The sequence below is a fragment of the Shinella sp. JR1-6 genome (assembly GCF_004284735.1).
Taxonomy (GTDB): Bacteria; Pseudomonadota; Alphaproteobacteria; order Rhizobiales; family Rhizobiaceae; genus Shinella.
Genome location: NZ_SHMI01000010.1, coordinates 1 through 57139 on the forward strand (window position 1 = coordinate 1; position 57139 = coordinate 57139).

Here is a 57139-nt window from a genome sequence, read left to right on the forward strand (position 1 = left end):
ATGATGAGCAGCTTGTAGGCTGCCATCTGCTTCTGGAACCGAAGCAGACGCCGCTCATCACGCGCCTCCATCATCTCACTGACCAGGGCGGCGGCCGTCGTGAAGCCGACGGACAAGCCTTTCTGGCATGCGGCCAGGCCGAGGCCGAGAGCCACATGCGTCTTACCCGTGCCGCTGGGGCCCAGGGCGATGACGTTCTCGCGGCGCTCGATCCATTCGCATCGGGCCAGTTCCAGCACCTGCATCTTGTTCAGCTTAGGTATGGCGGTAAAGTCGAAGCTATCCAAGCTTTTGACGACCGGGAATTTGGCCGCCTTGATCCGGCGTTCGACCTTGCGGCGATCGCGTTCGATCATCTCCCGCTCGGCAAGCCGGAAGAGATATCCGACATGATCGACACCTTCAGTGGCACATAGCCGGGCCAGCTTCTGGTACTCCCGCTGGAAGGTCGGCAGCTTCAGGGTCTTGAGATAATGGGCGAGCAGGATCTCTGGTGCTTCGGTGCTCATGCCGCTTCTCCCGCATCAGACGACAGGAGGCGCATATACGCTTTTACCGAGGTCTTCTCGACCGTCGCCCTTGGCAGGTAGGGATAGATCGCCAGGTCCAATCGCGGCGGCCGGCGCTCGACCCGGCACAGGATCAGATGCTTGACCGCATCGAAGCCGATCGCACCGAGCTGTATCGCCTGCTTCACCGCTGCATGTAGATCGGGAAGGTCGAAGTTTTCCAGGAGACGGAGAACCTGCACATATTCCCGCCGCCCATGCTTGGCCATGCGGCCTTCCATCAGCCGGCGCAGCGTCGCGAACTCCTCCGGCAGGTCCCAGCCCTGGAGTGGCGCTGCCTGATCCAGCGCATTGATCTTCTGCTCGATCAGCGGCAGGTAATGGATGGGATCGAAGACGACGTCTTCGCGTTCCCAGCATCGCGGATGACGCGCGATAATCTCGCCGCGGCAGCCGATTACCACCTCATTGACATAGCCCCGAACCCAGACGTCCTGATGGCCGTAGGCGACCGGCACGGAATAGTCGTTCGTCTTGTAGCGCACCAGCGACTGGGCAGTCACAACAGCGCTGGCCTGATCGCAGGCATCAAACGACGACGCCGGCAAGGGACGCATGGCCGCAAGATCGCGCTGCAGCCGTTCTCCGATCGTCTCGCTCTCGCCCCGCAGCTTGTCGCGCTGGCGTTTGCGGCACTGCTCTTCCAGAAAAGCGTTGAACGCATCCCATGTCGGGAACTGTGGGATCGGTACCATGAAGTTGCGACGGGCATAGCCCACGAGACCCTCGACATTCCCCTTGTCGTTGCCTTTCCCCGGACGACCGTAGCGATCCCGGATCAGATAGTGGGACAGAAAGCCGCTGAACAGCGCTGCCCGCTTGCGTGTGCCGTTCGGCAGGATCTTCGCCACAAGGCAGCGGTCGTTGTCATAGACGATCGACCGCGGTACGGCCCCGAAGAACGCGAACGCATGGATGTGGCCATCGACCCAGGCTTCGGCCACCGCCGCCGGATAGGCCCGCACATAGCACCCGTCGCTATGCGGCAGATCGAGCACAAAGAAGCGCGCCTTCTGCTCCACGCCGCCAATCACGACCGTCGCCTCACCGAAGTCCGCCTGCGCATGGCCGGGCGGATGCGACAGCGGCACGAACACCTCCTGGCGGCGCTGATCACGCTCGCGCATATAATCCTTGATGATCGTGTAGCCGCCGGTGAACCCGCATTCGTCGCGCAGGCGGTCGAACACCCGCTTGGCCGTATGGCGCTGCTTGCGCGGCACCTTCAGGTCTTCATCGAGCCAATGGTCGATCGTCGAAACGAATGCATCCAGCTTCGGACGCCGGATCGGTGATCGCCGCTGATAGCCGGGCGGCGTCGAATAGGCCACCATCTTGGCCACGCTGTCGCGCGATATGTTGAAATGCTTAGCTGCCTGGCGCTTCGTCATTCCTTCTGAAACAGCCAGCCGAACCCTCAGATAAAGTTCCACGGTGTAGATCCCCTGTCCCCCCTGCACTCGTTGCAGAAAGGAAATAGGTGGCCGGATTTTACTCCGCCCGCAGCAGCATTATGCCGCCGCTACCGTGGCCGACTTTTGCACCGCCGCTCTCAGGCAGCAGCCGACTACGATCGTCTGACCTCGGCCGCTCCGGCCTCGTTGACCGTTCACCAGGGCAAGGATCTCTGGCTGACAGCAGAGCAGGGACGAACCACGGTGACGAGCGTCGACGGCGTGCCCCTCGACGCTCGGGCCTATTCTCCGTTCGACGTCCTGAGCCTGCGGGCCGCTACGAACGCCGGTTCGATCCGTTTCGACTTCGCCTACGGCCAGTCGGCCAGCCGCCGTCGCGGAGAGAGTTACTCGACCGAAATCATCATCGACATTGCCGGGCGCGCCAAGGACGGCACGGAAACATCCTCGCACATCGAGATCGTGCATCCACGCGGCCAGGCACCGCTGACCGCGCTGGGTGTCGTTCTGGGCCTCGAGGCCTTGCTCGGCCTGCGCGCGAATGCACCGGCTGCGGGGCTGTACCTGCCGGAACTGCTGATCGATCCGAGCTACTTCGTCGGTGAAATGATGGCAATCGGCGCCCGCTTCGACGTGGCCCGCTAAGGAGGATCGACATGACCGATACAATCAATTCCTCCGTCCTGATCCTCGGCGCGACGGGAAGCCTCGGCTCCCGCACCACCAGGATGCTGCGCAAGCTCCATCCGGATCTATCCATCACGATTGGCGCTCGCGACATGGAAAAGGCGGCAGCGCTCGCTTCCGAGGTCGGGAACGCCACGATCGCCAGACTGGACATCACCGCATCCGATCTCGGTCTTGATCCCAGCGCCCGCTACAGCATCGTCGTGACAGCGCTGAGGGACCACTCGCTCAACACATTGCGCTACGCTCAGGCCCGAGGCATTCCCTATATCGCCCTTTCGGACGGCGTGTTCGAGCTCGGCTCGATCGTCGCCCACCACGCCCACCATCCGCAGGCCTCCCCCATCCTCCTGCTCGGACACAGCAACGGCGGCTCTCCAACCCTGGCGGCGCTGCATTTCGCTCGTGATTTCGAAACCGTCGAGGCCGTGGAAATCGCGATCCTCTTCGACCCCGGCGATCCCTTCGGTGCGGTATCGGGCAAGGATCTGGAGCGGATCGAGAAGATCGGTCCGCTGCCGCTGGTCAAGGAAGACGGGCAGTGGCAATGGGCGCGTGCACCGCTGTCCGGGCGGTTCATCACAAGCGTCGATGGTTCTCCGCACGCTGCGCAGGCCGCGGGCCTGCAGGATGTTCTCAGCCTTGGCACTGCGACGCGCGCAGCCCGTGTCCGGATCGACCTTGCGATGGGACTGGTCGCGTCGAGCAAGGAGGGCCGCGGACCGTCCAACGAGGTGATCATCGAGATTACGGGCACGCAGAAGAACGGCACATCCGGCCGCTTCCGCTATGAACTGATCGATCCCGAAGGCTACGCGGCCATGAGTGCACGCGGCGCGGCCGTCGCAATCGAAACCCTGCTTGGTCTTGCAGGCCGGGATCGCCCTGAAAAGGGCCTGTTCCTGCCCGAGACGCTCGTGGATCCGGCTCATCTCGTCAAGCGTCTGGAAGGCTACGGCGTCACAGTCCGCGCCGCATGAACCATGGATCGGTCGCGGCATGCTTGTGTGCCGCGGCCCTCCTCCCCGCTCTGTCGTCCGGCACGGGGAAAAGCCATGGTTCACAGCTTGATCGCCCGCAGCCGCAGCGCGTTGCCGATGACCGATACCGAGGACAGGCTCATCGCAGCGGCTGCGAGCATCGGCGAGAGAAGTGTGCCCAGCACGGGGTAGAGGACGCCAGCGGCAACAGGAACGCCCAGCACATTGTAGACGAAGGCGAAGAACAGGTTTTCCTTGATGTTGCGAATGGTACCCTGGGCGAGCTTGCGGGCGCGCACGATCCCGCCAAGGTCCCCTTTGACCAGCGTGATGCCGGCGCTTTCCATGGCAACATCGGCGCCGGTGCCCATGGCGATACCGACATCGGCCGCGGCAAGGGCCGGCGCATCGTTGACACCGTCGCCGGCCATGGCGACACCCTGCCCCTTGGCGCAAAGCTCGTCGACCAGCGCCTTCTTGCTTTCGGGGAGCATGTCGGCCCGGACCTCATCGATGCCAAGCTTTTGAGCAACGGCCCTGGCGGTGCGGACATTGTCGCCCGTGGCCATGATGATGCGCAGGCCAAGGGCGTGCAGCTCGCGGATGGCGGCGGCAGCCGAGGCCTTGATGGGGTCGGCAACGGCGACCAGACCAGCCGGCCGGCCATCGAGAGCAACGAACATCGCTGTCTTTCCCTCCTCACGCAACGCATCGGCACGGGCAGTAAGATCGCCGAAATCGATGCCGAGGTCGGCCATGAGGGCCGCGTTGCCGAGCGCAACCCTGCGGTCGCTGACGGCACCTGTAACACCCTTGCCGGTAATCGATTGGAAATGATGGACGCCAGGGGCTGGAACGCCGCGCGCTGCCGCGCCCTCGACAATGGCCTCGGCCAGCGGGTGCTCGGAGCCTTTTTCAAGCCCGGCGGCGAGCGACAGCAGGTCGGCTTCCTCGACGCCTACAGCCGTGATCACGTCGGTGAGCGTCGGCCGCCCTTCCGTCAGCGTACCGGTCTTGTCGACGATGAGCGTATCGACGCGGGCGAAGCGCTCCAGCGCCTCGGCGTCCTTGATGAGCACCCCAGCCTGGGCACCGCGCCCGGTGGCGGTCATCACCGACATGGGTGTGGCGAGGCCGAGGGCGCAGGGGCAGGCGATAATGAGCACAGAGACCGCCGAGACGATGGCGAACACCATGCTCGGCTCGGGTCCGACAAGCGCCCAGACGATGAAGGCAGCGACGGCGATGAGCACCACGGCCGGGACGAAATAGAAAGAGACCCGGTCAGCCAGCCCCTGGATGGGCGCACGGCTGCGCTGGGCCTTTGCGACCATGTCGACGATCTGCGACAGAACGGTCTCGCTGCCGACGCGCTCCGCGCGCATGACAAGCGATCCGTTCTTGTTGAGTGTGCCGCCCGTGAGCCTGTCACCCTCGGTCTTCTCGACAGGAACGGGCTCGCCGGTGATCATCGATTCATCGACGGAGGAACGTCCCTCCAGCACCAGACCGTCAACCGGAATGCTGTCGCCCGGACGGATGCGCAGGCGGTCGCCACCGACAACGGCATCAAGTGGCACTTCGCTTTCGGAACCGTCATCGGCAATGCGACGGGCAGTCTTTGGCGCAAGGTCGAGCAGCGCGCGGATCGCCGAGCCGGTGCGCTCGCGTGCCCGAAGTTCGAGCACCTGGCCGAGGAAGACCAGAGCGACGATGACGCTGGCCGCCTCGAAATAGACCGGTACCGAACCGCCATGGCCGCGGAACTGGTGGGGGAACAGGTCGGGAAAGAGGGTTGCGACCACAGAATAGAGATAGGCCGCGCCGACGCCCAGCGCGATCAGCGTCCACATATTGGGGCTGCGGTTGCGGAACGAATCCAGCCCCCTGTGGAAGAACGGCAATGCCGCCCACAGTACGACCGGTGTCGCCAGGGCAAGCTCAAGCCAGGCGGCCAGCGGCTCGCCGATCCAGTCGCGAACCGGCAGGCCGACCATCGGCCCCATGGCGATAACAAGAAGCGGGATGGAGAGGATTGCACTGACGCGAAAGCGGCGGGTGAAGTCGATCAGCTCGGGATTAGGACCGTCATCGGCGCCCGGCATAACCGGTTCGAGTGCCATGCCGCAGATCGGGCAGGAACCAGGCGTGTCCCTGACGATCTCGGGATGCATCGGGCAGGTATATTGCGTGCCCTTTGGCATGGCCTGCGCCGCGGGCGTACCGGACAGATATCGTGCCGGCTCGGCAGTGAACTTGCCCTCACAGGCTGGCGAACAGAAGTAATAGCCACGCCCCTCATGTTTGAGGAAATGTCGGGCCGTGTCGCGGGCGACGTCCATGCCGCAAACGGGATCCTTGGCACTGACATAGATGTCGGGCGCCGCCTTGAACTTGTCGCGGCAGGCGCTGCTGCAGAAATGATAGCGGTGGCCGGCATGGTCGAGCATCGGCTTGCCCGCAGCGGGATCGACGATCATGCCGCAGACCGGGTCGCGCAGAGCCGTCCCGCTGTCCGCATGCGCCTCGGCTGCCGGCACGAGCGGTGTGTGGCGCTCGTGATCGTGGTGGATATGATCGTTGCTCATGTCGCAGGCTCCGCACTTCACGTCACCCGATTCTAAAGGTTCCCGCAAGGGGAAGGTCAACACCCCGGTCCCGCAGAGCGCATCGATGAAACCGTCTGACAGCGCTGGCAGACGGTTTCATCTGGACTGAGAGGTCTGTATTTCTACTTATACGCAGAAACCACGATTTCGATCATCGTATCGCCGCCAAGGTCAGCGACACCGACCGTTGCGCGGGTCGGCAAGGTTTCCGGCGACAGCCATTCCTTCCAGACTGCATCCATTTCCGGCTTCTTGCCGAGATCGGTGACGAAGATGCTGGCTGAGAGCAGCCTTGTCTTGTCGGTACCCGCCTCGGCCAGGTAGCGGTCCAGCTTCGCGAGGATCTCACGGGTCTGGCCGGCCATATCAAGGCTCTCGTCGTCGCAGGTCGTGCCGCCGACGTGGACGATACCGTTGTGCTCGACTACTCTGTGCATGATCGGCGTTCGCAGAAATCGTTGGACCATTTTCGATACCTTTCGTGGTTCAGTGTCCGGAATGACCACCCGTCACGGCGTAAACCGCTTCGGATGTATGGGGGAGTGCGGCGATCTCGCAGAGCGGCACGGGCTTGACCGGCGGGCGAAGGCGATAGGTGCCGACATCGGCAGGGGGGCGCTGCTGTGCATCGGCGAGCAGCTCCGTGACGGTCGCAGCACACATGCGGCCCTGACACGGCCCCATGCCACAGCGCAGCATCGTCTTCAGCTGGTTCGGCCCTGCGACGCCGCGCGCAGCGGCCTCTCTGACGGCCCCGACGGAAACCTCTTCACATCGGCAGGCGACGATGTCGTCGGCTTGCGGCGCCCGAAATGCCAGGGCCGGTTGATAGGCAAGGTCGATAAAGTCCCGTCCGCGCAGCGCCTTTTTTCGCGACCGAACAATGTGGCGCAACGCCTCGGACGATTGCCTGCCCAGAATCTCCTGTGCTGCTGCGATCCCAGCGATCCGGCCGTCAAGCGCCGCAACGACGGCGCCTCCGATGCCGCTGCCGTCGCCCGCGATGAAAATCGCAGATTTACTGCTGCGCCCTTCCTCGTCCACGACCGGCGCAAAACACATCTGCCGATCCTTCCAGACCAGCGCACAGCCCGCGGCATTCGCCAGATTGGTATGGGGAATGACGCCCTGATGGAGAAAAATGCTCCCTGCCCGCAGCGACACCGTCTTGCCGCCGGTCACGAAGGTCACGCCGTCTGCCCGGTCGGTACCGTTGATTTCCAGCGCCGTCACGGCACGGAACACCTGGAGCGCCCGTCTTACCCGAAGCATCAGACCAAGGCCCTTCCACGCATAGGGGGATGCAAAAAAGGAGAGAACATGCGGGGCGGCGCGAAGCCAGTTGCGGCGCGGCGTGGTTTCGAGGATCGCATCGATTGCGCCGCCGGCCGCAAGCACCTGGTCCGCATAGAGATAAAGCAGCGGGCCGCTGCCGGCGAGAACGACCGGCCCTTGCGGCAGAAGAGCGGAGGCTTTGAGGGCGATCTGCGCGGCGCCGACGGACATGACGCCCGGCAATGTCCAGCCCCGGACCGGCATAGGCCGTTCCGTTGCGCCCGTTGCAAGGATCACACGCCTTGCGAAAACGATCCGGCTGCGGCCGGCCACGGAAACCCGCAGCTCGGCCATCGCTTCACCACCCTCTTCCTGTTGCTCCAGGCTCCAGACCATGGCGGAAGGCACATAGGTGGCTGTCGCCGTGGAAAAGGCCTCCCAAAGGGCGGCCCCGTGCGCATAATCAATTCCGAGATACGGGCGCTTGGTACGCGTGTTTCTTTCGATGGCGCGATAGATCTGCCCACCCGCCTCGGCATTCTCGTCGAACACCACAACCGCAAGGCCCAGCCTTGCGCATTCGCTCGCCGCCGCCATACCAGCGGGGCCGGCGCCGACGATCGCGATGTCGTAGCGGACGGCAAGGGCGTCGGCATTGCGGAGTGTCGTCAGCGTCATCGATCGCTTCCTTCTGTCGTCCGCGCACCGCGTTGCAAGGCAACCGTCATTCCATCACGGACGGGAACCATGCAGGCTTGGCGGTTCTGCACGCCATCGATCGTCACCAGGCATTCGAAGCAGACGCCCATCAGGCAATAGGGCGCACGCGGCTGGTCGTTGACCACGCTACGCCGCAGCGTGGTCATGCCTGCGCCAAGAAGCGCGGCCGCGACGCTTGCCGTGGCATCGACCTCGATTTTGCTGCCATCGATGACGATGGTCACGTGGTCCTTCGGGGGTTCAATGCGCCGGAACATGAAACCTCCCGCCGGGAAAGAGGCCATCGGCCAGCACGGGGTTTCGGGAAGCGATCGCATCGGCGATAAGATGGGCGTGGTTCGGGGCCAGCGTCACGCCGGAATGGCACATGACCAGACAGGCCCCAGGATGGGTGGGCGAGCACTCGTAGATCGGCAATCCGTCAGGCGTCTTCACCCGGAAGCCGGACCAACTGCGCAGAACATTCACCGCCGCCAGCTGCGGAAAGGTGCGGATCGCCCTGTCGGCAAGCACGCTGCTGATATCCTGGTCGGTGGCGATCGAGCGGGTGTCGGCCTCCTGGCTGTCGCCGATCATCACCCCACCCTCATCGGCCTGTCGCAGGGTGGTTGACGTATAAGGAAAGAAGGGTGCGCATTTCTCGGTCACCAGGATCTGCCCCTTGCTCTGGAGGGTTGGGGCCGAAAGCCCTACCATCGGCGCAAGCCGCGTGTTGCCGTTTCCGGCCGCGAGCACAACCCGGCCGGCACGGACCTCGCCCCAGGTTCCCTTGAGGAGGAACCCGCCTGCATCAGGAGCGATCTCGGTCACATCGCAGTGCGCTCGGTAACCTGCGCCGAGATTGAGCATGCCGACATGCAGCGCTTGCAGGAGGCGAAGGGAGTTCACATCCCCGTCGAGCGGCGAGTAGATGGCACCGATGACATCCCTGCCGATCGCAGGCAGCATGCGCGCGGTCTCGACATGGTCGAGCACGGCGTGGTCGGGTGCATCCGTGCCTAGCGCTTCGGCCACGCAACGGACCTCCTCCGTCCACGTCGCCATCTCGCTTTCGGTAAGCGCGAAAGTGAAGCCGCCCCTTTGCCGAAGGCTGACATCGATCCCTGACGTCTCCATCAGATCGGCCGAGAACGCCGACCATCGGCGGGCGGCCGCAATCGTCCAGCGAGCATAGTGCGGAGCGCCCACACCCTTGCCCTGAACCCAGACCAGCGCGAAATTCGCTCGTGACGCACGGTGCGACAGATCCTCTCCGTCGAGAACAAGCGGCGCCAGCCCTCTGCGCGCCAGCCCCCATGCGATGGCCGCGCCGACAAGACCGCCTCCGACGACGACGATTTCCTGATCCGGTAAGGTCCGCATACCCGCAGTCTGTGCTGTTGAAAGGGAAAGGAGAGCGCCCGCCCGCAAGGCGGGATGGGCGCCAGAACATTTTCGCTCTTTTTCGATTTGCGAAAATGCGCCTGTTTTTTCACAGCAAAACCGCTTCGCGCTTTTGCTGGAATTGCGCTGCGACGTCAGTCCTGCGGGCTGACGTCGAGCTTGAACCACTTTTCGGACAGGGTCTTGATCGTACCGTCTGCGCGGGCGGCCATGATCGCAGCGTCGAAATCCGCCTTCAGCGCAGTATCTTCCTTGCGCAGGCCAATCCCGATCATGCCGAAGACCTTGCCGGAGAGCAGCGGGCCGGCGAGCTTCGTGCCTGCCATGTCTTCCTTCTCCATCGCCGCAGCGAGCACCGTCGCATTGGCGACCACGGCATCGAGGCGGCTGCTGACGAGGTCGAAATTGTGCTCTTCCGTCGTCTTGTATTCCCGGACATCGGCGCCCTTGAAGTATTGTTCCATGAAGGAGGAGGCGGTCGTCGAGCCTTGCACGCCGACCGTCTTGCCCTCGATCAGCTTGGCGATCTCCTCGAGAACGGGCTTGGCGGCGTCCGAATCCACCGAAAGCGGCTTGCCGGCCATCGGCAGGTTGGCGAGATCACTGTCACCGAGCACGGCGAAGGAGTTGATCGCTGCCGCATAGGGGGTCGAAAACGCAATAACCTCCTCGCGCTTCGGCGTGACGCTCATGCCGGCCATGATCGCATCGTACTTGCCGGCGGTCAGCGAAGGGATGATCCCGTCCCAGTTCTGGGCGACGATCTCGCATTCACGGTTCATCCGCTTGCACAGGTCATTGGCCAGGTCGATCTCGAAACCTTCCAGCGTGCCGTTCGGGCCGGAGAAGTTCCAGGGCGCGTAGGCCCCCTCGGTCGCAATGCGGATCTTGTCCGCCGCATGGACGGGCTGCAGCGACACGGCGAAGGCCACCGCCGAGAGAAGAAGGGTCAGTTTCATGGGTTCACCTCTTGTTGTTCTCCGGTCTCAATGGGCGTGCGTCGAAATGAACTGCCGGAAACGTTCACTCCGAGGATGGGTGAAGACGTCCGCAGGCGTGCCGTCCTCCTCGATGTAACCCTTGTGAAGAAAGACGACCCGGCTGGAGACGTCGCGGGCAAAGCCCATCTCATGGGTGACGACGAGCATCGTGCGGCCCTCTGCGGCCAGGTCCCGCATGACCTTGAGGACCTCTGCGACCAATTCGGGATCGAGCGCGGAGGTCGGCTCGTCGAACAGCATGATTTTCGGGTGCATCGCGAGTGCCCGGCCGATGGCCGCCCGCTGCTGCTGGCCACCGGAAAGATGGGCCGGATAGGCATGGCGCTTGTCCGCGATGCCGACGCGCTCCAGAAGCGCCTCTGCCTCGGCGATGCATGCCTTGCGATCTCGCCCCTGGACGTGGACGGGAGCTTCGATCAGGTTTTCAAGGATTGTCAGGTGGGACCAGAGATTGAAGGACTGGAACACCATCGTCGCCTGGGAGCGGAGCCTTTGAAGCTGGCGCCGGTCGACTACGCGTGCCGACTGGTTGGGGCGCTGATCCAGTCTGTAGGCCTCGCCAAAGATCGAGACCGTGCCGGCATTCGGCACTTCCAGCATGTTGACGCAGCGCAGCAGCGTCGATTTTCCGGAACCGGACGCACCGAGGATGGAAACGACCTCCCCGGGCTGCGCCGTGAGGGAAATGTCATGCAGGACCTTGAGCGGGCCGTAGCACTTCTCCAGGCGTGCGATTTCCACGGCCGGGATGCGGGTCTGATCTGTCATGCCTGTTCTCCGGTCGCGACGACAAAGGGACGCTGGTCACGGGAAAGCCGGTGCTCGACAAACCGGAGCAACCGCGTGATGGAAAAGTTCAGAAGAAGGTAGATCGCGCCGGCGCAGACGAAGATCTCGACCGGCCGGTAGCTGGCCGAGATCAGCTTGGCGGCGATGCCGGTGACTTCCATCATCGTGATGGTCGAGGCGAGCGCCGTCGACTTCACGACGAGGATCAGTTCGTTCGAATAGGCTGGCAGCATCAGGCGAAGAGCCTGCGGCGCGATGATCCGGCGCAAAAGCGTGAGCCGGCCCATGCCATAGGCCTTCGCGGCCTCGATCTGCCCGAGCGGCACGGCGATGACGCCCCCGCGAATGATCTCGGCGCTATAGGCGGCCGTATTCAGACAGAGTGCCAGCGCGGCACACCAGTAGGGTTCGCGCAGGAACGGCCAGGCGAAACTCTTGCGCAGCTCCGGAAATTGGCTGAGCCCGTAATAGATGATGTAGAGCTGTACGAGGAGTGGCGTGCCGCGGAAGACGAAGATGTAGCCCCGCGCGAGACCATCGAGCACCCGGTTGCCGGAGAGGCGGAAGCCCGCCAGAAGCATGGCAAGAAGCGCGCCCGAGGCGACCGAGAGCGCGGTCAGTTGCAGCGTGAGCGGAATGCCGTGGCACAGGGCAAGGAAACTCTCGACGAGGAAGGGAATATCAAAGAGGTTCATGATGCCCTCCGGATGCCGCGCATCGCACGGGCTTCGGCGCGCCGGAAGACAGCACCGGAAACAAGGCTGATCAGCAGGTAGAGCACGCCGGCCGTCAGGAAGAAGGTGAACGGCTTGCGGGTCGAGCCGGCGCCGATCTGCGCCTGACGCATGAGCTCGACCAGACCGACGACGGAAATAAGGGCCGATTCCTTCAAAACCAGCTGCCAGACATTGCCAAGTCCGGGGATCGCAAACCGAGCTGCCTGCGGCAGGATGATGCGCTGGAAGCGGAGGAATGCACCCATCCCATAGGCCTTGGCCGCCTCGATCTCGCCGCGCGACAGCGCGAGCACCGCACCGCGAAAGACTTCCGCCTGATAGGCGCCGGACACGACGCCGATCGCCACGGCCCCCGTCAGGAACACCGGCGCGCTTACGAAGCCTTCCGCACCGAACAGGTGGCCAAGCTGCGTTATGACGGCGCTGCCGCCGAAATAGAACAGGTAGATGACGAGAAGATCGGGCACGCCGCGCAGCACGGTCGTATACCCGTCGGCAAGATAACTTAGCGAGGAAACCGGCGAGAGCGACGCGGCCGCCGAGAGCATGCCGAAAAGCGCTCCCAGCCCAAAACCGCAAAGGGCCACGGCAAGCGTGATAGCGGTGGCGCGAAGCATATCGAAGCCCCAGCCACCATCGGCAAATCCCATCAAATCGAAGTAAGCGCCCACGCGTCCACCTGGTCCGTTCCCTTGCGCCGATAGCGTGTCGGCGCGTTATGGGCTTGACTTTGGCAGGTGACGCTCCATACCGTCAAATTCGAAATTACGGGTAGAGAATAACCAAATATTATGGAGAAGCTCATGAATCTGCGGCAGGTCGAGGCGTTTCGCCTGGTCATGCTCACCGGCAAAATGACCGCGGCGGCGGAGCTCATGGCGATTACCCAGCCCGCGGTGAGCCGGCTGATCCGCGACTTCGAGCTCGACCTGAAGCTGCGGCTGTTCGAGCGGCGCGGCAACCAACTCGTCCCGACGCCCGAGGCCACCACGCTTCTGAGGGAGGTGGAGCGTGCCTATGTCGGGCTCAACCGCATCAAGGCCTTCGCCGAGGAGATCGGCCGCCAGAATGCCGGCATGCTGCGCATCGCCGTGATGCCCGCGCTCGCCAATGGCATCATGCCGCGCTACCTCGCACGCTTCCTGCGCGAGCGCCCGAACATCCATGTCTCCCTGAGCGGCATCCCCTCGACCATGGTCATCGAAGCCGTCGCTTCCGGCCAGGCCGATATCGGCTTCGCCGACGGCCCGCTCGACCGCCCCGGTTTCCTGACGGAATCCCGCCCCGTCGCGGCCGTGGTCGCCATGCCGCAGGGCCACAGACTGACCGCCCGATCCCGGATCGGGCCGGCAGACCTCGAAGGCGAGCACATGATCACGCTGGAACCGGGGACGTTGTTTGCCATGCGCGTGGAGGTCGCGCTGGCGGGCATTCCGAGGGCTTCAACGATCGAGACACGCCTCTCCCACACCGCGCTGACGCTGGTGTCGGAAGGCGTCGGCATCACCATCATCGACCCCTCCTCCGCCACGGACTATCGAGGCAGAGGCGTCGTGGTTCGCCCCTTCACCGACTTCATCGATGCCGGCTTCCTGGCGATTCGCCGCAGCGACGCAACAGACAACCAGCTTGCGGAGCGCTTTATCGCAGGGTTCTGGGAATACCACGGAGCCCTGCTCGAGCAACTGAACGTCGAACCGGGGAGATAGCCTGAGAGGTCTGGGTGTCGGGGCCTTGAGCAGCTTGGCGGGAAAACCCTGCCGGATCCTCCTTTAGAAATCCCAGTCCTCATCTTCGGTGGCGACCGCCTTGCCGATGACGTAGGACGATCCGGAGCCGGAAAAGAAGTCGTGGTTCTCATCGGCATTCGGTGACAGCGCTGAGAGGATGGCCGGGTTCACCTTGCAGGCTTCCGGCGGAAAAAGTGCCTCGTATCCGAGGTTCATCAGGGCCTTGTTGGCGTTGTAGTGCAGGAACTTCTTCACATCCTCGGTGAGGCCGACGTCGTCATAGAGATCCTCGGTATATCGCGCCTCGTTGTCATAAAGTTCCAGGAGAAGATCAAAGGCGAAATCCTTGATCTCCTGCCGCTTTTCCATGCTCAGGCGCTCCAGTTCGCGCTGGAATTTGTAGCCGATGTAGTAACCGTGTACGGCCTCGTCACGGATGATGAGGCGGATCATGTCCGCCGTGTTGGTGAGCTTGGCGCGGCTCGACCAGTACATCGGAAGATAGAAGCCGGAATAGAACAGGAAACTTTCGAGCAAGACGCTGGCGACCTTCTTCTTCAAGGGGTCGCTCGTCGTATATTGTTCCATGATCAATGCGGATTTGCGTTGCAGGAACTCGTTTTCCTCCGACCAGCGATAGGCGTCATCGACGTCGGGCGTCAGGCAGAGCGTGGAGAAGATGGAGGAATAGGAGCGGGCATGCACAGCCTCCATGAAGGAAATGTTGGAAAGCACCGCCTCCTCATGCGGCGTGGCAGCATCCTCCATGAGCTTTACCGAACCGACACCGTTCTGGATTGTGTCGAGCAGCGTCAGACCGGTAAAAACGCGGATGGTGAGTTTCTGCTCTTGCGGCTTCAGCGTCGCCCAGGAGGGAATGTCGTTGGAGAGCGGCACCTTTTCCGGCAGCCAGAAATTACCGGTCAGGCGGTTCCAGACCTCGAGGTCCTTGTCGTCCTCGATGCGGTTCCAGTTGATGGCGCGGATGGCGGCGGCGGCCTTCGGCGCCTTGGTCTTCACTTGGATGTTCATTTGCTTCCCCGATCTCACAGCGCGCAGGAAACGCAGCCCTGCACTTCCGTGCCGGACAGCGCCATCTGGCGAAGGCGGATGTAGTAGATGGTCTTGATGCCCTTCTTCCAGGCGTAGATCTGCGCCCTGTTGATATCGCGGGTCGTCGCCGTGTCGCGGAAGAACAGCGTCAGCGATAGGCCCTGGTCGACATGCTGGGTGGCCGCCGCATAGGTGTCGATGATCTTCTCCGGGCCGATCTCGTAGGCGTCCTGGTAATAGTCGAGATTGTCGTTGTTCATGAAGGCGGCCGGGTAATAGACGCGGCCGATCTTGCCTTCCTTGCGGATCTCTATCTTCGAGATGATCGGGTGGATCGAGGACGTCGAGTGATTGATGTAGGAGATCGAGCCCGTCGGCGGCACGGCCTGGAGGTTCTGGTTGTAGAGGCCGCCGTCCATGACGGCCGCCTTCAGCTCAAGCCAGTCCTGCTGCGTGGGGATATGAATGCCCGCCTCTTCGAAAATGCCCCGCACCTTCTCCGTCACCGGCAACCATTCGGCTTCGGTATATTTGTCAAAGTATTCGCCCGAAGCGTATTTCGAGTTCTCGAATCCCTTGAAGCTAACGCCCTTTTCGACCGCCAGCCGGTTGGAGGCGCGGACGGCGTGATAGGTCACCGTGTAGAAATAGATGTTGGTGAAGTCGATGCCTTCCTCCGAGCCGTAGAAGATACGCTCGCGGGCGAGATAGCCGTGCAGGTTCATCTGGCCGAGGCCGATGGCGTGGCTATCGTCGTTGCCCTTCTCGACCGAGGGGACCGAGGAGATGTGGCTCATCTCGGAGACGGCGGTCAGCGCACGGATCGAGGTTTCGATCGTTCGTCCGAAATCCGGCGAGTCCATCGCAGCAGCAATGTTGAGCGAGCCGAGATTGCACGAAATGTCCTTGCCCATCCTGGCATAGGAAAGGTCGTCGTTAAATTCGCTCGCCTCACTTACCTGCAGGATCTCCGAGCAAAGATTGCTCATGGTGATGCGGCCGGCGATGGGGTTCGCGCGGTTCACCGTGTCCTCGAACATGATGTAGGGATAGCCGCTCTCGAACTGGATCTCGGCAAGGATCTGGAAAAAGTCGCGGGCCTTGATCTTCTTCTTGCGGATGCGGCCGTCCTCGACCATCTCGCGGTACTTCTCCGTCACCGAAATCTCGGTGAAGGCCACGCCGTAAACGCGTTCGATGTCATGCGGCGAGAACAGATACATGTCATCGTTGTTGCGAGCGAGCTCGAAGGTGATGTCGGGGATAACGACGCCGAGCGACAGGGTCTTGATGCGGATCTTCTCATCGGCATTCTCGCGCTTGGTGTCGAGGAAACGCAGGATGTCGGGATGATGGGCATGGAGATAGACCGCCCCCGCCCCCTGCCGCGCACCGAGCTGGTTGGCATAGGAGAAACTGTCCTCCAGCAGCTTCATGACAGGGATGACGCCCGACGACTGGTTCTCGATCTGCTTGATCGGCGCGCCCATCTCGCGAAGGTTGGTGAGGGAGAGCGCGACACCGCCGCCCCGCTTGGAAAGCTGGAGCGCCGAATTGATCGAGCGGCCAATGCTCTCCATGTTGTCCTCGATGCGCAACAGGAAGCACGAGACGAGCTCGCCGCGCTGTTTCTTGCCGGCATTGAGGAAGGTCGGCGTTGCCGGCTGGAAACGGCCGGAAATGATCTCATCGACGAGATCGCGGGCAAGCTGCTCGCTGCCGCGCGCCAGCGTCATCGCCACCATGCAGACGCGGTCCTCGTAGCGCTCAAGGTAGCGCTTTCCGTCGAAGGTCTTCAGCGTATAGGACGTGTAGTACTTGAACGCGCCGAGGAAGGTCGGGAATCGGAACTTCTTGTCATAGGCGTGGTCGAAGAGATCGCGTACGAAGTTGAAGGAATACTGGTCGAGCACTTCCTGCTCGTAGTACCCTTCGGTCACCAGATAATCGAGCTTTTCCCTGAGATTGTGGAAGAAGACCGTGTTCTGGTTGACGTGCTGGAGGAAGTATTGCTTTGCCGCCTGCCGGTCCTTGTCGAGCTGGATTTTTCCATCCTCATCGTAAAGGTTCAGCATCGCGTTCAGCGCATGATAGTCCAGCGCGGTGATTTCCGGCGTCTTCGTCGGTTTCTCGAGCGTCATCGTGTCCAAAATCGTTCCAGTCCCTGTCTGACGTTGTCGACGTCCTCATCCATGCCGAGAAGCTCGAAGCGGTAGAGATACGGCACACCGCACTTGGCGGAGATGACGTCGCCGGCGAGCCCGAAGGTCGCCCCGAAATTGCTGTTGCCCGCGGCAATCACGCCGCGAAGGTTCGCGCGGTTTTCCGCATCATTGAGGAAGCGGATCACCTGCTTGGGAACGGCGCCTTTGCCATCCTGGCCGCAATAGGTCGGCACGACGAGGACGAAGGGCGCGCGCGCCCTCAGCGCCTCGTCGGCGCGAAGGGGAATGCGGGAGGCCGGAAGGCCGAGCTTTTGCACGAAGCAATGGGTGTTTTCCGACCGGGAGGAGAAATAGACGAGCTCACCCATCGCCCCGCCCTCAGGCCAGTGCGCTGATCATATCAGGGCGGAAACCGGCCCAATGCTGCTCACCGGCAACGACGACGGGAACCTGACGGTAGCCGAGGCCCTGCACGAGCGCGAAGGCATCTGCATTCTCGGAGATATCGACGACACGGTAATCGATGCCGTGGCGGTCGAGCGCGCGGGTGGTCGCTGAGCATTGAACGCAAGCTGGCTTGGAGTAAACGGTGATCGGCATGGTTTCCTCATATTCTGGCGATTGGGCATGGAGGGGCGTTCGGTCATCCGCCGATGACCGTTCGTGAACTGAAAATAGATAGACGGCGGCCCTCAAGGACGGCCGGAGCGGGGCGCCGCTTACTCGCGCGGAGGCACTGGAAACAAATTCGACATGACTTCACCCCGAAGCTATTCATACGGAGCATCTGGGGAGACGGCGGGGCGGCATCATTCCACAACCCATCGCTCGCCTGCCGGACACCCCGCCCGTGGACGTTCATGAACGAGGCAGGTCTCCTGGCTTGCGGGTCGCGGCATCCGTCCGCCTTCCCAAGGCATTTGCGCCTCAGTGGCTTTGTCGAACGTATGCTCGCCGCTTACAGTTGCGGGGGCAGCTCCGGATTGACGCAGCCATCATGGCCACACCGGATTCCCGTCTTAGCCTCCGACTCTCTCGAATCGGAGGAACCTTGAACACTAGATATGGTATAGGACGCAATTCCGCCGTCAACAGTTAGCTCGATCGCTCGGTTGCGAAACGCAAGTTATCCCCATGACGGATGGCGAAAGCCCTTCGTCGCGAGCACTTTTCCAAGCCTAGATTTCCACAGACACCATTCCAGCGTGAATAAGCGGTTGCCGGACCAGCGTACGACGAATAAGCTCCTGCTGCGGCAAGGTGCCGCTCGATCACTGAGGATACCATGGCTACCGGAACGGTTAAGTTTTTCAATCAGGACAAGGGCTTCGGCTTCATCACCCCCGACAATGGCGGAGCAGACGTGTTTGTTCACATATCTGCGGTACAGTCCGGCGGCCCGCTGCGGGATGGCGCAAAGGTCAGCTACGACATCGGCCAGGATCGCAAGACCGGCAAATCGAAGGCTGAAAACGTTCAAACGCTCTAAGAGCGCGCGCTATTCGATGACGACCTCGGATGCGTATGGTTCATGGACGTCGCCACGGCGTTCGACCACCGCATCCGAACGGTCTCGAATGCAGATATGACCGTCGCCATCCGCACGCCCACGACGCAGCCGAGGACGCACCTCGCAGTTCTTGTGGTTTTGGGGCTAACCCATCTCCTCAACGATCTGATGCAGTCGCTGATTCCGGCTGCCTACCCAATCCTGAAGGATGCGTACGCGCTCGATTTCGTGCAAATCGGCCTGATCACCATGACCTTCCAGATTGCCGGATCGCTGCTGCAGCCGGTCATCGGCATGGTGACCGACAAGCACCCCGCACCCTATTCGCCTGTCGTGGGCATGATGTTCACCCTTTCCGGACTCGTGAGTCTCGCATTCGCCCACAGCTATGCGATAATTCTTGTCTCGGTGGCGCTGATCGGCATCGGATCATCCATATTCCACCCTGAGGCGACCCGTATGGCGCGCTATGCGGCCGGCGGCCGGCAGGGGTTGGCCCAGGGTCTCTTCCAGGTTGGCGGTCAGGCCGGAGGCGCGCTCGGCCCGGTCTTTGCAGCATTGATCATCGTGCCGTTGGGGCAGCCGAGCCTCGCCTGGTTCGCTGCCCTTGCCTTGCTCGCCATGACGCTTCTGGCCTGGATCGGCAGCAAACAGCGCCAGATCAGTGCCGAGTTCGCGGCAATGCGGATAGGTGTAAAGAAGGCGGGCGGAGCGGCACGCCATGCGCCCGCGACGATCGCCATCGGCCTCGTCGTCCTCACGGCACTCATGTTCACCAAGAACGCCTACGGCGAGAGCTTCAAGTCGTTCTACATCTTCTATCTCATGGAGAGGTTCGGCCTTTCCATCCCGGCGGCGCAGATGATGCTGTTCATCTTCCTGCTCGCCTCGGCCGTCGGCGCGCTTGTCGGCGGCATCGTCGGCGACCGCATCGGGCGCTACCGCATCATCTGGATTTCTGTCCTCGGGCCGCTTCCTCTGACACTGATGCTGCCTTATGCTGATCTGTTCTGGACGGGCGTGCTGACAGTGATGATCAACCTGATCATGGCCAGTGCCTTCGCATCGATCCTGATCTATGCAATCGAGCTGCTGCCACATCGCATCGGGTTGATCGGAGGACTGTTTTACGGCCTGAACTTCGGACTTGGCGGTATCGCCGCTGCCCTCCTCGGGATTTTGGCCGACCGCTATGGCGTCGAAACGGTCTATGCCATCTGCTCGTTCCTGCCGCTCGCAGGGCTCCTCGCCTGGTTCCTGCCGAAGATCGAGGAAGGCGGGGCCTAGCGACCTGAAGCGCTTGTCACAACCGCTCCGGAAACCGGAGGACGGCAATACCGCCGAAAGGGCGACGAGACACACATCTCCACCGAGGCTATAAAACGGGTCCGACGATGGCGAGGCCGTTGTTCCTCAGGCGCTTCCAGACAGACCAGCGTCCCACCTCCTCCGGCAGGATCTGCCGGCATCGCGCGAGATAGGCTTCCTGCCGGGCACGCAAGGTTGTTGTCAGGTCGACATCTTCGAGAAGGATGTTGTTCTCGTAGTTGAGATCGAAGCTGCGCCGGTCCATATTCGCCGAGCCGATCAGCGAGATGGCGCCATCCATGGTCAGGGTCTTGGCATGGAGCAGCCCGGCCTCGTACTCGAAAATCGTCACGCCTGCTTGGAGAAGGTCGAGATAATAGCTGCGGCTTGCCGCCGCGACGGCGAAGTCATCATTGCGCGCGGGAAAGATGATGGTCGTCTCGACACCCCGGTTGGCGCAGGCGCAAAGTGCGGCCTGCATGGCAGCATCCGGTACGTAGTAGGGTGTCGTTACGAAGAGCGAACGCTTTGCGGCATAGATCAAAGTCTCGAACATTTCCGGCATCGCGGAATTTCGGAATGTGGGGCCGGTGGCGACCACCTGGGCGGTAAAACCAGGTTTCGTATCCACCATCTGCTTGCGTAGGAGGTGCCCGATGTCGCCGCCGCCATTGCCCATCCAGTCGCTGGCGAAAAGATGCTGGTTCTGCCGTACCACCGGCCCTTCGAAACGCATCAGCACATCGACCCAGGGCGCGAATCTTGCTTTGGGCAGGAATTCGGGATCAGCGCAGTTCTGACTGCCGCAATAGGTGATGCGGTTGTCGATGACGGCGATCTTGCGGTGGTTGCGCAAGTCGATGCGGCCAGTGAGGGCGCGCAAAAGCGGATTGCCGATCACCAACGCCCGGCGGACCTCTACACCCGCTCCCGCCATATCGCGCCAGAGCGGGCCACGCACAAGCGCACGTGAGCCAAGATCATCGACGAGAACGCGACAGGCGACCCCGCGACGCGCCGCCCTTTGCACCGCCTCAGCGACCGCCGTGCCGTTACGGTCGGCGAGCCAGATGTAGAAGAGAAGGTGGACATGGTCGACCGCCGCATCGATATCCGCGACCAACGCTCTGATGGCGGCATCCGAGTCCTCCATCAGCCGGGCGCTGTTGCCTCCGGTTGGCGCATAGCCGCTGATCGAGCGCCCGACGGCAAAGAGCGCGGCGTGCTGGTTCTGCACCTGTGACGCCGACGGCCAGCCCGGCGCCGTCTCCGGAGGCGGCAGCTTACGGAAGGCGGCCTTCAGTCGCTCCACCCGCCTGCGACCGACATTCGTCTGCCCGACGAGAAGATAGACCAGCGCGCCGACATACGGGAGCAGCAGCACAAGGACGAGCCAGGCAGCACGCGATTCCGGTTGCCGATGCGGTCGCAAGAGGATGTGAACGGCCGCCGCCGCCACAACCACGATGTGCAAGACCATGAACATCATGCGGCGGAACCATAAAGGAGATCAAGCGCGGCGAGCACGATCAGAAGATAGGTCCCGTTGCCGTCGACATCCTCCTCCTCGGAAAGATCGAACCGCGCCCAGAGGTCGTCACGGTTCCCGGCTTTGTATTCGCTGATCACCATTTCAGCGATGGCACGAATTTTCGGAAACTGCGCCGGATCGAAATGCAGGCCCTCTCCATCGACGAACAGGCCCTGCTCCTGCAGAAAACCTGCCATCGGCATCGATGTTTCACTGAGATAGAAGAGAAGATCGTTCGCATTCAACGGCTGGTCTTGCGATTGGGGAACGAGCCCAACCTGTTCGACGAGCCTGCGCGCCCAGGATTGCATGTCGCGACTGAGGCGTTCGGATGTCACAACTGTCATTGAGATTCTCTCTCGCAAACGGCGCGGCAAGGGGTTGGTACCAGGGACTGGCCGCTCCGAATCGCACCGGGCTGCTTCAAAAATCGACGGCGCCGATCCGACGCAGTTCGGCAAGCAAGGGCAGCATCGGAACCCCGGCTGCGGTGAGGAAGTCGCCCTCGATCCTGTCGACGAGCTGGATCCCCTCTCCGTCGACCCGGCAGAGATTGGCGCTTTGCAGCCCATCCGCGCCGACTTGCGCCATGTAACGGCCGATAAAGCCGGGATCGAGCTTCAACAGTGTGATGCTCGCGACACCAGCATGGCGCCACAGCACCTGGCCATCCCGGGCCAACACGACGGCCACATGGATCTGGTGCGTCTTGCCGGAAAGCAGAAGAAGACGGCGTCGTGCTTCCTCCATGTTCGCAGGCACATGCAGGATCTCGTCATCCAGCGAGAAGACTTGTTCGCAACCGAGGAAGAGGAGGCCTGGTTGCCGTCCGCTTGCCTCCGTCGCCTTGGCCTCCGCCAGAACGAGGGCGACATCTTCGGCTGATGCGCCTGTTTCTTCCAGTGGTGCCTGCAGTGCACGATCATCGAGATCGGCTGCCATGACATCAACGGTGATCCCCGCATTGCCGAGCAACCGTCTGGCGAAAGTGTTTTCCGATGCCAGGAAAAGGGGCTTGTTCATTTCCAGGTCTCCCGTTTGTTGTCGTATTCCTGCCCGCCAGCGGGACGCTTATCGTTGCGTTACTCCGGCGAGAGCACCACGGCGGCCTCTGTTGTCAGCGTGCGGAAGGTAAAGCTCTCCTGGACGTAGAGATCGACGGTGATGGCGGAGTGGTTGAGATAGCCGATCGAGAAGTCCTGCCCGACGGTCAATTCGAAATCGCCGCCGCGCAGCGACAGGATAAGCCCACCTTCGATGGCCGGTGCCCAGATGATCCCTCCGTCGGCGATCCGCTCGATATGGTGGAAGACCGGGTAGCCGTCGTCGCTGCCACCGCTTGCGGCCATATAGGCATCACCACCGAGAACGAGCGCGTAAGGGCCTTCCACACCGGCAAGGCGAAGCTGGCCGACCGCCCGCGCCACCGCATCGGAATAGCGCTTCACGTTCGTGGGAAGTGGCTCGGCGGGATTGCTTGCGGCGGCGCGAATCCCCTCGATATCGGCGGCAGCGTAGCCGTCGAACACGGCCCGGTCCTCGGCATGGGCGATTTTGCGCATGGCTTCCTTGACGGGCGACCAGTCGCTGTCGAGCGCGCCGCGCTCCACATCGTCGATGGCGCTGCGCGAGAGCTGAAAGGGGACACGAAGCTCGACCAGCGCCTTGACCTCGCGCTTCACCGACTGCACGCCTTCGGCCGGTGGCGTGACCGGCTCGACATGACCCGTGCCGACCGCCGAGAGGCCAAGCCCGGAAGGTCCAACCATGTCGACAACCCGGCGGGCGGCGAGATGGCGCTTCAGCGTACGTGTCGCCTCTTCCTCGATTGCGGCCCAGGCGGCCTCGGAAACCGGCGCAAGTTCACGGTGCAGGTTATTCATGGGAAGCCCCTTTCCTGAGAGAGCCGATGCCGAGCGATCCATCGCCGCGGGACGGTGATTGATCCGCTTCCAGCTGTACCTCAGCAGCAGGCACGGGTGCGGCATCTGGTGTCACCGCATCGAGGAACGAAGTGGAGGGAATGAAGAACAGCGTGCCCGTGACGGCACGGCTGAAATCGAGCAGCCTGTCGTAGTTGCCGGGTGGACGGCCGATGAACATGTTCTCCAGCATCATCTCGACCCGGCGCGGCGAGCGCGCATACCCGATGAAGTAGGTGCCGAACTCGCCCTTGCCGACATCACCGAAGGGCATGTTGTCGCGCAGGATTTCCAAGGGCTCGCCGTTCTCCTCGATCGACGTGAGAACATTGTGGGCATAGCTCGGCTTGGCGTCATCATCGAGCTCGATATCGGAGAGCTTCTCGCGGCCGATGATCCTTTCCTGATCGGCCACCGGCACGCGGTTCCACGCGGCGAGATCATGCAGATACTTCTGCACGATCACGTAGCTTCCACCGGCAAAATCCGGGTCTTCCGCACCAATGATGGTGGCGGCGACGGCAGCCGCGTCAACAGGATTTTCCGTGCCGTCGACGAATCCTATAAGGTCGCGGTCGTCGAAATAGCGGAAGCCGTGAACCTCGTCCTCCGGGACGACGAAGCCCTTCAGCCGGTTCATCACTTGGGTTGCCAGTTCAAAACAGAGATCCATGCGTGCGGCGCGGATATGAAAGAGCAGGTCGCCGGGCGTGGCTACGGCATGATGCCGTCCACGGATTTCACGAAAGGGATGCAGATCTTTCGGACGAGGTGCACCGAACAGCCGGCCCCAGGCATCCGAGCCGATGCCGAGCACACAGGAAAGCCCGCCTTCAAGGTCACGAAAGCCAACGGTGCGCAGAAGGCCCGAGAGATCGGCGCAGAGCTGGCGCACGGCGCTTTCGGCCTCACGGCCCGGTTCGAGGGTCACGACAAGAAAGATTGCCGCCTTTGTCAGGCGTGTGGCGACCGGTTGCGGGACGACGGAGGAAAGGGCTGCATCCATGCGAAATCCATTCGGCAAGGGCTGAAGACGGGCGTGACCGGAGAAAAAGGCCGCCCTTGAACTGGTCAGAGGTCGACTGGGCGGCCGGATTTCTCCTCTTCCAATGTCACCGCGATATCGGCATTGGCCGCCAGCCGCACCTTGTCGCCCTCGACACCCGCCACGAAACCCATCTCGATAAAGTGGTGGTGGCCCTCGTGGCGACCAAAGCTATCGCTCTTCTTGAGCTTGATACGGTTGCCTTCCACACGGTCGACAGTCCCGACGTGCACGCCGTCCGCGCCGATCACTTCCATGTCTTCCTTGACCTTGTCGCTCATGTCCTTCTCCTTTGCTTTGACGCCAATCAGACCACGACGAACTCATCCTGAAGGTAAGGCCGCTCCCGATAGCAAAGATACGCACGGTAGAGCGTGCCACCGAGAAGCATCAATTCTGCCAGTGGATCTGGTACATAGCGCTGGATCGCCTGTTTCAAAGGGGCACCCCTGACGGAATCCCATCCCTCTCCACCAGCCCGTCGCAGCTGGCGCCCAGGCCCGATCGCGCGCTCCTCCAGCACTTCGGGGCAAGGCATGCAAACTGGATATCGGCGACACCATTCCGGCCGAAAAAGCACCCGCGCCATCCTTGCCGGCGATGAAGATTGCCGCCTGCGCCGACATGGCCAGACCTGCGCGCTTCACCGTCAGACGTCCGGCTTGCCCATTTCGCGCCGCAGCTCATCGAGGGCCCGGCGCATGCCGTGCAGCTGGTCCATGAGATGCAGGATCACGTCGATGCCCGCATCGTTCGCACCGATGCCCGACTGTAGTTCGCCGATCAGCCGTGCGCGAGCGACATCGATTTCCCGGAAGCACGGGCCTGATGGTGTCTTCTCCGGCACCAGCCACTCCTGCTCGATCCAAAGTTCCAGAACCGTCACCTGGAGGCCGGAGGTTTTCAGGAATTCCTCTCTGGTCATGACCATGGTCAGCCCTCCTCACGCGGATTGAACGACTTGCCCTTTTCCCAGTTGGCAATGAAGGCTTCGAGCTCGGGATCAGGCGGGTTCGGCAGGACAACCTTCAGCTTGACGAACTGGTCGCCGAAGCCGCCGCCGCGTTTCGGTGCACCCTTGCCCTTCAGCCGGAGCCGCGAGCCGGTATTGGATCCTTTCGGCACGGCCATGACGACGGCGCCGGTGGCGGTCGGAACGCGTACGCGCCCACCAAGCACCGCTTCGCTCAGCGAGATGGGCAGTTCGATCGTGATATCGTCGCCATCGCGGGTAAAGCGGGGATCGGACAGGACCTCGACCTCGATCAAGGCATCGCCCGGACCGCCCGTGCCGAAACCCGGCGCACCCTTGCCCTTGAGCCGGATCGTCTGGCCGCTGACGAGGCCTGGCGAGATCTTCACGTCAAGCGTACTGCCGTCCGGCAGGGTGATGCGCCGGGTGGCGCCGGCGATGGAATCGGCGAACCCGATCTCAAGATGGTAGTGCCTGTCCTCGCCGGGGCGGTTCGCCCGAGCCTTCTGGCCACGGCGAAGAAGATCGGCAAAGATGTCGTCGCCGTCCATAAAGTCGGCATAGCCGGAAGCATCCGCGTAGGGATGCTCAGCCTGGGCGCCGGCGTAATCACGGTAGTAGCTCTGGCGCGGAGGTCGCTCGGCGCCGGAGGCATCGATCTCGCCGGCATCGAAGCGCTTGCGCTTGTCGGTGTCGCCGAGGAGATCGTAGGCGCCGGCGACCTCCTTGAATTTTTCCTCCGCCGCCTTGTCACCCGGATTAAGGTCCGGGTGCAGCTTCTTGGCAAGCTTGCGGTAGGTACTCTGTATCTCGGCCGCCGTCGCAGTGGACGACACACCGAGAACCTCATACGGATTTTTCACGACTGGCTCCGGACATCATTGAACGACACTACCTATATTAGGCCTGTGTTGGATTCCGGCAACGCGGCAACGTAACCATGCTGCCGGATTTCTTAGAGCGCTCTGGCTTGCCGTCGTCATCGGGATTTTTACGAACGCGGCGCCTACCGTGCCACCCTTGGTTCCCGCAGAGGCAGCCGCACTTGGCAATTGCAGTGTATTGTCGTCCGCCGTGGTGCTTCGAACGGCGATTGGGATCTCGGCTGAGCCGTTCTTCGGGCATCCATGATTTCAATATTCGCTGGCGTAGGGTTCAAGCCGAAAAAGCCTGTGGGCCCACCGCTCCTTGCAGCCTTTTCTTCCAGGAGCTTCCGCTACAAACCGTTGCGGATCCCGTAGGCGACCCCGCCCGCCACCCACGGCAAAGGCAAATCACCTGGCAAGATCTCCAGCGAAGAACCCAACTCTCAGGTCGTGCAAACGCGCAGGATCCGCCTCTCGGAACTTGCTACCAAGCCACGATCTTGTTGTTGAAATCGACAAAATGTACCCCGCCCGTGCCTGCGCGAGCGACCAGGGTCTCGACGATACCAGCCGAACTGGTTTCGATGTCCAAAGGCGCAGCGTCGCCACCCATATCGGTGCGCACCCAGCCGGGCGAAACGGCAAGATAGGTCCGGCCATCGGCGTGGCGGGCGGCAAAGCTCTTCATCAACTGATTGAGGGCCGCCTTGCTGGCGCGGTAGATCTCCCAGGCGCCACCGGCATTGCCGCTGACGCTGCCCATGCTGGACGACATGGCGGCCACCACGCCTGCCGGTTTCACCTGATCGTGCAGTGCGGCGATGACGCGCAGCGGCGCGAGTGCATTGGTGAGCATCACGTCGACGAAGTCCTCGACGGGCGCATCCTCGACGGCTGCAGCCGGATCCCGGGCAATACCGGCATTCATGAAAAGCGCGTCCAGCACTCGCCCGTCGAGTTCGCGTCGCACCCGCGCGATATCGTCGGCGACCATGATATCGAGCATCAGGATCGACAACCGATCCCCGGCCGCCAACGCATCGAGCGCCAAGCGACCGCGAGCGTCGCGCACGGTCGCAACGACGTCCCAGCCCTTGGCAAGAAAGGCTTTCGCCAAGCCCAACCCAAGGCCGCGCGAGGCTCCGACGATCAATGCGACCTTGCGATCCGCTACTTCCGACATCTGGCTATGCCCTCTTCAGCCCGCCAAAGCAGGCATATTTCAGCTCCACATATTCCTCGATACCATATTTGGAGCCTTCGCGACCAAAACCGCTTTCCTTGATACCGCCGAAGGGAGCGAGTTCGGTGGAGATCAGGCCTTCGTTGATGCCGACCATGCCGAATTGCAGCTCTTCGAGCACATGCCAGATGCGGTTGACGTCGCGCGCGTAGAAATACGCCATCAGGCCGTAGCGCGTGTCGTTGGCGAGGCGGATGACTTCGGCTTCGTCCTTGAAGCGGAAGACCGGGGCGACCGGGCCGAAAGCTTCTTCCTGCGCGAGCCGCATCGAGGCCTGCATGCCGCTCAGCACCGTCGGCTCGAACCAGGTGCCGCCGAGTGCATGCGGCTTGCCGCCGGTTTCGACATGGGCGCCATGGCCAACGGCGTCACCGATCAGTTCCGCCACCTTCGTGACGGCCTTGGTATTGATCAGCGGGCCCTGCACCACCTCCGGCGCAGCACCGTCTCCGACCTTCAGCTTCGCGACTTCTTCCGTCAGCTTCGCCACGAAGGCATCATGGATACCGTCCTGCACATAGATGCGGTTGGTGCAGACGCAAGTCTGGCCGGAATTGCGGAACTTTGACGCGATGGCGCCGGCAACGGCGAGGTCAAGGTCGGCGTCGTCGAAGACGATGAAGGGCGCATTGCCGCCGAGCTCCAGCGACAGCTTTTTCAGCGTGTCAGAGCACTGCCGCATCAACAACTTGCCGACGGCGGTTGAACCGGTGAAGGAGAGTTTTCGGATGACCGGATGCTCGCAGAGCAGGCGGCCGATGCCGGCGGCGTCCTTCGACGGCACGATGTTGAGCACGCCGGCGGGAATGCCGGCCTGCCGGGCAAGCTCGACTATCGCGAGCGCTGTCAGCGGCGTTTCCTCGGAGGGTTTGACGACCATGGTGCAGCCGGCGGCAAGCGCTGCCGCCGCCTTGCGGGTGATCATCGCCAGCGGAAAATTCCAGGGCGTAATGGCGGCGCAGACACCGATCGGCTGTTTCAGCACGACAAAACGCCGGTCGCGCCCGGCCGACGGGATGACGTCGCCATAGACGCGTTTCGCCTCTTCGGAAAACCAGTCGACGAAGGAGGCGCCGAAAGCCACCTCGCCCCGCGCCTCATAGAGCGGCTTGCCCTGCTCGGCGGTGATCAGCCGGGCAAGGTCTTCCGTATGGACGGTGATCAGGTCGAACCAGGCGCGCAGCAGCTTGGCCCGTTCTTTGGCCGGGCGCTCACGCCAGTCCACCTGCGCGCGTTCGGCGGCAAGGATCGCGCGCTCGACGTCGGCAGCAGCGAGATCGGCGACGCGGGCGAGAACCTCCCCCGTCGCCGGATTGCGCACTTCGAAGGTCGCGCCCCCATCCGCACCCACCCACTCACCATCGATGAAGGCGCGGTCATGCAGCAGCGCGAGCGTCATTGCCCGGCCTCCACCTTTTCCAGCGCCGCCCGCAGGCTGTCCTTCAGGATGGCGATGCCTTCGTCGAGATGGTCGAAGGGGATCGTCAGCGGTGTCAGCACGCGCACGACATTGCCGTGTACCCCACAGGAAAGCAGCAGCAGGCCCTTTTCGGCGGCGGTATGCGTGATGGCCTTCACCAGCTCCGGCCAGGGCTGGCGCGTCTCGCGATCGCGCACGAACTCGATCGCCACCATGGCGCCAAGGGCGCGCACCTCGCCGATGCAGGCAAACTCGTTGCCCTCCTGCCAGTCTTCGAAGACCGCCTTCAGCCGGCTGCCGACCTCGTTGGCGCGGTCGATTAGTTTCTCCTCCTCGATGATCTCCATCACGGCGAGCGAGGCCGCGCAGGAGAGCGGATTGCCGGCGAAGGTGGAGCCGACACCGCCCATCGGGATCTTGTCCATGATGTCGGCGCGGCCGGTGACGGCGGCGATCGGAAACCCGCCGCCGAGCCCCTTCGCCATGGTGACGATATCGGCGGCAACGCCGGCATGTTCCATCGCGAACATTTTGCCGGTGCGGGCAAAACCCGTCTGGATTTCATCGGCGATCAGCAGGATGCCGTGTTTGTCGCAGATTTCGCGCAGCGTGCGCAGGAAGGTGACGGGCGCCGGATAGAAACCGCCCTCGCCCTGCACCGGCTCAACGAAAATGCCGGCAACGCGGGTCGGATCGACCTCGGAGCGGAAGAAGCGATCAAGGGCCGTCAGCGATTCCTGCTCGGAAATGCCGTGATAGGGAATCGGGAACGGCAGGTGGAAGACGTCAGGCACCAGCGGACCGAAGCCGGCCTTGTAGGGCGTGGTCTTGCCGGTCAGCGTCATCGCCATCAGCGTGCGGCCGTGGAAGGCGCCGGAAAAGGCCACGAAGGCCGAGCGGCCGGTCGCGGCGCGGGCGATCTTGGCAGCGTTCTCGATGGCTTCAGCGCCGGTGGAGACGAGAAACGTCTTCTTCGGGAAATCGCCCGGCACCAGGTCGTTCAGCTTCTCGCAGACCGCGACATAATCGATATAGGGCGTGGTCTGGAACGAGGTGTGCGTGACCTTGTCGAGCTGGTTGCGCACACGCTCGACCACCTTCGGATGGCGGTGGCCGGTGTTGTTGACGGCGATGCCGGCGGCAAAGTCTATGTAGCGCTTGCCCTCGACGTCCCACAGTTCGGCGTTCTCCGCCTTCTCGATATAGACGTCGAGATGTTTCGACAGGCCAGCCGGAATAGCGGCAGCGCGCCGCGCCGTGAAGGCAGCGTTCGTGGACATGGATGTCTCCTTGGACAGTTTGTTATGGCGCGGCGCTATCGCGGCGCTTCAAGTTGGCCGGCCCCATTCTCTCGGACGGGGCCGGCGCATCAATTCCTAGACGGCCGCCTTGGCGCGGCGGGCGTCCCGGGCAAGCTTCCAGTCGACGCATTCCTCGGAGCAATAAATGCTCCCGTCATGCACCTTCTTGCGGGCGGAATCCTCGGCCGAGGCCTCGTAGATCAGCACGCCGCAATTGGCGCATTTCGTGTAGCTTTCGATGTAAAGTCCGTTCAGCGAAAACTTCATGGTCTCAGGCCTCCTGGTAACCGTAGTGTTTCTGGGCGGCCGCCTTGGAGACGTAGCCCTCGCGGACATCCTCTGCGACCGCTGCTAGATCGCGCTTTGCCGGTTCGCCGTAGCCGCCGCCGCCGGGGGTGACGAGCCGCACGCGGTCGCCGCGGCGGATCGAGACGTTGGAATAGCGGCTGGTCGAGGCCTTGCCGTAGGCCTCGCGCATCGTCTGCCAGTCCTCGCGACCGTTCTTCATGACCAGCGTCGCGCCGACGCCGCCTTCCGTGCCGCCGTTCAGGCCCCAGGGGGCGAGCAGGTGGCGGTCGGTCATCTGCGAGCAGATGATCTCGTCGTTGAGGCACAGCATCTGCTTGGAATAACCGACGCCGCCGCGGTATTCGCCGGCACCGCCGGCATCGACGTTGAAGGCGAGGCTTTCGATGCGCCAGGGGAAGCGCGTCTCGTAGACTTCGACCGGCGTGATGCGGCAATTGCCGTTGATCGAGTCGACGCCGTCATTGCCATCCGCAAAGGCACGCCCGCCCCATCCGACCGCTTCGAGATCGTAGCAGGCGAAATACTCGCCCGTATCGGCATCGACGCCGCCGAAGACGAAGTTGCAGTGCGTCGCCCCTTCCGCCGCCATCACCCGGTTGGGCACGGCCGGCGCCATGGCGCCGAGGATCGTGCCGACGATGCGCGGATGCGTTTCGGTGTTGCCACCGACTTCCGGTGCCGGGAAATCGACATTGACGATGGTGCCGGGCGGCGCCATCACGCGGATCGGCCGGAAGCAGCCGGAGTTGCGCGGGATGGTCGGGTCGGTCATGTGCAGCACGGCGTTGTAGGCAGCCGAGGTGGCGACGCCGAGCGTGGCGTTGATCGGGCCGGAGGCCTGCGGCGAGGAGCCGTGATAGTCGACGATGATCTCGCCGCCGCGCTTGTGCACTTCCACGGCGACCGTGTAGGTGCGGTCGGCATCGATGCCGTCGCTCTCGATCGTATCCGAGAAGGCGTAGATGCCGTCGGGGATCGCCTCCAGCTCTGCGCGCATGCGGCGTTCCGAATAGAGCAGCAGATCGTTGACGGTCTCCTTGATCTTCTCCTTGCCGTACTTCTTGTAGATTTGCGTCATCTGCTTTTCGCCAAGATCGACGGCGGCGATGAGGGCGCGCAGATCCCCGTAGTTGACGCGCGGCGTGCGCACGTTGGCGAGCAGCAGCTTCCAGACCTCGATATTGTCCTTGCCGCGCTTCTTGATCTTTACCGGGGGAATGCGAAGTCCTTCCTGGAAGATTTCCGTCGCCTCGCCGCAAAAGCCGCCGGGCGCCATGCCACCGACCTCGGCGATATGGCCGATCGCCACTGCAAAGCCCATGATCTCGCCATCGACGAAGATCGGCTTGAAGAAGGTGTGCTCCGGCGTGTGCAGGCCGCCGCGATAGGGGTCGTTGTGCAGGATGACGTCGCCCTCCTCGATCTCGCCGATCGGGATTTCCTTGAGGCACGACTTGACGAGCAGCGGCATGCCGCCGATCTGCGCCGGGCAATAGTCGGCGACGGCGATCATGTCGCCGTTCATGTCCGCAAGGCCGCAGGTGAAATCGAGCGCCTCGTTGAAGATCGTCGAATAGGACGTCTTCATCAGCACGATCCCCATCTCCTTGCAGAGCGAGACCATGCTGGATTCCAGGATGTTCATCGTAACGAAGTCCATAACGGTACTCCTCAGGCCGAAATGATCAGATTGCCGAGCCGGTCAACGCGGAGCGTCTGTTTCGGCTGCAGGATGGTGACGGAGGCGTTTTCCTCGACAATGGCGGGACCGGTGACAGTCTGGCCCTGCTTGAAGGTGCCGCGGTCGTAGGTCTTCACCTCGTGCCAGCCGTCCTCGAAGCGCACCTTGCGGCTGCCGGAAGAGGCAGGCGAGCCCTCGCCCTTTTCGAGCTCCCGCATCTGCGGCTTTTCGGAAACGGCAACGGCCACGACCTTGAGATTGACCGTCTCGATGGTTTCACCGGGGATGGAGAAGCCGAAGCGGTTCTGGTGCTCCTCGTGGAAGCGTTCCCAAAGGCTTGCAATGGTTTCTTCGGTGAACTGGTTGGCCGGAAAACTCAGTTCCAGCTCGTGGTTCTGGCCGAAATAGCGGGCCTCGATGGAACGGTAGATCTCCACCTTCTGCTGGTAGCCCTGGGAAACCAGCTCGGCGATCGCGCCATCCACCAGCTCCGTCATTGCCGCCGTGGCGCGGGCACCGTCGAAATATTTCGAGATCTGCTGCACGGTGCGATGCCGGTCGACGCGGGCATCGGTCATGATGAAACCGAAGGCCGAGAACTGGCCGGGATAGTTCGGCACGATGCCCTGCGGAATGCCGGAAATATCCATCAGGTCGCAGATATGCACCGGACCCGCGCCGCCCGAGGCGACGAGCGAGAAGTCGCGCGGATCGAGACCGCGCTGGAGGAGGACGGCACGCAGCGCGCCCAGCATGTTGTTGTTGGCGATCTGCACCATGGCGAAGGCCGCCGCATCGACCTCGAGGCCGAGCTGGTCGGCGATCTTCTTGACCGCGCGATGTGCCGCCTCGGCATCGAGCTTCATCTTGCCGCCGAGGAAGTAGTCCGGGTTGATGCGGCCGAGCACGACGTTCGCATCGGTCACGGTGGCATTCTCGCCGCCGCGGCCGTAGCAGGCGGGTCCCGGTGCGGCGCCGGCCGATTGCGGGCCCATGCGCAGCATGCCGCCCTTGTCGATCCAGGCAATCGAGCCGCCGCCGGCGCCGATCGTGTGGATGTCGATCATCGGGATCTGGATCGGCAGGCCCCATTCGATCTCGAAATTGGTCGTCACATGCTCCATGCCGTCGACGACGGTCGAGCAATCGGTCGAAGTGCCGCCCATGTCGAAGGTGACGAGGTTCTTGATGCCTGTCAGTTCGGAGAGAACGCGGGTGGCGACGACCGCGCCGGTCGGGCCGGACAGCGTCATCTGCACCGGCGCTTCGGCGGCACCCTTCAGAGTGGACTCACCGCCGTTCGACTTGATCACGCCGATCCTGTCGCCGATGCCGATGGCGTCGAGGCGTTTCTGCATGCGGTGGAAATTGTCGGAGACGATGGGCTTCAGGTAGGCGTCGGCGATGGTGGTGGAGGCGCGGTCGTACTCCTTCCACTTCGGCAGCACGTCATAGGAGATCGAGATCGGCATGCCCGGCAGGTCTTCGGCAAGGATATCGCGGATGCGCTGCTCGTGGCTCGGGTCGATATAGGAGAACAGCGTGCAGATGGCGATGGCTTCGATCGTGCCGTCCGCCTTGATCGTCGCGGCGAGTTCGCGGACAGCGGCTTCATCGAGCGGCGTGACCAGCTCGCCCTTGGCGCTGAAACGCCCGCCGATCTCGTAGGTGTCGGCGCGCTTCATCAGCGGCTTGGTCTTGATCCAGGTAATGTCGTAGTGGCTGCGGCGGTCGCCGCGCTGGATGAAGGGAACATCGCGAAAACCTGTCGTGGTGACATAGGCGACCTTGGCGCCGCGGCGCGTCAGGAGTGCGTTGGTGGCGATCGTCGTGCCGAGGCGGATCTTGTCGACACTGGCGACGTCTTCCACCTGCCCGAGGCCCTGGAGCACGCCTTCGATCGGTTCGGAGGGCGTCGTCAGGTTCTTCCAGTTTTCGATTGTGCCCGTCGCCGCATCGTAGGAGACGAAGTCGGTGAACGTCCCCCCGATGTCGATGCCGATGATTTTGTTGTCAGGCATTGTTCCCTCTTTTCTCATGGATGGATCAGGACGAGCGGGGTTTTTCCCGCTCGTAAGCTTCAAGCAGATGGCGCCAGGAATCGCGGATGTGATCGCGGATGGCGTCCATCGCCTTTTCGGGATTGCGGCTGCGCAGCGCCTCGACGACCGGCCAGTGATCGACCGCCGCCGCCATCTGGCTCTCGAACTGGCGCTCGGCGATGGTGATCAGCATCTGCACTTCGGCCTGGATGTTGGTAAAGGCGTGCAGCGTCTGGCGGTTCTTCGAGAGCTTGCAGATCTCGAGATGGAAGGCGAGGTCGTTTTCGACGAGGGCGATTTCGTCATTCGTGTTGGCCGCCGCAATCATGGCGTCGACGAAGCCGGCGATGCGGTTGATGTCGGCATCCGTCATCTGCGGCAGCGCCTGCTCCACGGCAAAACGCTCGACCACGACGCGGAAGGAAAAGATCTCGTCGATATCGTTGCGCAGGAAGGTGCGCACGAAGGTACCCTTGCGGGGGACCGCGACGAGCAGGCCGCGCTCTTCCAGCCGGCGGATCGCCTCGCGGATGGGATTGCGGCTGATACCGAGCTGGCGGGCCAGCTCCGCCTCGTTGATGCGTTGGCCGGGCTGAAGACGACCGAAGATCAGTTCGCGCACGAGAAAGGTCGAAACCTGGTCGGAGAGCATGCGGTTGTCGATGATGCCGACCGGTTCGTCCGTATTGAAGAGGAGGTTGTTAGCCATTGATGAGCCCTTTCTCGCGTTTTTCCTGCCCCGGCAGGGTCATTTCTCGCCCTGCCATGATTCCGTCTTTGCGGAAGACCAGTATCAACAGCATAAAGGCCGCGATGATAAGCTCCTGCGTGCCCGCCGGCAGCGACCACTGCTCGCCGCCGATCGAAATCCCGCCTTCAAGCCGACGAAAGATATCGACCATCGCCGTGATGACGACGACGCCGACCACTGCGCCGGCCAGGCTACCCATGCCGCCGACGATGAGCATGGCGAGCGCCAGGAAGGTGAAGCTCAGGAAGAAACTGTTGATCGAGACAGTTCCGAGATAGTGGGCCTGCAACACCCCGCCGAGGCCGACGAGGAAGCCGGACAGCGTGAAGGCGATCAGCCGCGACCAGTAGAGCGATATGCCGGCGGCGGCGGCCGCGACCTCATCTTCGCGCGTCGCCCGGATGGCGAGGCCAAAGGCGGAGACCTGGTAGAGGTAGGCGATGACGATGGCGACGACGGCGCAGCCGAGCGCCAGCCAGGCCGTGACATAGGTCGGCAGGCCGACGATCGAAGCAGACCCCATCGTGACGCTGTCCCAGTTGGAATAGACGACGTTCAGGATGAACAGCACGGCGAGCGTGGAGATCGAGGCGGCGAGGCCGGTGAGCCGCATGATGACGAGGCCGGTGAGGAAGGCGGCACCGCCGGCAAGCAGCACCGAGACCACGGCGGACGGCAGGAGCGGAATGCTCTGGTCGCGCAGGAACGGCGGCAGACCGGACATGGTGATGGGCTTCAGCATCTCGCAGCACGTCTGCCACGCCGAGGCATAGGCGGCGATCGCCATGAAGGTGGCGTGGCCGAAGGAGATGATGCCGGAATTGCCGACGAAGACGTAGAGCCCGACGACGATGACAATGCTGATCAGCATTTCGATGACGGTGCGCTGGATGGAGAGGCCCCCGAACTGGCCTGTCACCACCACGATGATCGCAAGCGGTAAGACGAGGGCAAGCACCGGAAACCAGAAGCGGCCGATCGTTGCGAAGGACATGGTATCGCTCTTCATTACACGCGCTCCTTCGCGGCGCTGGTGACGATCAGGCCCTGCGGGCGCACGAGGAGGATCAGGATGACCATCATGAACACGCCTGCATCACGGAAGGGGCGCAGATCGGCCGGGAGATAGGTTTGCAGGAGCACGCTGGCGACGCCGACAAGGAACCCGCCGAGTGCCGCGCCCGGCAAGGAGCCCATGCCGCCGATGACGGTGGCGAAGAAGGCGTAGACGACGGGCATCAGGCCCATGCGCAAGTCGAGCGTGCCCGTCTGGATCGTCAGGAGCAGCGAGACGGCGCCGCCGAGCAGGCCGGAAATGGCGAAGGCAAGTGCGATCACCCGGTTTGCCGGCATGCCGAGCAGGCGGGCCATCTGGAAATTTTCCGCCGCCGCCCGCATCTGGATGCCGAGCGGCGTCTTCTTGAGGAAGAGCACGAGCGCGACGAGCAGGCCGGCGGTGACGACCATGGTGAGGAGCTGGATGCCAGGAACGCGCACGCCGCCAATCTCCACCGCATTGGCCAAGCCCTGCCCGATGCCGACCGATTTCGGCCGGCCGGTGTGGATGAGCATGACGAGGTTCTGCAGGAAATAGCTGACGGCGAAGGAGGAGATCAGCAGCGTCGACGGATTGGAATTGCGCAACGGCCGGAAGGCGACGCGCTCGGTGAGGAGCGCCAGCACGACGACCACGAACAGCACACCTCCGATCATCAGCGCTGCGGGCAGCGCACCAAGCAGCAGCGGCGGTGTGACGCTCGCCGTCGGCACGACCAGCGCATAGGCGCCGATGGTGATGTAGTCGGCCTGGGCGAAATTGACGAGCCGCATGACGCCGAAGACGAGGCCGATCGCCAGGGCGACGAGGGCATAGAGGCTGCCCAGCGCGATGGCATCGACGAGAACCTGAACGATATTGGCCATGGCGTCCTGTTCCTAGATCGCAAGCGTGCTGTCTGTCGCCTTCTCGCCCAGATAGGCGCGGCGGACGGCGGGGTTTTTCTGGATGTCCTGGGGCGAGCCCTCGGCGAGGCTCTGGCCGCCGTCGAGCACATGGATGCGCTGGCACACGCCCATGATCACCTTCATATTGTGTTCGATCAGCAGCACGCCGCAGCCGAAGCGCGCCGGCAGCTCGGCAATCACCTCCATCAGCGCCTCGCATTCCGCGTCGTTCATGCCGGAGGCCGGCTCGTCGAGCAGCGCGAAGGACGGCTGCAAGGCGAGCGCCCGGGCGATGCTGACACGGCGCTCATCGCCATAGGAAAGGCTGTCGCAGCGGTGCTCGGCCTTTTTCGCAAGGCCCATCCAGTCGAGGATTTCGCGCGCCCGCTCTAGGGCCGCCTTGCGTGAAAGCCCGCTGCCGATCGCGGCGACCGAAAGGTTCTGCTCCACCGTCATCGCCCGAAAGAGACGCGCCGCCTGGAAACTGCGGCCGACGCCGGCCTGGGCGATCTTGCGGGCGGTGAGCTTGGAAACGTCGATGCCGTCGAGGCTGATGCTGCCGCTGGTCGGGCGCTGGAAGCCGCTCAGGACATTGACCATGGTCGTCTTGCCGGCGCCGTTCGGGCCGATCAGGCCGAGCACTTCGCCGCGCCGGATCTCCAGGTCGACCCCGCTCAAGGCCCGGATGCCGCCAAAGGCGACGGCAACGCCGCGGGCTTCCAGCCGTTCTTTCGATGGACGTGACATATCGGGCGAGACCTATTCGTAAGCTCGGCTATGAATTTGCTTGGAGATTTTGGTGCCGTCGGCTGCACCGCCATGCAGCCGACGGATCGCTGCCGGTTACTGACCGACGCGGAACAGGAGCTTCATGTCCGGCTTGAACGAGTTCCGGTAGACTTCCACGGCGCGGAAGGAGTCATTCTCGACCTTCATGATCAGCCAGGGACGGTCGACCTGGATATGAAGCTGATCGGTGAAGGATGTCGGGCCGGCGGTGAACGGCTGGTCCTTGAAGGTGTTCATGACGCCGACGACAGCTTCGGAATCCGTCGTCTTCGCCTCACCCACCGCAAAGGCCCACTGCTCGATCAGGCTGTAGCCGAGCACCGAATAGGAGGAGACCGGCGGCTCGCCGTAACGCGCCTTGTGGCTTTCGAGGAACGTGTTCATTTCCGGCCGCGGGTCGTCGCCGTAGAGCGACATGAAGGCGGGCAGGTAGAAGTCCTTGAGGCCCGGCACGGCGTTCAGCCAGTAGTTGTCGACCATCGCCGTGTTGGCGAGGATCGGCAGATCGATGCCGGCAGCGCGAAGCTGGCGCACGGCCGAAGCCCCGCCCGGCGTGAACGAGCAGACGAAGACCGCATCTGGCTGCGTTGCCAGGCCCTTGAGACGGGTGATCTGCGAGGCAATCGACGGGTCGTCGTTCTTGAACGTGTCGTTGCCGAGGATCGTTTCCTCGCCGCCGCCGGCCGCCCAGGCCGCGCGGAAACCGGCACAGGCCGACTTGTTGTATTCGATCGTCAGGTCTTCCAGCACATAGACCGACTTCAGGTTCATCTTCTTCTGGCCGTATTCGGCAATGGCGATGCCTTCCGACTGCGCCGCGCTGTTGGCGGTGAAGGCGAGCGGGCCAACGCCCTGCACGCCCATCTTCGGATCGGCCGCGCACAGGCTAAAGGCGATCTTGCCCGCCTGTTTGGCCGCGAGCGCCGCCGGTGCGCCGAAATCGTAGTCGCAGGAGACGACCAGCATATCGATGCCGCCATCGACGAGCTGTGCGCCGACGGTTGCGGCGCGGGCCTGCTCCGTCTTGGTGTCCATGACGGAATATTCGATCTGGCGACCCAGCAGGCCGCCGGCCTTGTTGATTTCCTCGATCTTCATGACGGCGGCCTTGAAAGGCGCGCTGTCGTAGTTCGAAAGCCAGCCGGATTCCGCGATGGCAAAGCCGATCTTGATCGGTTCTTCGGCCTGAACGCTGGTCACCGGCAACAGGAGGGCGATTGCGGCCGAGGCGGCCACAGCAACAGATTTCATCGTCGTTCCCCTTCAGCCGTGGCGTTGCCCGGCCTGATTTTTTGCACATAGTCCTCTGTGGACAGAAGACAGAATGCGGGTTAGATTTTTTTTGTCAACGGCAAAAAACGGTGTGGTCCTGCGATTTCCATCCGAGATCACAACCGCGCCAAAGGGGAACGACATGCTTGAAATCCGCGGCCTCACCGCCGGCTACGGCCGGCTTGCTGCCTTGAAATCCGTCGATCTTGAGGTTCGAAAGGACGAGATCGTCTTCGTCGTCGGCCCCAACGGGGCCGGCAAGTCCACGCTTCTGAAAACGATTTCCGGACTCATGTCGCCGACCGGCGGCACGCTTACCTTCAGGGGCGAAAGCGTATCCGGCCAACCGCCGGAAAAACTGTGCCGCAAGGGGCTCGCACTCGTGCCAGAGGGTCGGAGCATTTTCCGCACTTTGACGGTGCAGGAGAACCTCTTGCTCGGTGGTATGATCCGCAAGGACAAGGCAGAAGCGGCGGTCGACCTGGAACGTGTGCTCACCATTTTCCCGATTCTGAGGAACCGCTATCGCGGCATTGCCGGCCATCTGTCTGGCGGTGAACAGCAGCAGCTCGCCATTGCACGCGCCATTCTGCAACGGCCCTCACTGATGATGATCGACGAGCCATCGCTTGGCCTCGCCCCCCTCGTCATCGATCAGGTCTACGACAGCCTGCGCCAGCTCAATGCCGACGGCTTGACGCTTCTCGTCGTCGAACAATCCACCGCCCGCATTCTCGACCTTGCTTCGCGCATCTATGTGCTGCGCAATGGGCATGTGGCGCTGGAGGGGACGGCAAGCGATCTTGCAGACGGCCACGCGTTGGAAGAAGCTTACTTCGGCTACAGCAATCACGAAGCAGCACGCGGATAGGCAGGCGGACGCTTCGTTTACACCCAATTCCAGGCAGGAAATTGCGACGCGCTTTCGCGAAAAACTGCCTCAAGGACACGACATATGATCTTCGACTACTGCATTGTCGGCGGCGGCATCGTTGGATTGGCAACGGCAATGCGCCTTATCGAAAACAAGCCGGGCAGCAGCCTCATCCTCATCGAAAAGGAGGACGCGCTCGGCAAGCATCAGACCGGCCACAACAGCGGCGTCATCCACGCCGGCATCTACTATCCGCCCGGCAGTCTCAAGGCGGAACTTTGCCGCAAGGGCGCTGAAGCCACCAAGGCCTTCTGCAGCGAAAACGGCATCCGGTTTGAGGTCTGCGGAAAGCTGCTCGTCGCCACCTCCGATCTTGAGATACAGCGCATGGACGCTCTTTATGAGCGATCAAAGCAGAACACGATCGAGGTGCATCGCGTCAGCGAAGGCGAATTGCGGGAGCGCGAACCGCATATTCGCGGTCGCGGGGCGCTCTTCGTCCCTTCGACCGGGATCGTCAGCTATGCCGAGGTCTGCCAGGCGATGGGACGGCGCATCAAGGCACTCGGCGGCAATATCCGCCTTTCGACACGCATCACGGGCATCCGCGAGACGATCGATGTCGTTGATATCACCTCCGACGGGCAGACATGGCAGGCGAAGAAACTGGTCGCCTGCGCCGGCCTGCAATCAGATCGGCTTGCGGTGCTTGCCGGCCTTCCGATCGAGCACCGCATCGTGCCGTTTCGGGGGGAATACTTTCGCCTGCCTGCCGACAAGAACGACATCGTCCGCCACCTCATTTACCCCGTCCCGGATCCCGATTTGCCCTTCCTCGGCGTGCATCTCACACGCATGATCGACGGCAGCGTGACGGTCGGGCCCAATGCCGTCATCGGTTTCGCGCGCGAGGGCTATCCGCGCCTTTCCATCAACCTTGCCGACATGGCCGACTACGCCTTGTTCCCCGGCTTCTGGAAAACCGTGTTCGCCAACCGGAAATCGGCCGTGACGGAACTGCGCAACTCGCTCTGGAAACCGGGCTATCTGGCGGAGTGCAGAAAATACTGCCCGAGCCTGACGCTTTCGGACCTTCTGCCCTACGAAGCCGGCATACGTGCCCAGGCCGTGCGCAAGGACGGCACGCTCATTCACGACTTCCTCTTCGCGGAAACGGACCGCATGCTGCACGTCTGCAATGCTCCCTCACCCGCAGCCACCTCGGCCATCCCGATTGCGGAGATGATCGTGGGCCGGCTTGGAAACTAGGCAAGGCCTGGTCGATGCGGCCTTGAAAAGGCCGGAACGGCAGGCTGCCGAACGGGAACGAGCAAAGGAGTGCCCTCGCTCCGACAACGGGACGGGGGCACATTGAACATGTCGCATTTTCCGGGCGGCCATGGGAATCACTCGCAAATTGCGGACCGGAAGCGGACTTCGGGGGAATGCCCGTCAGTTGCACCATTTTTGAACGGCAAGGGCGATCGCCTTGGTGCAGTCGACAAGGTCGCGCACGGAGACACGTTCATTCGGCTGGTGCGCCTGCGCCGGGTCGCCAGGACCGAAATTTACCGTCGGCGTGTTGCCGAGCCCTGTCGGAAGACCGATGTCGCTGTGGGCGCCGAAACCTGACAGAACCGGTGACAGATCGGCAGTCGCGACCGCCTCCTGGAAGATCGAGACGAATGGGCTGTCGGCCGGGATTTCCGCACAATCGGCATCGAGGATCCACTCGACACGGGCGGGATGCTCCCGCAGATAGGGGTCGGCCTGGCAGACATGGCGGACGTGCTCCTCGATCTCGCGCTTCACGTGACCGCCGAGACCGAATTCGTCCTTCTCGCTCGGCAGGTATTGCGCGTCGATGATGATCTCGGCACGGCCGGCCATCGAGGACGGGTGTTCGCCAGCACTCATCTGCGTGACGATGATCTGGTTCGGCAGGTCCATCAGCGGGTGGTTCTTCTTCGGGTCGAACATCCAACGACGGTTCAGGATATCGATACCGTCGAGCATTTGGCGGCAGAGTTGCACGGCATCGACCGGTCCGCTCGTATACCAGGCATTCGGCGTCAGCTCGGCATGGCCACCGATCCCATCGATGATGATCCTGCCCCAGAGAATACCATGGCAAAGCGGCGCGATGCGGTTTGCCGTCGGCTCGGTCATGATGCCGGCATCAGCCTTGAAACCACGATCGACCATCGCAAGTGAGCCCATGCCGCCGATCTCCTCGTCCACCACCGTGGTGAAGACGACATCGCCTTTCAGCTCAAGTCCCATTTCCTTGAGAATTTCGACCGCCATCAGCATGCAGGCGACGCCGCCCTTCATGTCGACGGTGCCGCGGCCGTGCAGGAAGCCATCCTTCAAGACGGGCGTGAACGGATCGGTTGTCCAATGCTCGGCCGCACCCGGCGGCACAACGTCGATATGCCCGGTCAGCATGATCGAGCGACCACCACCGGTTCCCTTCAGAACGCCGCCGAGATTCGGACGCCCCTCGAAGGTACGGCCCTTGTTGGCGCCGGGGCGCCCCTGGTACTTGGCATAGAGCGCCGGGCCGTCCGGGTCCCAGAGGTCGGTCGCAAAGCCGAGTGCCTCCAGCCGCTTCTGCAGATAGAGCTGGCAGTCGCGCTCACCAGGTCCCGCCTCCTTTGGGTTCGACTTCACGATCGACGCGAAGGAGACGAGATCGCTCAGTGTCCTGACGATGCGCTCTTCGGCGGCCTCGACGCGATCGGCGATCTGCTGTTCGATGGATGACATGCTTAACTCCAGCGTTTTGAAAGGCGGTCGACCAGCAGCACGGCGATCAGGAGTGCCCCGACGATGCCGACCTGCCAGACGGTGTTGACGTTGAGTTGCAGAAGCCCGGTCTTCAGCGTGACAAGCAGGATCACCGCGGCGATAACCCCGCCGACCCCGCCCACGCCACCGGTGATGGCGACACCGCCCAGCATGACGGCCGTCAGCGATTCAAGCTCCAGGTTCTGCCCAATATTGGGTCGCGCACTTCCGAGCCAGGCGAGAGAAACCAACCCCGCCACCCCCCCGAGGAAGCCGCTCAGGCCGTAGACGAGGAGACGGGCGCGATCGACGGGAATGCCGACGAGGCGCGCCGATCGCTCGTTGAAGCCCATGGCGAACAGCCACCGCCCCCAGGCGCTGTAGAGCAGCAGCACCGCGGCGATTGCGAAGACGGGCAAGACCAGCGTGACGAAGGGCATCGGCAGCGTGAACACCATGCCGCGGCCCCAGGGAAGCAGCCAGGCAGGTACGCCGGCTTGCGCCGCCCCTCCGGTCAGCGCAAGCGCGAGGCCGGAATAGACAAAGAGTGTGCCGAGCGTCGCAATCAGCGGCAGGATCCTCAGGCGGGTGACGAGAAAGCCGTTCACCAGGCCAAGCAGCAGGCCGGTGACGACGCAGGCGACCGGCAGAAACACCGGTGGCAGCCCCGCCTTGACCGCGAGCATGGCGAGCACGACCGACAGTGAGACGATACCGCCGACCGACAAGTCGATACCGGCACCGCCAGCAAGGATGACAAGGCACTGGCCGAGCGAAACGAGCGCCAGGATGGTGGAGAACTGCAGGACCGTCGTTACCGTGGACGCGCTGAACATCGTCGGCTTGAGGGCCGCAAAAAACACGATGACGATGACCCAAAGAACGGTGAGCAGAAGGAGGATACGGCTGGAGGCGGCCGGTTTGAGAAGGCTCTTCATCGCGGCATCCACTTCGTCTTCATCTCGCCGAGGCGCGACACCGGCACCTCAAGCGCAAGCACACCGATCAGCAGCGCGCCGGTCACAACCGGTTGCCAGAGCGAAGGCACGCCGACCAGCAGAAGGCCGTTCTGCAGGACACGCAGCAGGATGACACCGAGCGCCGTGCCAAGAAGACTGCAGCGCCCACCCAGGATGCTCGTACCGCCGAGTACGACGGCCGCGATGGCGTCGAGCGCCAGTGTGCTGCCGATAGCCATTTCGACGTTCCGGTAATTGGCCACGTAGAAACTGGCGGCAAGGCCCGTCAGCACGCCACTGACCACGAAGGTGGCGACCCTGACCTTGTTCACCGGCACGCCCGACAGACGCGCCTTCTCTTCGGCATTGCCGATCGAGAGCAGATGGGGCCCATAGGCGGTGCGCCGCAGTGCCAGCCAGACCGCAAGATAGGCGAGCCCGATGACGAAGACAGAGAGTGGGATGCCGAAAAACGCCCTCGACAGCAGCTCCGTCAGGCCCGCAGGCAGGCCGGACAACCACTGGCCACCGAGAAGCACGAAGACCCCCATGCGGTAAACGCCGAGCAAGCCGAGTGTGCCGACGATGGCCGGCACACGGCCGAGGACGACGACGAGCGCCGTCACCATGCCGAGGCCTGCGCCTGTCACCGGGCCGACCAGCGAGGCCAGCGCCGGCGCCACCGACGCCAGCAGGGCATGGGAGACAGCGATGGCGGCAAGCCCCATGAGGATGCCGATCGACACGTCGATACTTCCCATCGCGAGCAGCAGGGTCATGCCAAGACCAGCCAGCATCAGCTCTGTGCTGTTGCGGACGATGGTCGCTGCATTGCCTGCCGTCGCGAAGTAGGGCGAGGCGACAGAAAAGACGATCGAGGCGAGAATGACGGCACCGAGCAGCGCCCATTCACGTCCGCCGATGGCGAAAAGACGGAGACTTGACGGTCGCATCGCAGAAACGACCCGGCCTTAGAAGTCGAACTTGTCGACGTTGTCAGCGGTAAAGACGGCCGGCGGGCCAAGCAGCAGTACACCGCTGTCGGCATTGTAGGTGACCGGCGAGGCAAAACCCGGCACGGTGTTCTCAGCCTCAAAGGCCTTGCCATCGATCAGCTGCTTGCCGGCCCAGACTGTCAGGTAGCCGAGCTGGGCGGGATCCCAAAGCACAGAGAAGCCGAAGGAACCGCTCTTGATGTAGGCGCGCGCGGTGTTCGGGCTGCAGTAGCCGGTCCCCACGACAGCACCGATCTTGCCGGCCGTTTCGATCGCCTGGGCGACGCCCGGGCAAGTCGAGGAGGCAACCGCGATGATGCCCTTCAGATCGGGATTGGCGGTCATCAGATCACCGGCGATCTGTGCCGCACGCTGGGCCGTGCCGCCGGCATATTGCGGCTCGAGCAGCGTCAACTTCGGATACTTCTCCTTCGCCTGTTTCTGCATGAAGCCGATCCAGGCATTGAGGTTGGAGGCCGTCGCCTCGCCCGAGACGATGCCGATCTTGGCATCGTCGCCCACGCGCTTGACCAGTTCGTCGATGATCGTGGCACCCAGCCCCTCATCTGTGGCCTGTGCGACATAGACCGCGCGACCGCTGTCCGGCGCATCGCTGTCGCTGGTGAAGAGCTTGACGCCCTTTGCATTCGCCGCCTCGACCACTGGTGCGATGGCGGAGGCATCGAGAACGCTGACGGAAACGGCATTGACGCCCTGGTCAATCAGATTCTGCACGATCTGCAGCTGATCGACCGGGTTGGTATCGACGGGACCCGAATAGATGAATTCGACCCCCAGCTCTTCCGCCGCGCGCTTGCCGCCGGCCTCCATGGCATTGAAATACGGAATGCCGATCAGCTGCGGCACGAAGGCGACCTTCGGCTTGTCTTGCGCAAAAGCGGTGGCGCCGATGGCAAGCGTCAATGCGGAAGCGGCGAGAACCTGCTTGAATTTCGGGAACATCTGGAACCTCTCTGGAACGGTTGGACGCGCTTTATCGATTGTTTTGTTCAAGCGCCCGCACGTCGGGATGGGCGCCTGTGATGAGGGAAACGATCTCTTCGGGGGTGGTTTCCTCTTTCCTCCGCTCGGCGACCTTTCGGCCCCGGCGGAAGACGACCATGCGGTCGGCAACCTCGAAGACATCGGCTATGTTGTGGCTGATCAAGACCACGGCGCAGCCGCGACCGGCGAGCCGGCGGGTGAGCTGCAGCACCTTGCGCGTTTCGGCGACGGCAAGCGCCGCGGTCGGCTCATCCATGATGACGAGCCTGGCATTGAGATTGAGCGCCCGGCAGATGGCAACCGCCTGGCGCTGGCCGCCCGAGAGACTGCCGACAGGCGCCTCCGGGTCGGAAATATGAGCGTCGAGCTCGTGGAGCAGGCCGTCCACCCGGTCCCGCATTGCCTTGCGCCGCAGGAACGGAATGCCGAGAACCGAGTGTTTGAGTTCTCGCCCGAGAAAGACGTTCTCGGAGATCGACAGGTTTTCTGACAGGGCGAGCTCCTGAAAGATCGTCGCAATACCAGAGTTCGCAGCGTCTTTCGGCGAGGCGAACTGGACCGACTGGCCTTCGACCAGCAAATCCCCGTCACTTTGCGGATGTGCGCCGGCGAGAATCTTGATGAAGGTTGATTTGCCGGCGCCGTTGTCACCGAGAAGCGCCAGGACCTCGCCGCCGTTGATGTCGAGATCGACATCCTTCAGCGCGGTGAGCGCGCCGAAGCGTTTGGTAATTCCCGTTGCGCGGAGAAATGGAACGGTCATCGAACTATCCCCTGCGATGGATCACTTGGCGCCACTGGCCCAGCGAAGAATGTTCTTCCAGATCGCCGCGTACCCGGGCCAGGCGACAAACTCGTTCGGCACCCAGTGCGGTCCGATGTCCGAGGTCCAGGCGACGGTGCGGCCCCTGCCATAGTTGCCGGTCACGAGAAGCGGGTGACCGCCCTCCTCTTCAGGCAGTCGGGCGAGTACTTCGACGCCGTCGTCGTCCTTGGCGGCCACCTCGTTCGCACCGAGGAGCAGCGGCCATTCACCCTCGATACCGTCGAGGATCGGATGGTTCTTCGGGCCTGTGACGACAGCCTTGAACCCGTCCGGGATTTCCAACCGGTCGTCATAGGGAAGGCAGGTGACAGGCAGTGCCTCCTCTACCGGCGTGCGGCGCCAGCGGGCCTTGCCGTCGATGCCCTGGAACGAGAAGTAGCCACCCGCCATCACCAGGCCACCGCCGGCCGCAGTCCACTCGCGAATGATCTTCAGCCGATTGGGAACCGCCTTGCCGTGCAGCCAGACGGACGGGGGCAGGAGCAGCGAATTGGCGCCGATATCGGACAGCAGGATGACCTGATAGGCGGAAAGCCCTTCCAGCGTGAAAGGGAACTTTTCGACGCAGTCATGCGCCGTCATATAGGTGACGTCGAATTCCTCACCTTGAAGCGCGGCGACCAGCGGTTCGGCACCCAGATGGAAGGTCACGCTGCCGAACTGGTCGAACCCCTTGTAATGGGTCGCCGAGCTGACCCAGCTCTCCCCCACCAGCAAAACCTTCGTCACCATGTCGCTCTCCTTATCTTTGCGTTCCGTATTGTCTTGAAAATCAAACAGCCTTCGCCTCCACGGCGGAAAGCAACGCCTCAAGTTCGCCTGCGCTCGCCGGGTGTCCCTGCGCCCCTTCCGCCGTCGTCGTCAGGCTGGCACCGACAGCGGCGTGGCGCGCTGCGTCCACCAGAGGGCGGCCATGCAGCCAAAGGCTCAGGAATATTCCAGCAAAAGCGTCGCCTGCGCCCGTCGCATCGACCCGGCTGACCGGCAGGGCAGGAACTTCGATCGGCGGACCACCGCTTTTGCGGAAGACGACGGCGCCGAATTCACCAAGCGTCAGCACGACGTCGCCGCGCGGCTTTACCCGTGCGATCGTGCGTCCGGCTTCCTCGATCATCGAGGCGAGCGGCGTGCGGATGGCGAAAACCTCGCGCAGCGTATCGTCGTTGATGAAGGTCAGGTCCACCTGGCTGATCATGCGGGCAAAAGCGTCCGGATTGCGCGATCCCTCCGGCAGGCCCGCCGTATGCAGGCTGACATTCCAGCCCGCATCGTGAAACCGGCTGATCGACGGCATCATCCGCTCGTAATGAAACCCTTCGATATGCAGGCAGGAACGCACCGCACCGGGCGTGATGTCGAGATTGGCGGTGAGGTCGACCTCGCTGAGCTCGAAGGTCTCGTGAATGATCGTCCGGCCGCCATTGGCTTCGATGATCACCATAGCGCGTGGCAAGCGCCCACTGGCCGGCCGACGGATCGGCAACACGTTCACGCCTCGCACCAGAAGCTCAGCCATCGCCCACTCGCTGTCGGCGTCGTCGCCAACAGCGGTGGCGAGATCGATCTGCAATCCATAGGGATCACCGACGGCAGCAGCGGCGACGGCGAGGTTTGCGGCCGGGCCGCCGAGCGCCTTGTCGATATGGCTTGCCGCGACCCGGTCATCGCGGTGCGGCAATACCGGCACCCGGCAGAGATAATCGACGCAGATATGACCGACGACCAGGAGGCGCGGATGCCCCTCGGCCTTCTGCACGGCCCGCGCGGACATCATCGGCAACGAGCGGGCAAACACACTCGGACGGTAGGCAAGCTTCTGAACCGCCTCCTGGATCTTTTCGGCGGTCTCCGCTTTGACGGGAACCGTTCCATTCAGAAAATTGGACACCGTGCCGACAGAAACCCCGGCAGCACGAGCAACATCCGTAATGGTGGGACGCCCTTTTTTCATCACTTCCCCGCCAATTGAAACGCTTCAAAGCGTATGAGCGGTTCAAGCAAGCGTCAAAGCAATTTCATTCCAAGTTTTGGTGCATAAACTCACCATCGCGTAGGAAACTTTATGTTTCCCAGTATTTCATACCCAGAACCGCACGGATTGAATTTATTTCAATCCACTTTTCGTTGCCGACGTATGATGCTCCCAGCAGGCACACAGGTCCAGCAGACCACGCATCCCGTTGAACTGGTCCTGAGTGGCGCGCCAGCGGCTTCGGGTACCCGCATGTTCCACTGGAGAAGACCAATACTCGGCCGGACCAAGGCAGATACCACCTGCCACAACCCAAAATAGGTAACGTAACGTTAACCCTCAGAAATGTACGGTATCGTACGTACGGAATCGTTCATTGAACCTGAGGGGAGGACAATGGCCAAAGACGATGCAGCGAGTGGGGAATTGCAGGAAAGGCTTGATTTCATCGGGCTTGGACCGCGTGAGCGGCAGTTGCTCAAAGCGGTTGCCGACCGCGTCATGAAGGAAACACGGCCAGCACTGGATATCTTCTACGACAAGGTTCGCGCGACGCCGCAGACACTTCGGTTTTTCGCCGGCAACGAGAAGATGGCAGAGGCGGGTAAGCGCCAGGAAGGCCACTGGGCCCTTATCCTGAGCGGCGGTTACACGCCCGAATATCTCGATGCCGTCCGGGCGATCGGCTCGGTCCACGCTCGTATCGGCCTTGCGCCCCAATGGTATATAGGCGGCTACGCACTGGTTCTCGACCATCTCGTCAAGGCGCTTCTCGCCCCGACGGCCCTTCCCAGCAAGCGCAAGCTCTTCTCGCGTCGGCCGGGCGCTGTGACGACCGGCCTTGGCGAAGAAGTCGCCGTCGTGGTGAAGGCGGCCCTCCTCGACATGGAACTGGCCATCTCTGTGTATCTCGACAAGCTGGAGGAGCGCCGGCAGGCGGCCGAGCAGCAGGAAGAGGAAACGCTGGGCCGGGTTGCCGCTGCCTTGCAGCAGCTCGCCCAAGGAGATCTGGGCGTTTCCATCGATGTCGCCGCTTCGGCGCGGTCAGGGCATCTGGTCGAAAACTTCAACGACATGGTGGACGATCTTCGCGCGATCATCCTTTCGGTGCGGGACGCCTCCGGAAACATCAGAAACGGCACAATCGAGATCGCCAGCGCCTCGGAAACGGCAAGCCGTCAGTGCGAGCGGCAGGCAGCCGCGCTGGAGCAGATTGCGACGGCAATTGCCGAACTGGCCACCGGCAGCCAGATGACGACGGACAGCGCCGCAGGAGCCTCGCGCGCCGTCGCCGAAATTCGCGGCCAATCGGAAGCCAGCACCGTGTTGGCCGGCAAGACCGTCGCAGCCATCGGGGAGATCGACGCGTCGTCGCGCAAGGTGTCCCAGATCGTCAAGGTCATCGACGAAATCGCGTTCCAGACCAATCTTCTTGCACTCAATGCCGGCGTTGAAGCGGCGCGTGCCGGTGAAGCCGGAAAGGGCTTTGCCGTCGTCGCGCAGGAGGTACGCGCCCTTGCCCAGCGGTCGGCGGATGCCGCCAGGGAAATAGCCGCGCTGATCAAATCGAGCTCCGATCAGGTCGCCGAGGGCGTGAAACTTGTCGGCGAAACACGGGAATGGCTGACCGGCATCACCAACGCCGTCCAGAAGATGGACGAACTCGTTGGCGGTATCGCCACCTCAACGCAGACACAGGCCAACGGAATCCGCGAGATTTCCACGGCGATCGCACAGATCGACGAGGCAACACAGCAAAATGCGGCGATGATCGAGGAAAACAGTTCTGCCAGTCGCGCCCTCGCGCGCGAGGCAGAAGGGCTCGCAAGCGTTGTCGACCGGTTCCGCACCTCTCGCGAGGCCATCATTCCGCCGCTGGCGATGACGGCATGACAATCCGCGCGACCGTCACCCCCACGCGCCGAAAAGGCGCTTTCCACACAGCCTTACAGCGATGCAAGACGGATGCGCTCGTAGCACTCGCAGGCTCGCTCGTGCAGGACCGCCCGGTTGGTCACCCGCAGCGATCCGCGATGGTAGGAGATCGCGCCGGCATTCATGAGGTCGGTACAGATGGCATTGACCGTCGCCCGACGCAGCGCAAGCAACATGGCGATCGCCTCCTGGGTCACGCTGTAGGTATCGCCCTCGACCCTGTCATGCGCATGCAGCAACCAGCGGGCAACGCGCTGTTCGGCGGTGTGCAGGCTGTTGCAGGCAACGGACTCCATCAGTTGCACAGTGTGCGACTTCGCGTATCGCAGCATGATTTCGCGGACGCACTGGAATTCTTCGAGCGCAACGTCGAGATCGGCAATCGTCACCCAGGAGGCCTGGCCGGGCACCTGCACGACCGAGCGGCCGAGCGAGCTGCCGCCGCCCATGATCAGGCTGAAGCCAAGGAATCCCTCAGGGCCGATCGAGGATTTCTCGACGCTTCTGCCGTTGCTCATCTCTGCGATGATCGACACGACGCCTTCATGGGGGAAGACGACATGCGTGACAGGCGCGCCATCTTCGAAAATGACGTCGCCGGTGTTCATCGGCCTGATGTCTGCATGCGTTCGAAAGAATTCCTGCGCCTGCGGCCGGATGGAGTCGAGGATCCTGTTTCGCAGTGGGCCCATAGAATTGTCTTTTTCTTTCAATGGGTCAGCCCCGAATTTACCTGTCAAAATTCCTTAATAACCCAATAACCTAAATCAATCCCTAATATAACATGGTGCCCGCACCGGCATGACGTGCGGCCTGTTCCCTGCTGGAGCCGTCAATGGAAGATCTGCCATTGCATGAATTGTCAGAATACATGCAGCCATCCGACACATTCGAGCACCAATCCGAGCGCGACGAGATTTTGAAGGGGAGCGGAATCATCGGCATGCTACAGCAAAACGCCAGCGCCCGCACAGATGACAAGGGAAGCGGCCTGACGAAGCTGCTGGGTGCCTATCAGGCGGCGCTTGATCGGCACGCCATCGTCGCCGTCACGGACCGGCGCAGCAGGATCCTCTCCGCCAACAGGCAATTCTGCGCAGTAAGCGGCTACCGGGAAGACGAGCTTATCGGGCAACCGCACCGTCTCGTCAATTCCGGGCACCACCCGAAGGCGTTTTTCGAGGGTATGTGGAGAACGATCGCCTATGGTCAGGTCTGGCACGGAGAGATCTGCAACCGTGCCAAGGATGGCAATCTTTATTGGGTGGATACAACCATCGTGCCACTGGTCGGTTCCGATGGACGGGTAGAGGCCTATATCTCGATCCGCTACGATATCACCAAGCGCAAAGCCGCCGAACAGGCCTTGCACGAGGAGGTCGAACGGCGACGCGGTACCGAGGCGTTGCTTGTCGATGTCATGGAAACGGTGCCAGACGGGATTGCCGCCTTTGATGCGAACGACCGCCTCGTGCTCTTCAATCGCTCCTATGCAAACCTTCACATGCATCCTGCAGAAGCGATCCGGATCGGCGCGAGCTTTGAATCGATCCTGCAGCACGGCCTGGCGAAGGGACAGTACGTTCTGCCGCGCAATACGGGCGAGTCCCATCAGGCCTGGCTTCGCGCGCGGCTGCGCGCGCATCGCAATCCCGGCCGAAGCACGGTACAGGAGCTTGCCGACGGCCGGTGGATACAGATCCGTGAGCGCCGCTCCACCTCAGGCCACATCGTCGGAACACGTACCGACATTACCGAATTGAAGCGGTCGGAATCGGCCATCAAGTTCCTCGCCGAACACGATCCGCTTACCGGGCTCCTGAACAGATCGGTACTCTCCCAGAGGCTCGAAGAGGCGGTCACGGCCTGTCGGCGCAATCAAACCAGCGGCCTGCTCATGGTCATGGACCTCGACGGTTTCAAGCAGATCAACGATTCCATGGGTCACGCAGCCGGCGACGCGTTGCTCAAGACCATTGCACAGCGGTTGACGGAAGCCTTCCGCCGCTCGGACACGGTCGTGCGGCTCGGTGGTGACGAGTTCGCCGTCGTCGTGCCGCAGCTCGGCAGGCGTGACAGTATCGACGCCCTCGCGCAGCGGCTGCTGGCCGCGGTCCAGCGCCCGGCAATGGTCCAGCGCCGTAGCCTTGCCCCGCGGCTCAGTCTCGGCATCGCACGGTTCCCCCAAGACGGCCACGCGCTAGAGGTTTTGCTGCGCAAGGCCGACATGGCCCTCTATCGTGCCAAGGCCGAGGGTCGCGGGACCTATCGCATCTTCACCCGTGCCATGCGCGCCCATGTCGAGCAGCGCCGCCGCCTTACCGCAGCGCTGACCAGCGCGGTGGCGCGCGGCGCGATTGACGTCGTGCTGCAGCCGCAATTTACGCTCTCCGATCACAGGCTCACCGGCTTCGAGGCCCTGGCGCGCTGGACGAACGAAGGGCGCGCGGTCAGCCCTCCCGACTTCATCGCCATCGCCGAGGAAAGCGGTCTGATCGGCGATCTCGGCAATCTGGTCCTGAACAAGGCCCTGGAGGCGATTGGCAGCCTACGGCAAAACGGCATGGAGACAGGTCCGGTCGCCATCAACATCGCCTCCGCACAAATACGGCAGGTCGGCTTTGTGCCTATGCTGCAGGCCGCCGTTCATCGCCATGGCCTGACGCCGGGCGACGTCGAAATCGAGTTGACCGAGAACATCCTGCTCGATGAAGCCGGTGATGAGATCGCCCGGAGGCTGAAGACCCTGCGCACCGCCGGTTTCTCCATTGCCCTTGACGACTTTGGAACCGGCTATGCCTCGCTCTCCCACCTCGGCCGCTTTCCCATCGACCGCATCAAGATCGACCGCGGCTTTGTGTCCCGCATGAGCAGCGCGCAGGACACCTGTACGATCGTTCGCGCAATCATCGGTCTTGCCCACGCGCTTGGCATGACGGTGGTCGCCGAAGGTATCGAAACGCAGGCGCAGCTGGAACAGTTGCTGGCCTATGGCTGCGATTTTGGCCAGGGCTACCTGTTTTCTCCGCCTCTTGCGCCAGAGCAGCTGATGGCCCGCCTCGGCGACGGGCTGGATTTCAAACTGGCGCGCGGCCTCTGCGAACCTGACCAACCGCCCCGATAGGCCGCCACAGGCTCCTTTGGCTATCCGTACTGGCCGCCGGAAGCGGTGGCACTTCAAAACTTGTTCGTCGACACAAGGCTAGCATCGCCGTCGCCGTCCCAACGATCTGGTACAGCTGCCATCACGGCGTAGGCTGCTGATTGGGTGAAGCTTCAGACGATCGAGAGCCCGGCCTTTCCCTGCACGGCTTCGCCGATGGCCACCGCGCTAAAGCCGTGCCGGGCAAAGATATCGAAAACCGCCGCGGTCCCAGCCGCGTCACAGGCAACGAGCAGGCCGCCGCTCGTCTGGGGGTCGCAGAGAAGAGCCTGATCAATGGTGGTCATGTCACGAACGAAGGCCACATCCGCGGCGTAGCTTGCCCAGTTGCGCCCGGACGCGCCGGTGACAAACCCCTTGCCGGCCAGTTCACGAGCGCCTTCAAGAAGCGGCACGCTGGACCATTCTATCCGCAACTGGCAACCCGCCCCGCGCGCCATTTCGAGAGCATGGCCGGCAAGACCGAACCCGGTCACATCGGTCATCGCGTGCACGCCGTCGAGCAGCGCAAGGTCCGGCCCCGGCGTGTTGAGACGCGTCGTCGTCTCCATCATGCGTGCATAACCGGCCGCGTCGAGCGCGCCCTTCTTCAATGCCGCCGAGAAAATGCCGACACCGAGCGGTTTACCGAGGATCAGCACATCACCCGGCCGCGCACCGGCATTGCCTTTCACCCGGGCCGGGTCAACAAGGCCAAGCGCGACAAGACCGTAGATCGGCTCGACGGAATCGATCGTATGCCCCCCCGCAATGGGAATACCCGCCGCCCGGCAGGCGGCGGAACCCCCGTCGAGGATGGCGCCGATCGTTGCAGTGGACAACGTGTTGACCGGCATACCGACCAGCGCCAGCGCGAAGAGTGGCCTGGCGCCCATGGCATAGACATCACTGATTGCATTGGTCGCAGCGATCCGGCCGAAATCATGCGGATCATCGACGATCGGCATGAAAAAATCGGTCGTCGCGACGATAGCCTGGCTGTCGTTAAGGCGGTAGACGGCCGCATCGTCAGACGTTTCAATCCCCACCAGCAGATCCGGCGGTACTGGCAGAGCCGCCCGGCCGCGCAGAATCTCCGAGAGCACGCCAGGCGCAATCTTGCAGCCGCACCCCCCGCCATGGGCAAGCGACGTGAGGCGGGGCTCGTCAGGAACGACCGTGTCGGACATCGGCAGGAACTCCTTCTCCGCGCAGGCAGCAGCAGGCGTCATCACCGCGATCATGGCCCATCGTTGCTCCCAAGACCATGGCTTTCATCCGAAGTCCCACCTTGACAGGTCCGGCAGCAAGGCAGACGATCGAGCTTCGACCGATCCGCAAGGCAGGTACGAGGACAGCGAATGAACATCGATCTTTCCCGCCGCAGCTTCCTGAAGCTCGCCGGCGCGGGAGCGGCGGCAACCTCGCTCGGAGCCATGGGCTTCGGGGCCGCGGAGGCCGCGACAGCCGCTCATGTCCGCGCGTTCAAACTGGCGACGACCACTGAAACCCGCAATGTGTGCACCTACTGTTCGGTCGCCTGCGGGATTCTGATGTACTCCAAGGGCGACCTCAGTGCCGGAGAGACGGCCGAGCTGATCCACATCGAGGGTGACGCCGACCATCCGACCAACCGCGGAACGCTCTGTCCGAAGGGCGCGGCGCTCAAGGACTTCGTGAAGTCCGAGACCCGCGCCACGAAGCCGCGCCGCCGGGCCCCCGGCGCCGACCGCTGGGAGGACATCTCCTGGGAGGAGGCCTTCGACAAGATCGCCCGGGCGATCAAGGACGACCGCGACGCGAACTTCATCGAGAAGAACGCGGCCGGCGTCACAGTCAACCGCTGGACGACCATGGGCTTCCTCGCCGCCTCGGGCGGCACCAACGAGACCGGATGGCTGACCTACAAGACCGTCCGGTCCATGGGTGTCGTCGGCTTCGACAACCAGGCACGCGTCTGACACGGCCCAACGGTAGCCAGTTTGGCTCCAACTTTTGGCCGCGGCGCAATGACGAACGCCTGGACCGACATCAAGAACACCGACCTTGTCATCGTCATGGGTGGCAATGCGGCGGAAGCGCATCCTTGCGGCTTCAAATGGGTAACGGAGGCAAAACACCATCGCGGCGCCCGGCTGATCGTCGTCGATCCGCGCTTTAACCGCACGGCCTCGGTCGCTGACGTCTATGCGCCGATCCGTCCCGGTTCCGACATCGCATTCCTGATGGGCGCCATCCGCTACTGTATCGAGAAGGACAAGGTGCAGTGGGACTATGTGAAGGCCTATACCAACGCCACCTACCTGGTGCGCGAGGATTTCGCCTGGGCTGACGGCCTCTTCACCGGCTATGATGCGGAAAAACGCGACTACGACCGCACCGCCTGGGAATATCAGATGAACGCGGACGGGACGGTGAAGGCCGACCCGACGCTCTCCGACCCACGCTGCGTCTGGAACCTGTTGAAGCAGCATGTCGCCGTCTATACGCCTGAATTTGTGGAGAACATCTGCGGCACGCCGAAGGATCGCTATCTGAAGATCTGCGAGATGATCGGCGCGACCGCGGCGCGCGACAAGGTGATGACCTCGCTCTACGCGCTCGGCTGGACCCAGCATTCCAAAGGGGCGCAGAACATCCGCGGCATGGCGATGCTGCAACTGATCCTCGGCAATGTCGGCCTGCCGGGCGGCGGGGTGAACGCACTGCGCGGCCACTCCAACATCCAGGGCCTCACCGATATCGGCCTGCTCTCCAACACCCTGCCGGGTTACATGAACCTGGCAACGGAGAAGGAGCCGGACTACGCAACCTACATGTCGACGCGCGGCAACAAGCCGCTCGTTCCCGGCCAGACGAGCTATTGGCAAAACACGCCGAAATTCATGGTCAGCTTCCTGAAGGCCATGTGGGGCGAGGCCGCGACGAAGGAGAACGACTGGGGCTTCGACTGGCTGCCGAAGCTCGACGTACCCTACTACGACATCCTGCGCATGTTCGACATGATGAGCCGCGGCGAGGTGAACCTCTACTTTTGCCAGGGCTTCAACCCGCTGCTCTCCTTCCCCAATCGGGCGAAGCTGACGGAGGGCCTGTCGAAGCTGAAGCTGCTCGTCACCATCGACCCGCTGGAGACCGAGACAGCGCATTTCTGGGAAAACCACGGCATCTACAACGACGTGGACTCCTCAAAGATCATGACCGAGGTGTTGCAGCTACCCGCCACCTGCTTTGCCGAGGACGAGGGGGCGACGGTCAATTCGGGCCGCTGGCTGCAATGGCACTGGCCGGGCGCGACGCCTCCGGGCGAGGCCAAGCACGACACCTGGATTCTGGCGAACATCTTCCTCAGGGTGCGTGAACTCTACCGCAGAGAGGGCGGGGTCTGTCCCGAACCGATCCTGAACCTTTCCTGGGACTACCAGGATCCCTACGACCCTGAGCCCGCGGAGCTGGCGCAGGAGATGAACGGGCGGGCGCTCCAGACCCTCACTGATCCCGCCGATCCGGAAAAGGTGCTGGTCGAGGCTGGCAAGCTTCTGCCGAATTTTGCCGTGATGCGCGACGACGGCTCCACCATGTCCGGTTGCTGGATCTATTCCGGCTCCTGGACGGAGGAGG

54 protein-coding genes and 1 riboswitch (1 of these 55 cut by a window edge) are annotated in these 57139 nt (G+C 62.8%); of the genes, 10 read left to right on the forward strand and 44 right to left on the reverse strand.

The genetic code is table 11. From position 1 onward, the window contains the following. Positions 1-509 (reverse strand): ATP-binding protein (locus EXZ48_RS18040; protein ID WP_130517437.1); only part of this gene is annotated, 509 nt, incomplete at its 3' end. Continuing rightward, positions 506-2002: an IS21 family transposase gene (gene istA / locus EXZ48_RS18045; RefSeq protein WP_130517439.1), complete on the reverse strand. Its 1497-nt coding sequence runs from the start codon at positions 2000-2002 to the stop codon at positions 506-508. The genes EXZ48_RS18040 and istA, both read right to left, overlap by 4 nt. Positions 2003-2107: 105 nt before the next feature. Here istA and EXZ48_RS18050 point away from each other — a divergent pair, with 105 nt between their 5' ends. Both EXZ48_RS18050 and EXZ48_RS18055 read left to right on the forward strand, forming a co-directional pair. Then, positions 2108-2629: a hypothetical protein gene (locus tag EXZ48_RS18050; RefSeq protein WP_130517441.1), complete on the forward strand. Its 522-nt coding sequence runs from the start codon at positions 2108-2110 to the stop codon at positions 2627-2629. A gap of 11 nt (positions 2630-2640) precedes the next feature. Continuing rightward, positions 2641-3651 carry a hypothetical protein gene (locus EXZ48_RS18055; RefSeq protein ID WP_130517443.1) on the forward strand — a complete coding sequence of 337 codons (1011 nt, stop codon included), beginning with the start codon at positions 2641-2643 and terminating at the stop codon, positions 3649-3651. A gap of 80 nt (positions 3652-3731) precedes the next feature. On the opposite strand, the gene EXZ48_RS18060 is transcribed toward EXZ48_RS18055, so the two are convergent. From EXZ48_RS18060 to EXZ48_RS18100, 9 genes are all read right to left on the reverse strand, one after another. Beyond that, positions 3732-6239, reverse strand: a complete 2508-nt coding sequence (locus tag EXZ48_RS18060) for a heavy metal translocating P-type ATPase (RefSeq protein ID WP_130517445.1) — start codon at positions 6237-6239, stop codon at positions 3732-3734. Between the two features lie 143 nt (positions 6240-6382). Further along, positions 6383-6727: a RidA family protein gene (locus tag EXZ48_RS18065; protein WP_023511828.1), complete on the reverse strand. Its 345-nt coding sequence runs from the start codon at positions 6725-6727 to the stop codon at positions 6383-6385. A gap of 19 nt (positions 6728-6746) precedes the next feature. Further along, positions 6747-8213, reverse strand: coding sequence for an NAD(P)/FAD-dependent oxidoreductase (locus EXZ48_RS18070; protein ID WP_130517447.1), 1467 nt, complete (start codon positions 8211-8213; stop codon positions 6747-6749). Next, positions 8210-8512 (reverse strand): (2Fe-2S)-binding protein, encoded by a 303-nt coding sequence (locus EXZ48_RS18075; RefSeq protein WP_130517449.1) that lies wholly within the window; start codon positions 8510-8512, stop codon positions 8210-8212. The genes EXZ48_RS18070 and EXZ48_RS18075 overlap by 4 nt, the downstream gene beginning before the upstream one ends. Further along, the gene (locus EXZ48_RS18080; RefSeq protein WP_130517451.1) at positions 8496-9617 is read right to left on the reverse strand and encodes an FAD-binding oxidoreductase; all 1122 of its coding nucleotides are present in this window, start codon (positions 9615-9617) and stop codon (positions 8496-8498) included. Before EXZ48_RS18080 ends, EXZ48_RS18075 begins: the two co-directional genes overlap by 17 nt. Positions 9618-9772: 155 nt before the next feature. Beyond that, positions 9773-10597 (reverse strand): lysine/arginine/ornithine ABC transporter substrate-binding protein, encoded by an 825-nt coding sequence (locus EXZ48_RS18085; protein WP_130517453.1) that lies wholly within the window; start codon positions 10595-10597, stop codon positions 9773-9775. A gap of 27 nt (positions 10598-10624) precedes the next feature. Next, positions 10625-11407 carry an ABC transporter ATP-binding protein gene (locus EXZ48_RS18090; protein WP_130517455.1) on the reverse strand — a complete coding sequence of 261 codons (783 nt, stop codon included), beginning with the start codon at positions 11405-11407 and terminating at the stop codon, positions 10625-10627. Next, positions 11404-12123: an ABC transporter permease gene (locus EXZ48_RS18095; protein ID WP_130517457.1), complete on the reverse strand. Its 720-nt coding sequence runs from the start codon at positions 12121-12123 to the stop codon at positions 11404-11406. The genes EXZ48_RS18090 and EXZ48_RS18095 overlap by 4 nt, the downstream gene beginning before the upstream one ends. After that, the gene (locus tag EXZ48_RS18100; protein ID WP_130517646.1) at positions 12120-12815 is read right to left on the reverse strand and encodes an ABC transporter permease; all 696 of its coding nucleotides are present in this window, start codon (positions 12813-12815) and stop codon (positions 12120-12122) included. The genes EXZ48_RS18095 and EXZ48_RS18100 overlap by 4 nt, the downstream gene beginning before the upstream one ends. Before the next feature lie 153 nt (positions 12816-12968). Between EXZ48_RS18100 and EXZ48_RS18105 the strand changes: the two genes are divergently transcribed. After that, positions 12969-13874 carry a LysR substrate-binding domain-containing protein gene (locus EXZ48_RS18105; RefSeq protein WP_130517459.1) on the forward strand — a complete coding sequence of 302 codons (906 nt, stop codon included), beginning with the start codon at positions 12969-12971 and terminating at the stop codon, positions 13872-13874. 63 nt (positions 13875-13937) lie between these two features. Here EXZ48_RS18105 and nrdF read toward each other — a convergent pair whose 3' ends face one another. From nrdF to nrdH, 4 genes are read right to left on the reverse strand one after another with little or no spacing between them, the layout of a single operon-like run. Beyond that, complete coding sequence (nrdF, locus tag EXZ48_RS18110; RefSeq protein WP_130517461.1) at positions 13938-14927, reverse strand: class 1b ribonucleoside-diphosphate reductase subunit beta; 990 nt, start codon at positions 14925-14927, stop codon at positions 13938-13940. Between the two features lie 14 nt (positions 14928-14941). Next, a complete protein-coding gene (gene nrdE / locus EXZ48_RS18115) occupies positions 14942-17098 on the reverse strand; it encodes a class 1b ribonucleoside-diphosphate reductase subunit alpha (RefSeq protein WP_130517463.1) in 2157 nt (718 codons plus the stop codon). Next, positions 17086-17481 (reverse strand): class Ib ribonucleoside-diphosphate reductase assembly flavoprotein NrdI, encoded by a 396-nt coding sequence (gene nrdI, locus EXZ48_RS18120; protein WP_050745987.1) that lies wholly within the window; start codon positions 17479-17481, stop codon positions 17086-17088. Before nrdI ends, nrdE begins: the two co-directional genes overlap by 13 nt. A gap of 10 nt (positions 17482-17491) precedes the next feature. Beyond that, positions 17492-17713: a glutaredoxin-like protein NrdH gene (gene nrdH / locus EXZ48_RS18125; RefSeq protein WP_130517465.1), complete on the reverse strand. Its 222-nt coding sequence runs from the start codon at positions 17711-17713 to the stop codon at positions 17492-17494. Between the two features lie 250 nt (positions 17714-17963). Then, positions 17964-18182: riboswitch (cobalamin riboswitch) on the reverse strand. A 216-nt stretch (positions 18183-18398) separates the two neighbouring features. Here nrdH and EXZ48_RS18130 point away from each other — a divergent pair. Beyond that, positions 18399-18602, forward strand: coding sequence for a cold-shock protein (locus EXZ48_RS18130; protein ID WP_024269913.1), 204 nt, complete (start codon positions 18399-18401; stop codon positions 18600-18602). Between the two features lie 96 nt (positions 18603-18698). Then, the gene (locus tag EXZ48_RS18135; protein WP_050746051.1) at positions 18699-19910 is read left to right on the forward strand and encodes an MFS transporter; all 1212 of its coding nucleotides are present in this window, start codon (positions 18699-18701) and stop codon (positions 19908-19910) included. A gap of 88 nt (positions 19911-19998) precedes the next feature. Here the strand turns inward: EXZ48_RS18135 and cls are convergent, their stop codons facing one another. From cls to EXZ48_RS18230, 20 genes are all read right to left on the reverse strand, one after another. Further along, positions 19999-21420, reverse strand: coding sequence for a cardiolipin synthase (gene cls, locus EXZ48_RS18140; RefSeq protein WP_130517467.1), 1422 nt, complete (start codon positions 21418-21420; stop codon positions 19999-20001). After that, a complete protein-coding gene (locus EXZ48_RS18145; RefSeq protein WP_130517469.1) occupies positions 21417-21839 on the reverse strand; it encodes a hypothetical protein in 423 nt (140 codons plus the stop codon). Before EXZ48_RS18145 ends, cls begins: the two co-directional genes overlap by 4 nt. 46 nt (positions 21840-21885) lie before the next feature. Next, the gene (locus EXZ48_RS18150) at positions 21886-22485 is read right to left on the reverse strand and encodes a Maf family protein (RefSeq protein WP_130517471.1); all 600 of its coding nucleotides are present in this window, start codon (positions 22483-22485) and stop codon (positions 21886-21888) included. A gap of 59 nt (positions 22486-22544) precedes the next feature. Next, positions 22545-23345: a family 1 encapsulin nanocompartment shell protein gene (locus tag EXZ48_RS18155; protein ID WP_130517473.1), complete on the reverse strand. Its 801-nt coding sequence runs from the start codon at positions 23343-23345 to the stop codon at positions 22545-22547. After that, positions 23338-24390 carry a Dyp-type peroxidase gene (locus EXZ48_RS18160; RefSeq protein WP_130517475.1) on the reverse strand — a complete coding sequence of 351 codons (1053 nt, stop codon included), beginning with the start codon at positions 24388-24390 and terminating at the stop codon, positions 23338-23340. Before EXZ48_RS18160 ends, EXZ48_RS18155 begins: the two co-directional genes overlap by 8 nt. Before the next feature lie 65 nt (positions 24391-24455). Further along, positions 24456-24710: a DUF2171 domain-containing protein gene (locus EXZ48_RS18165; protein ID WP_024269910.1), complete on the reverse strand. Its 255-nt coding sequence runs from the start codon at positions 24708-24710 to the stop codon at positions 24456-24458. 26 nt (positions 24711-24736) lie between these two features. After that, on the reverse strand, positions 24737-24868 hold the full coding sequence (locus tag EXZ48_RS35795; RefSeq protein WP_256363695.1) for a hypothetical protein: 132 nt from the start codon (positions 24866-24868) through the stop codon (positions 24737-24739). Between the two features lie 210 nt (positions 24869-25078). Further along, the gene (locus EXZ48_RS18170; RefSeq protein ID WP_023516772.1) at positions 25079-25360 is read right to left on the reverse strand and encodes a chaperone modulator CbpM; all 282 of its coding nucleotides are present in this window, start codon (positions 25358-25360) and stop codon (positions 25079-25081) included. A 2-nt stretch (positions 25361-25362) separates the two neighbouring features. Next, positions 25363-26265 carry a DnaJ C-terminal domain-containing protein gene (locus EXZ48_RS18175; RefSeq protein ID WP_130517477.1) on the reverse strand — a complete coding sequence of 301 codons (903 nt, stop codon included), beginning with the start codon at positions 26263-26265 and terminating at the stop codon, positions 25363-25365. Positions 26266-26752: 487 nt separating this feature from the next. Beyond that, positions 26753-27451 (reverse strand): SDR family NAD(P)-dependent oxidoreductase, encoded by a 699-nt coding sequence (locus EXZ48_RS18180; RefSeq protein ID WP_050745979.1) that lies wholly within the window; start codon positions 27449-27451, stop codon positions 26753-26755. A 4-nt stretch (positions 27452-27455) separates the two neighbouring features. Next, positions 27456-28910 (reverse strand): NAD-dependent succinate-semialdehyde dehydrogenase, encoded by a 1455-nt coding sequence (locus tag EXZ48_RS18185; RefSeq protein ID WP_050745978.1) that lies wholly within the window; start codon positions 28908-28910, stop codon positions 27456-27458. After that, a complete protein-coding gene (gabT, locus tag EXZ48_RS18190) occupies positions 28907-30211 on the reverse strand; it encodes a 4-aminobutyrate--2-oxoglutarate transaminase (protein ID WP_050745977.1) in 1305 nt (434 codons plus the stop codon). The genes EXZ48_RS18185 and gabT overlap by 4 nt, the downstream gene beginning before the upstream one ends. Positions 30212-30307: 96 nt before the next feature. Next, a complete protein-coding gene (locus tag EXZ48_RS18195) occupies positions 30308-30499 on the reverse strand; it encodes a hypothetical protein (RefSeq protein WP_023513745.1) in 192 nt (63 codons plus the stop codon). Between the two features lie 4 nt (positions 30500-30503). Further along, a complete protein-coding gene (locus EXZ48_RS18200; protein WP_130517479.1) occupies positions 30504-32201 on the reverse strand; it encodes a hydantoinase B/oxoprolinase family protein in 1698 nt (565 codons plus the stop codon). An 11-nt stretch (positions 32202-32212) separates the two neighbouring features. Beyond that, the gene (locus tag EXZ48_RS18205; RefSeq protein ID WP_130517481.1) at positions 32213-34243 is read right to left on the reverse strand and encodes a hydantoinase/oxoprolinase family protein; all 2031 of its coding nucleotides are present in this window, start codon (positions 34241-34243) and stop codon (positions 32213-32215) included. Between the two features lie 25 nt (positions 34244-34268). Beyond that, positions 34269-34973: a GntR family transcriptional regulator gene (locus tag EXZ48_RS18210; RefSeq protein ID WP_050745974.1), complete on the reverse strand. Its 705-nt coding sequence runs from the start codon at positions 34971-34973 to the stop codon at positions 34269-34271. After that, the gene (locus EXZ48_RS18215) at positions 34966-36024 is read right to left on the reverse strand and encodes a branched-chain amino acid ABC transporter permease (RefSeq protein WP_245290214.1); all 1059 of its coding nucleotides are present in this window, start codon (positions 36022-36024) and stop codon (positions 34966-34968) included. The genes EXZ48_RS18210 and EXZ48_RS18215 overlap by 8 nt, the downstream gene beginning before the upstream one ends. Next, on the reverse strand, positions 36024-36938 hold the full coding sequence (locus EXZ48_RS18220) for a branched-chain amino acid ABC transporter permease (RefSeq protein WP_023514949.1): 915 nt from the start codon (positions 36936-36938) through the stop codon (positions 36024-36026). Before EXZ48_RS18220 ends, EXZ48_RS18215 begins: the two co-directional genes overlap by 1 nt. A 12-nt stretch (positions 36939-36950) precedes the next feature. Next, entirely contained in the window at positions 36951-37706 is a 756-nt protein-coding gene (locus EXZ48_RS18225) for an ABC transporter ATP-binding protein (protein ID WP_050745973.1), read from the reverse strand. Positions 37707-37802: 96 nt separating this feature from the next. Further along, positions 37803-38999 (reverse strand): ABC transporter substrate-binding protein, encoded by a 1197-nt coding sequence (locus EXZ48_RS18230; RefSeq protein ID WP_130517483.1) that lies wholly within the window; start codon positions 38997-38999, stop codon positions 37803-37805. A gap of 163 nt (positions 39000-39162) precedes the next feature. On the opposite strand from EXZ48_RS18230, the gene EXZ48_RS18235 reads away from it, so the two are divergent. Then, a complete protein-coding gene (locus EXZ48_RS18235; RefSeq protein ID WP_130517486.1) occupies positions 39163-39891 on the forward strand; it encodes an ABC transporter ATP-binding protein in 729 nt (242 codons plus the stop codon). An 87-nt stretch (positions 39892-39978) separates the two neighbouring features. Then, positions 39979-41163 carry an L-2-hydroxyglutarate oxidase gene (gene lhgO, locus EXZ48_RS18240; protein ID WP_207900444.1) on the forward strand — a complete coding sequence of 395 codons (1185 nt, stop codon included), beginning with the start codon at positions 39979-39981 and terminating at the stop codon, positions 41161-41163. A 183-nt stretch (positions 41164-41346) separates the two neighbouring features. On the opposite strand, the gene EXZ48_RS18245 is transcribed toward lhgO, so the two are convergent. Genes EXZ48_RS18245 through EXZ48_RS18275 form a run of 7 tightly spaced genes read right to left on the reverse strand, consistent with a single transcriptional unit; the run spans position 41347 to position 48420 of the window. Then, the gene (locus EXZ48_RS18245; protein WP_050745969.1) at positions 41347-42663 is read right to left on the reverse strand and encodes a M20 family metallopeptidase; all 1317 of its coding nucleotides are present in this window, start codon (positions 42661-42663) and stop codon (positions 41347-41349) included. Positions 42664-42665: 2 nt separating this feature from the next. Beyond that, the gene (locus EXZ48_RS18250; protein ID WP_130517489.1) at positions 42666-43622 is read right to left on the reverse strand and encodes an ABC transporter permease; all 957 of its coding nucleotides are present in this window, start codon (positions 43620-43622) and stop codon (positions 42666-42668) included. Further along, the gene (locus EXZ48_RS18255) at positions 43619-44596 is read right to left on the reverse strand and encodes an ABC transporter permease (RefSeq protein WP_130517491.1); all 978 of its coding nucleotides are present in this window, start codon (positions 44594-44596) and stop codon (positions 43619-43621) included. The genes EXZ48_RS18250 and EXZ48_RS18255 overlap by 4 nt, the downstream gene beginning before the upstream one ends. An 18-nt stretch (positions 44597-44614) precedes the next feature. After that, the gene (locus EXZ48_RS18260) at positions 44615-45601 is read right to left on the reverse strand and encodes an autoinducer 2 ABC transporter substrate-binding protein (protein WP_023514397.1); all 987 of its coding nucleotides are present in this window, start codon (positions 45599-45601) and stop codon (positions 44615-44617) included. 31 nt (positions 45602-45632) lie between these two features. Then, a complete protein-coding gene (locus EXZ48_RS18265; RefSeq protein WP_023514398.1) occupies positions 45633-46406 on the reverse strand; it encodes an ATP-binding cassette domain-containing protein in 774 nt (257 codons plus the stop codon). A gap of 21 nt (positions 46407-46427) precedes the next feature. Then, positions 46428-47201, reverse strand: a complete 774-nt coding sequence (locus tag EXZ48_RS18270; protein WP_023514399.1) for a glutamine amidotransferase — start codon at positions 47199-47201, stop codon at positions 46428-46430. 40 nt (positions 47202-47241) lie between these two features. Next, complete coding sequence (locus EXZ48_RS18275) at positions 47242-48420, reverse strand: carbohydrate kinase family protein (protein ID WP_130517493.1); 1179 nt, start codon at positions 48418-48420, stop codon at positions 47242-47244. Positions 48421-48837: 417 nt separating this feature from the next. On the opposite strand from EXZ48_RS18275, the gene EXZ48_RS18280 reads away from it, so the two are divergent. After that, on the forward strand, positions 48838-50334 hold the full coding sequence (locus EXZ48_RS18280) for a methyl-accepting chemotaxis protein (protein WP_165909372.1): 1497 nt from the start codon (positions 48838-48840) through the stop codon (positions 50332-50334). A 53-nt stretch (positions 50335-50387) separates the two neighbouring features. Here the strand turns inward: EXZ48_RS18280 and EXZ48_RS18285 are convergent, their stop codons facing one another. Continuing rightward, a complete protein-coding gene (locus EXZ48_RS18285) occupies positions 50388-50984 on the reverse strand; it encodes a Crp/Fnr family transcriptional regulator (protein ID WP_245462187.1) in 597 nt (198 codons plus the stop codon). A 227-nt stretch (positions 50985-51211) separates the two neighbouring features. On the opposite strand from EXZ48_RS18285, the gene EXZ48_RS18290 reads away from it, so the two are divergent. Then, entirely contained in the window at positions 51212-53500 is a 2289-nt protein-coding gene (locus tag EXZ48_RS18290) for a bifunctional diguanylate cyclase/phosphodiesterase (protein ID WP_130517499.1), read from the forward strand. Positions 53501-53652: 152 nt separating this feature from the next. Here EXZ48_RS18290 and selD read toward each other — a convergent pair whose 3' ends face one another. Then, positions 53653-54708, reverse strand: a complete 1056-nt coding sequence (gene selD / locus EXZ48_RS18295; RefSeq protein WP_207900446.1) for a selenide, water dikinase SelD — start codon at positions 54706-54708, stop codon at positions 53653-53655. 171 nt (positions 54709-54879) lie between these two features. Here selD and fdnG point away from each other — a divergent pair, with 171 nt between their 5' ends. Then, on the forward strand, positions 54880-57139 hold the 5' portion of the coding sequence (fdnG, locus tag EXZ48_RS18305; protein ID WP_165909373.1) for a formate dehydrogenase-N subunit alpha. It continues 824 nt past the right edge of the window; only the first 2260 of its 3084 coding nucleotides appear in the window; its start codon is at positions 54880-54882; its stop codon lies off the right edge, out of view.

Excerpts from the sequence above, each read along its gene's own strand:
- EXZ48_RS18055 (WP_130517443.1), top strand. The coding sequence starts at position 2,641 with ATGACCGATACAATCAATTCCTCCGTCCTGATCCTCGGCGCGACGGGA.
- EXZ48_RS18060 (WP_130517445.1), bottom strand. The coding sequence starts at position 6,239 with ATGAGCAACGATCATATCCACCACGATCACGAGCGCCACACACCGCTC.
- EXZ48_RS18065 (WP_023511828.1), bottom strand. The coding sequence starts at position 6,727 with ATGGTCCAACGATTTCTGCGAACGCCGATCATGCACAGAGTAGTCGAG.
- EXZ48_RS18070 (WP_130517447.1), bottom strand. The coding sequence starts at position 8,213 with ATGACGCTGACGACACTCCGCAATGCCGACGCCCTTGCCGTCCGCTAC.
- EXZ48_RS18075 (WP_130517449.1), bottom strand. The coding sequence starts at position 8,512 with ATGTTCCGGCGCATTGAACCCCCGAAGGACCACGTGACCATCGTCATC.
- EXZ48_RS18080 (WP_130517451.1), bottom strand. The coding sequence starts at position 9,617 with ATGCGGACCTTACCGGATCAGGAAATCGTCGTCGTCGGAGGCGGTCTT.
- EXZ48_RS18085 (WP_130517453.1), bottom strand. The coding sequence starts at position 10,597 with ATGAAACTGACCCTTCTTCTCTCGGCGGTGGCCTTCGCCGTGTCGCTG.
- EXZ48_RS18090 (WP_130517455.1), bottom strand. The coding sequence starts at position 11,407 with ATGACAGATCAGACCCGCATCCCGGCCGTGGAAATCGCACGCCTGGAG.
- EXZ48_RS18095 (WP_130517457.1), bottom strand. The coding sequence starts at position 12,123 with ATGAACCTCTTTGATATTCCCTTCCTCGTCGAGAGTTTCCTTGCCCTG.
- EXZ48_RS18100 (WP_130517646.1), bottom strand. The coding sequence starts at position 12,815 with ATGGGATTTGCCGATGGTGGCTGGGGCTTCGATATGCTTCGCGCCACC.
- EXZ48_RS18105 (WP_130517459.1), top strand. The coding sequence starts at position 12,969 with ATGAATCTGCGGCAGGTCGAGGCGTTTCGCCTGGTCATGCTCACCGGC.
- nrdF (WP_130517461.1), bottom strand. The coding sequence starts at position 14,927 with ATGAACATCCAAGTGAAGACCAAGGCGCCGAAGGCCGCCGCCGCCATC.
- nrdI (WP_050745987.1), bottom strand. The coding sequence starts at position 17,481 with ATGGGTGAGCTCGTCTATTTCTCCTCCCGGTCGGAAAACACCCATTGC.
- nrdH (WP_130517465.1), bottom strand. The coding sequence starts at position 17,713 with ATGCCGATCACCGTTTACTCCAAGCCAGCTTGCGTTCAATGCTCAGCG.
- EXZ48_RS18130 (WP_024269913.1), top strand. The coding sequence starts at position 18,399 with ATGGCTACCGGAACGGTTAAGTTTTTCAATCAGGACAAGGGCTTCGGC.
- EXZ48_RS18135 (WP_050746051.1), top strand. The coding sequence starts at position 18,699 with ATGACCGTCGCCATCCGCACGCCCACGACGCAGCCGAGGACGCACCTC.
- cls (WP_130517467.1), bottom strand. The coding sequence starts at position 21,420 with ATGATGTTCATGGTCTTGCACATCGTGGTTGTGGCGGCGGCGGCCGTT.
- EXZ48_RS18150 (WP_130517471.1), bottom strand. The coding sequence starts at position 22,485 with ATGAACAAGCCCCTTTTCCTGGCATCGGAAAACACTTTCGCCAGACGG.
- EXZ48_RS18155 (WP_130517473.1), bottom strand. The coding sequence starts at position 23,345 with ATGAATAACCTGCACCGTGAACTTGCGCCGGTTTCCGAGGCCGCCTGG.
- EXZ48_RS18160 (WP_130517475.1), bottom strand. The coding sequence starts at position 24,390 with ATGGATGCAGCCCTTTCCTCCGTCGTCCCGCAACCGGTCGCCACACGC.
- EXZ48_RS18165 (WP_024269910.1), bottom strand. The coding sequence starts at position 24,710 with ATGAGCGACAAGGTCAAGGAAGACATGGAAGTGATCGGCGCGGACGGC.
- EXZ48_RS18170 (WP_023516772.1), bottom strand. The coding sequence starts at position 25,360 with ATGGTCATGACCAGAGAGGAATTCCTGAAAACCTCCGGCCTCCAGGTG.
- EXZ48_RS18180 (WP_050745979.1), bottom strand. The coding sequence starts at position 27,451 with ATGTCGGAAGTAGCGGATCGCAAGGTCGCATTGATCGTCGGAGCCTCG.
- EXZ48_RS18185 (WP_050745978.1), bottom strand. The coding sequence starts at position 28,910 with ATGACGCTCGCGCTGCTGCATGACCGCGCCTTCATCGATGGTGAGTGG.
- gabT (WP_050745977.1), bottom strand. The coding sequence starts at position 30,211 with ATGTCCACGAACGCTGCCTTCACGGCGCGGCGCGCTGCCGCTATTCCG.
- EXZ48_RS18195 (WP_023513745.1), bottom strand. The coding sequence starts at position 30,499 with ATGAAGTTTTCGCTGAACGGACTTTACATCGAAAGCTACACGAAATGC.
- EXZ48_RS18200 (WP_130517479.1), bottom strand. The coding sequence starts at position 32,201 with ATGGACTTCGTTACGATGAACATCCTGGAATCCAGCATGGTCTCGCTC.
- EXZ48_RS18205 (WP_130517481.1), bottom strand. The coding sequence starts at position 34,243 with ATGCCTGACAACAAAATCATCGGCATCGACATCGGGGGGACGTTCACC.
- EXZ48_RS18210 (WP_050745974.1), bottom strand. The coding sequence starts at position 34,973 with ATGGCTAACAACCTCCTCTTCAATACGGACGAACCGGTCGGCATCATC.
- EXZ48_RS18215 (WP_245290214.1), bottom strand. The coding sequence starts at position 36,024 with ATGAAGAGCGATACCATGTCCTTCGCAACGATCGGCCGCTTCTGGTTT.
- EXZ48_RS18220 (WP_023514949.1), bottom strand. The coding sequence starts at position 36,938 with ATGGCCAATATCGTTCAGGTTCTCGTCGATGCCATCGCGCTGGGCAGC.
- EXZ48_RS18225 (WP_050745973.1), bottom strand. The coding sequence starts at position 37,706 with ATGTCACGTCCATCGAAAGAACGGCTGGAAGCCCGCGGCGTTGCCGTC.
- EXZ48_RS18230 (WP_130517483.1), bottom strand. The coding sequence starts at position 38,999 with ATGAAATCTGTTGCTGTGGCCGCCTCGGCCGCAATCGCCCTCCTGTTG.
- EXZ48_RS18235 (WP_130517486.1), top strand. The coding sequence starts at position 39,163 with ATGCTTGAAATCCGCGGCCTCACCGCCGGCTACGGCCGGCTTGCTGCC.
- EXZ48_RS18245 (WP_050745969.1), bottom strand. The coding sequence starts at position 42,663 with ATGTCATCCATCGAACAGCAGATCGCCGATCGCGTCGAGGCCGCCGAA.
- EXZ48_RS18250 (WP_130517489.1), bottom strand. The coding sequence starts at position 43,622 with ATGAAGAGCCTTCTCAAACCGGCCGCCTCCAGCCGTATCCTCCTTCTG.
- EXZ48_RS18255 (WP_130517491.1), bottom strand. The coding sequence starts at position 44,596 with ATGCGACCGTCAAGTCTCCGTCTTTTCGCCATCGGCGGACGTGAATGG.
- EXZ48_RS18260 (WP_023514397.1), bottom strand. The coding sequence starts at position 45,601 with ATGTTCCCGAAATTCAAGCAGGTTCTCGCCGCTTCCGCATTGACGCTT.
- EXZ48_RS18265 (WP_023514398.1), bottom strand. The coding sequence starts at position 46,406 with ATGACCGTTCCATTTCTCCGCGCAACGGGAATTACCAAACGCTTCGGC.
- EXZ48_RS18270 (WP_023514399.1), bottom strand. The coding sequence starts at position 47,201 with ATGGTGACGAAGGTTTTGCTGGTGGGGGAGAGCTGGGTCAGCTCGGCG.
- EXZ48_RS18275 (WP_130517493.1), bottom strand. The coding sequence starts at position 48,420 with ATGAAAAAAGGGCGTCCCACCATTACGGATGTTGCTCGTGCTGCCGGG.
- EXZ48_RS18280 (WP_165909372.1), top strand. The coding sequence starts at position 48,838 with ATGGCCAAAGACGATGCAGCGAGTGGGGAATTGCAGGAAAGGCTTGAT.
- EXZ48_RS18285 (WP_245462187.1), bottom strand. The coding sequence starts at position 50,984 with ATGAACACCGGCGACGTCATTTTCGAAGATGGCGCGCCTGTCACGCAT.
- EXZ48_RS18290 (WP_130517499.1), top strand. The coding sequence starts at position 51,212 with ATGGAAGATCTGCCATTGCATGAATTGTCAGAATACATGCAGCCATCC.
- selD (WP_207900446.1), bottom strand. The coding sequence starts at position 54,708 with ATGTCCGACACGGTCGTTCCTGACGAGCCCCGCCTCACGTCGCTTGCC.